At 70.5% G+C, this 56,448-nt stretch carries 50 protein-coding genes, 1 tRNA gene and 1 pseudogene (2 of these 52 cut by a window edge); 24 read left to right on the top strand and 28 right to left on the bottom strand.

Going from position 1 to position 56,448, the window contains the following annotated elements:
- Nucleotides 1-183: the 3' end of an NADP-dependent oxidoreductase gene (locus tag ACH4DZ_RS05150; RefSeq protein WP_398285568.1), read on the top strand. It extends 840 nt beyond the left edge of the window; the window shows 183 of its 1,023 coding nt (coding positions 841-1,023); the start codon falls outside the window, past its left edge; the stop codon is at nt 181-183.
- A 148-nt stretch (nt 184-331) separates the two neighbouring features.
- On the opposite strand, the gene ACH4DZ_RS05145 is transcribed toward ACH4DZ_RS05150, so the two are convergent.
- Together ACH4DZ_RS05145 and ACH4DZ_RS05140 are read right to left on the bottom strand one after the other, a co-directional pair.
- A complete protein-coding gene (locus ACH4DZ_RS05145) occupies nt 332-1,492 on the bottom strand; it encodes a serine hydrolase domain-containing protein (protein WP_398285567.1) in 1,161 nt (386 codons plus the stop codon).
- 42 nt (nt 1,493-1,534) lie between these two features.
- Entirely contained in the window at nt 1,535-4,117 is a 2,583-nt protein-coding gene (locus ACH4DZ_RS05140; protein WP_398285566.1) for a M14 family zinc carboxypeptidase, read from the bottom strand.
- A 290-nt stretch (nt 4,118-4,407) separates the two neighbouring features.
- Between ACH4DZ_RS05140 and ACH4DZ_RS05135 the strand changes: the two genes are divergently transcribed.
- Complete coding sequence (locus ACH4DZ_RS05135; RefSeq protein ID WP_398285565.1) at nt 4,408-5,208, top strand: EI24 domain-containing protein; 801 nt, start codon at nt 4,408-4,410, stop codon at nt 5,206-5,208.
- On the opposite strand, the gene ACH4DZ_RS05130 is transcribed toward ACH4DZ_RS05135, so the two are convergent.
- The gene (locus ACH4DZ_RS05130; protein ID WP_398285564.1) at nt 5,198-6,535 is read right to left on the bottom strand and encodes a pyroglutamyl peptidase; all 1,338 of its coding nucleotides are present in this window, start codon (nt 6,533-6,535) and stop codon (nt 5,198-5,200) included. The genes ACH4DZ_RS05135 and ACH4DZ_RS05130 overlap by 11 nt on opposite strands.
- Before the next feature lie 118 nt (nt 6,536-6,653).
- Nucleotides 6,654-7,259, bottom strand: coding sequence for a TetR/AcrR family transcriptional regulator (locus ACH4DZ_RS05125; RefSeq protein ID WP_398285563.1), 606 nt, complete (start codon nt 7,257-7,259; stop codon nt 6,654-6,656).
- A 151-nt stretch (nt 7,260-7,410) separates the two neighbouring features.
- On the opposite strand from ACH4DZ_RS05125, the gene ACH4DZ_RS05120 reads away from it, so the two are divergent.
- Entirely contained in the window at nt 7,411-9,849 is a 2,439-nt protein-coding gene (locus ACH4DZ_RS05120; protein ID WP_398285562.1) for a glycoside hydrolase family 3 protein, read from the top strand.
- Nucleotides 9,850-9,933: 84 nt separating this feature from the next.
- On the opposite strand, the gene ACH4DZ_RS05115 is transcribed toward ACH4DZ_RS05120, so the two are convergent.
- Nucleotides 9,934-10,848, bottom strand: a complete 915-nt coding sequence (locus ACH4DZ_RS05115) for an SGNH/GDSL hydrolase family protein (RefSeq protein ID WP_398285561.1) — start codon at nt 10,846-10,848, stop codon at nt 9,934-9,936.
- A gap of 198 nt (nt 10,849-11,046) precedes the next feature.
- Between ACH4DZ_RS05115 and ACH4DZ_RS05110 the strand changes: the two genes are divergently transcribed.
- Entirely contained in the window at nt 11,047-11,541 is a 495-nt protein-coding gene (locus ACH4DZ_RS05110; protein ID WP_107018521.1) for a DUF3145 domain-containing protein, read from the top strand.
- A gap of 161 nt (nt 11,542-11,702) precedes the next feature.
- Here the strand turns inward: ACH4DZ_RS05110 and ACH4DZ_RS05105 are convergent, their stop codons facing one another.
- From ACH4DZ_RS05105 to ACH4DZ_RS05085, 5 genes are all read right to left on the bottom strand, one after another.
- Nucleotides 11,703-12,998, bottom strand: a complete 1,296-nt coding sequence (locus ACH4DZ_RS05105) for a beta-ketoacyl-[acyl-carrier-protein] synthase family protein (protein WP_398285560.1) — start codon at nt 12,996-12,998, stop codon at nt 11,703-11,705.
- An 85-nt stretch (nt 12,999-13,083) separates the two neighbouring features.
- The gene (locus ACH4DZ_RS05100; protein ID WP_055611752.1) at nt 13,084-13,332 is read right to left on the bottom strand and encodes an acyl carrier protein; all 249 of its coding nucleotides are present in this window, start codon (nt 13,330-13,332) and stop codon (nt 13,084-13,086) included.
- A gap of 71 nt (nt 13,333-13,403) precedes the next feature.
- On the bottom strand, nt 13,404-14,435 hold the full coding sequence (locus ACH4DZ_RS05095; RefSeq protein WP_398285559.1) for a ketoacyl-ACP synthase III: 1,032 nt from the start codon (nt 14,433-14,435) through the stop codon (nt 13,404-13,406).
- A gap of 22 nt (nt 14,436-14,457) precedes the next feature.
- Nucleotides 14,458-15,375, bottom strand: a complete 918-nt coding sequence (locus ACH4DZ_RS05090; protein WP_398285558.1) for an ACP S-malonyltransferase — start codon at nt 15,373-15,375, stop codon at nt 14,458-14,460.
- 89 nt (nt 15,376-15,464) lie between these two features.
- Nucleotides 15,465-16,670 carry a PucR family transcriptional regulator gene (locus ACH4DZ_RS05085; RefSeq protein WP_398285557.1) on the bottom strand — a complete coding sequence of 402 codons (1,206 nt, stop codon included), beginning with the start codon at nt 16,668-16,670 and terminating at the stop codon, nt 15,465-15,467.
- 84 nt (nt 16,671-16,754) lie between these two features.
- Between ACH4DZ_RS05085 and ACH4DZ_RS05080 the strand changes: the two genes are divergently transcribed.
- Nucleotides 16,755-17,411, top strand: a complete 657-nt coding sequence (locus tag ACH4DZ_RS05080) for a pirin family protein (RefSeq protein ID WP_398286206.1) — start codon at nt 16,755-16,757, stop codon at nt 17,409-17,411.
- A gap of 15 nt (nt 17,412-17,426) precedes the next feature.
- Here the strand turns inward: ACH4DZ_RS05080 and ACH4DZ_RS05075 are convergent, their stop codons facing one another.
- Nucleotides 17,427-18,263, bottom strand: coding sequence for a helix-turn-helix domain-containing protein (locus ACH4DZ_RS05075; RefSeq protein ID WP_398285556.1), 837 nt, complete (start codon nt 18,261-18,263; stop codon nt 17,427-17,429).
- Between the two features lie 117 nt (nt 18,264-18,380).
- On the opposite strand from ACH4DZ_RS05075, the gene ACH4DZ_RS05070 reads away from it, so the two are divergent.
- Nucleotides 18,381-19,451, top strand: coding sequence for an aldo/keto reductase (locus tag ACH4DZ_RS05070; RefSeq protein WP_398285555.1), 1,071 nt, complete (start codon nt 18,381-18,383; stop codon nt 19,449-19,451).
- 18 nt (nt 19,452-19,469) lie between these two features.
- Here ACH4DZ_RS05070 and ACH4DZ_RS05065 read toward each other — a convergent pair whose 3' ends face one another.
- Nucleotides 19,470-20,291: a serine hydrolase domain-containing protein gene (locus ACH4DZ_RS05065; RefSeq protein WP_398285554.1), complete on the bottom strand. Its 822-nt coding sequence runs from the start codon at nt 20,289-20,291 to the stop codon at nt 19,470-19,472.
- A 112-nt stretch (nt 20,292-20,403) separates the two neighbouring features.
- Nucleotides 20,404-20,874, bottom strand: coding sequence for a GNAT family N-acetyltransferase (locus ACH4DZ_RS05060; protein ID WP_398285553.1), 471 nt, complete (start codon nt 20,872-20,874; stop codon nt 20,404-20,406).
- Nucleotides 20,875-20,969: 95 nt separating this feature from the next.
- Between ACH4DZ_RS05060 and ACH4DZ_RS05055 the strand changes: the two genes are divergently transcribed.
- Both ACH4DZ_RS05055 and ACH4DZ_RS05050 read left to right on the top strand, forming a co-directional pair.
- The gene (locus ACH4DZ_RS05055; protein ID WP_398285552.1) at nt 20,970-21,434 is read left to right on the top strand and encodes a MerR family transcriptional regulator; all 465 of its coding nucleotides are present in this window, start codon (nt 20,970-20,972) and stop codon (nt 21,432-21,434) included.
- Nucleotides 21,431-22,447, top strand: a complete 1,017-nt coding sequence (locus tag ACH4DZ_RS05050) for an aldo/keto reductase (protein WP_398285551.1) — start codon at nt 21,431-21,433, stop codon at nt 22,445-22,447. Before ACH4DZ_RS05055 ends, ACH4DZ_RS05050 begins: the two co-directional genes overlap by 4 nt.
- A 248-nt stretch (nt 22,448-22,695) precedes the next feature.
- On the opposite strand, the gene ACH4DZ_RS05045 is transcribed toward ACH4DZ_RS05050, so the two are convergent.
- The 3 genes from ACH4DZ_RS05045 to ACH4DZ_RS05035 all read right to left on the bottom strand — a co-directional run bounded on the left by ACH4DZ_RS05045 (nt 22,696) and on the right by ACH4DZ_RS05035 (nt 25,734).
- Complete coding sequence (locus ACH4DZ_RS05045) at nt 22,696-23,610, bottom strand: DUF4429 domain-containing protein (protein WP_398286205.1); 915 nt, start codon at nt 23,608-23,610, stop codon at nt 22,696-22,698.
- Nucleotides 23,611-23,668: 58 nt separating this feature from the next.
- The gene (locus ACH4DZ_RS05040) at nt 23,669-24,892 is read right to left on the bottom strand and encodes an alpha/beta hydrolase (RefSeq protein ID WP_398285550.1); all 1,224 of its coding nucleotides are present in this window, start codon (nt 24,890-24,892) and stop codon (nt 23,669-23,671) included.
- Between the two features lie 173 nt (nt 24,893-25,065).
- Nucleotides 25,066-25,734: a TetR family transcriptional regulator gene (locus ACH4DZ_RS05035; protein ID WP_398285549.1), complete on the bottom strand. Its 669-nt coding sequence runs from the start codon at nt 25,732-25,734 to the stop codon at nt 25,066-25,068.
- A 169-nt stretch (nt 25,735-25,903) separates the two neighbouring features.
- On the opposite strand from ACH4DZ_RS05035, the gene ACH4DZ_RS05030 reads away from it, so the two are divergent.
- Together ACH4DZ_RS05030 and ACH4DZ_RS05025 are read left to right on the top strand one after the other, a co-directional pair.
- On the top strand, nt 25,904-27,520 hold the full coding sequence (locus ACH4DZ_RS05030) for an MFS transporter (protein ID WP_398285548.1): 1,617 nt from the start codon (nt 25,904-25,906) through the stop codon (nt 27,518-27,520).
- Nucleotides 27,521-27,814: 294 nt separating this feature from the next.
- On the top strand, nt 27,815-28,123 hold the full coding sequence (locus ACH4DZ_RS05025; RefSeq protein ID WP_398285547.1) for a small hydrophobic protein: 309 nt from the start codon (nt 27,815-27,817) through the stop codon (nt 28,121-28,123).
- Between the two features lie 285 nt (nt 28,124-28,408).
- Here ACH4DZ_RS05025 and aceE read toward each other — a convergent pair whose 3' ends face one another.
- Entirely contained in the window at nt 28,409-31,156 is a 2,748-nt protein-coding gene (gene aceE / locus ACH4DZ_RS05020) for a pyruvate dehydrogenase (acetyl-transferring), homodimeric type (RefSeq protein WP_398285546.1), read from the bottom strand.
- A 506-nt stretch (nt 31,157-31,662) separates the two neighbouring features.
- Here aceE and ACH4DZ_RS05015 point away from each other — a divergent pair.
- The 6 genes from ACH4DZ_RS05015 (at nt 31,663) to ACH4DZ_RS04990 (ending at nt 36,600) form a co-directional block, all read left to right on the top strand.
- A complete protein-coding gene (locus ACH4DZ_RS05015) occupies nt 31,663-32,100 on the top strand; it encodes a DUF3052 domain-containing protein (RefSeq protein ID WP_055519877.1) in 438 nt (145 codons plus the stop codon).
- A gap of 322 nt (nt 32,101-32,422) precedes the next feature.
- Complete coding sequence (locus tag ACH4DZ_RS05010; protein WP_398285545.1) at nt 32,423-32,881, top strand: peroxiredoxin; 459 nt, start codon at nt 32,423-32,425, stop codon at nt 32,879-32,881.
- A gap of 138 nt (nt 32,882-33,019) precedes the next feature.
- Nucleotides 33,020-33,595 carry a TerD family protein gene (locus tag ACH4DZ_RS05005; protein ID WP_055617911.1) on the top strand — a complete coding sequence of 192 codons (576 nt, stop codon included), beginning with the start codon at nt 33,020-33,022 and terminating at the stop codon, nt 33,593-33,595.
- 132 nt (nt 33,596-33,727) lie between these two features.
- Nucleotides 33,728-34,303, top strand: a complete 576-nt coding sequence (locus ACH4DZ_RS05000; protein WP_398285544.1) for a TerD family protein — start codon at nt 33,728-33,730, stop codon at nt 34,301-34,303.
- A 289-nt stretch (nt 34,304-34,592) separates the two neighbouring features.
- Complete coding sequence (locus ACH4DZ_RS04995; RefSeq protein ID WP_398285542.1) at nt 34,593-35,738, top strand: DUF475 domain-containing protein; 1,146 nt, start codon at nt 34,593-34,595, stop codon at nt 35,736-35,738.
- Between the two features lie 124 nt (nt 35,739-35,862).
- Nucleotides 35,863-36,600, top strand: a complete 738-nt coding sequence (locus ACH4DZ_RS04990) for a Tellurium resistance (protein WP_398285541.1) — start codon at nt 35,863-35,865, stop codon at nt 36,598-36,600.
- A 262-nt stretch (nt 36,601-36,862) separates the two neighbouring features.
- Here the strand turns inward: ACH4DZ_RS04990 and ACH4DZ_RS04985 are convergent, their stop codons facing one another.
- Entirely contained in the window at nt 36,863-37,750 is an 888-nt protein-coding gene (locus ACH4DZ_RS04985; RefSeq protein ID WP_398285540.1) for a TerD family protein, read from the bottom strand.
- A 211-nt stretch (nt 37,751-37,961) separates the two neighbouring features.
- Between ACH4DZ_RS04985 and ACH4DZ_RS04980 the strand changes: the two genes are divergently transcribed.
- From ACH4DZ_RS04980 to ACH4DZ_RS04970, 3 genes are read left to right on the top strand one after another with little or no spacing between them, the layout of a single operon-like run.
- Complete coding sequence (locus tag ACH4DZ_RS04980) at nt 37,962-39,125, top strand: HpcH/HpaI aldolase/citrate lyase family protein (protein ID WP_398285539.1); 1,164 nt, start codon at nt 37,962-37,964, stop codon at nt 39,123-39,125.
- Nucleotides 39,126-39,155: 30 nt separating this feature from the next.
- A complete protein-coding gene (locus ACH4DZ_RS04975) occupies nt 39,156-41,774 on the top strand; it encodes a phosphoribosyltransferase (protein ID WP_398285538.1) in 2,619 nt (872 codons plus the stop codon).
- Entirely contained in the window at nt 41,774-42,640 is an 867-nt protein-coding gene (locus ACH4DZ_RS04970; protein WP_398285537.1) for an HAD family hydrolase, read from the top strand. Before ACH4DZ_RS04975 ends, ACH4DZ_RS04970 begins: the two co-directional genes overlap by 1 nt.
- A 12-nt stretch (nt 42,641-42,652) precedes the next feature.
- Here the strand turns inward: ACH4DZ_RS04970 and ACH4DZ_RS04965 are convergent.
- The 3 genes and pseudogenes from ACH4DZ_RS04965 to ACH4DZ_RS04955 all read right to left on the bottom strand — a co-directional run.
- Nucleotides 42,653-43,241: pseudogene (locus tag ACH4DZ_RS04965) on the bottom strand (DedA family protein); the annotation flags it as partial.
- A 154-nt stretch (nt 43,242-43,395) separates the two neighbouring features.
- Complete coding sequence (locus ACH4DZ_RS04960; RefSeq protein ID WP_398285536.1) at nt 43,396-43,623, bottom strand: zinc ribbon domain-containing protein; 228 nt, start codon at nt 43,621-43,623, stop codon at nt 43,396-43,398.
- 9 nt (nt 43,624-43,632) lie between these two features.
- A complete protein-coding gene (locus tag ACH4DZ_RS04955) occupies nt 43,633-44,286 on the bottom strand; it encodes a DUF4383 domain-containing protein (RefSeq protein ID WP_398285535.1) in 654 nt (217 codons plus the stop codon).
- 310 nt (nt 44,287-44,596) lie between these two features.
- Here ACH4DZ_RS04955 and ACH4DZ_RS04950 point away from each other — a divergent pair, with 310 nt between their 5' ends.
- Nucleotides 44,597-45,361 (top strand): hypothetical protein, encoded by a 765-nt coding sequence (locus ACH4DZ_RS04950; RefSeq protein WP_398285534.1) that lies wholly within the window; start codon nt 44,597-44,599, stop codon nt 45,359-45,361.
- Nucleotides 45,362-45,934: 573 nt separating this feature from the next.
- On the opposite strand, the gene ACH4DZ_RS04945 is transcribed toward ACH4DZ_RS04950, so the two are convergent.
- Entirely contained in the window at nt 45,935-46,150 is a 216-nt protein-coding gene (locus ACH4DZ_RS04945) for a hypothetical protein (RefSeq protein WP_398285533.1), read from the bottom strand.
- Between the two features lie 937 nt (nt 46,151-47,087).
- On the opposite strand from ACH4DZ_RS04945, the gene ACH4DZ_RS04940 reads away from it, so the two are divergent.
- The gene (locus ACH4DZ_RS04940; RefSeq protein WP_398285532.1) at nt 47,088-47,366 is read left to right on the top strand and encodes a hypothetical protein; all 279 of its coding nucleotides are present in this window, start codon (nt 47,088-47,090) and stop codon (nt 47,364-47,366) included.
- Nucleotides 47,367-47,524: 158 nt separating this feature from the next.
- On the opposite strand, the gene ACH4DZ_RS04935 is transcribed toward ACH4DZ_RS04940, so the two are convergent.
- Nucleotides 47,525-47,599, bottom strand: a tRNA-Val gene (locus tag ACH4DZ_RS04935).
- A 298-nt stretch (nt 47,600-47,897) separates the two neighbouring features.
- On the opposite strand from ACH4DZ_RS04935, the gene ACH4DZ_RS04930 reads away from it, so the two are divergent.
- Entirely contained in the window at nt 47,898-48,626 is a 729-nt protein-coding gene (locus ACH4DZ_RS04930) for a DUF4097 family beta strand repeat-containing protein (protein WP_398285531.1), read from the top strand.
- A 65-nt stretch (nt 48,627-48,691) separates the two neighbouring features.
- Complete coding sequence (locus ACH4DZ_RS04925; protein WP_398286204.1) at nt 48,692-50,200, top strand: hypothetical protein; 1,509 nt, start codon at nt 48,692-48,694, stop codon at nt 50,198-50,200.
- A gap of 461 nt (nt 50,201-50,661) precedes the next feature.
- Here the strand turns inward: ACH4DZ_RS04925 and ACH4DZ_RS04920 are convergent, their stop codons facing one another.
- Complete coding sequence (locus tag ACH4DZ_RS04920) at nt 50,662-51,006, bottom strand: hypothetical protein (protein WP_398285530.1); 345 nt, start codon at nt 51,004-51,006, stop codon at nt 50,662-50,664.
- Between the two features lie 110 nt (nt 51,007-51,116).
- Between ACH4DZ_RS04920 and ACH4DZ_RS04915 the strand changes: the two genes are divergently transcribed.
- Entirely contained in the window at nt 51,117-51,353 is a 237-nt protein-coding gene (locus tag ACH4DZ_RS04915) for a DUF2277 domain-containing protein (RefSeq protein ID WP_398285529.1), read from the top strand.
- Nucleotides 51,354-51,415: 62 nt separating this feature from the next.
- Here ACH4DZ_RS04915 and ACH4DZ_RS04910 read toward each other — a convergent pair whose 3' ends face one another.
- The 4 genes from ACH4DZ_RS04910 to ACH4DZ_RS04895 all read right to left on the bottom strand — a co-directional run.
- The gene (locus tag ACH4DZ_RS04910; protein WP_398285528.1) at nt 51,416-52,102 is read right to left on the bottom strand and encodes a DedA family protein; all 687 of its coding nucleotides are present in this window, start codon (nt 52,100-52,102) and stop codon (nt 51,416-51,418) included.
- 535 nt (nt 52,103-52,637) lie between these two features.
- A complete protein-coding gene (locus tag ACH4DZ_RS04905; protein ID WP_398285527.1) occupies nt 52,638-53,090 on the bottom strand; it encodes a DoxX family protein in 453 nt (150 codons plus the stop codon).
- An 84-nt stretch (nt 53,091-53,174) separates the two neighbouring features.
- The gene (locus tag ACH4DZ_RS04900) at nt 53,175-55,217 is read right to left on the bottom strand and encodes an FAD/NAD(P)-binding protein (RefSeq protein ID WP_398286203.1); all 2,043 of its coding nucleotides are present in this window, start codon (nt 55,215-55,217) and stop codon (nt 53,175-53,177) included.
- A gap of 405 nt (nt 55,218-55,622) precedes the next feature.
- Nucleotides 55,623-56,448 carry the 3' end of an alkaline phosphatase D family protein gene (locus ACH4DZ_RS04895; RefSeq protein ID WP_398285526.1) on the bottom strand. The gene runs 848 nt beyond the window's last position, so the window shows 826 of its 1,674 coding nt (coding positions 849-1,674); its start codon lies off the right edge, out of view; it ends in the stop codon at nt 55,623-55,625.

Below are 56,448 nucleotides of genomic sequence, written 5' to 3'. Positions count from 1 at the left end.
GGCTTCCTCGTCGGCGACCACTACGACCTGCAGCCGCAGTTCGTCCAGGAGGTCGGCCCCTGGGTCGCCTCGGGCGAACTCAAGTACCGCGAGACGGTCGTCGAGGGCATCGAGAACAACCTTGAGGCGTTCCTCGGGGTCCTGCGAGGCGACAACACCGGCAAGATGATCGTCACCCTCTGACCCCGACGCCGGTGGGGGCAGGCCGCGCAGTTCCACGCGTCCCTTAAAAGACTGCGCAGTTCCCCGCGCCCCTTCAAGGGGCGCGGGGAACTGCGCAATCCTTTGGCCCGGCCCCCACCGGCCCGCAGCCGACGAACCACCTCAGTGCTCAGGCCGGCGCCAGCGCCAGCGCAGCCGCGTGCACCGCAAGAACCAACCGCTGATTCTCCGGCGCCGCACCCCCCGGAAACGCGATCCGCCGCCGCGTATACCCGTACGCCAACCCGCTCCGCGGATCCGCGAACCCCTGCGACCCGCCCGCCCCACTGTGTCCGAAGGCCCCCGCCCCCAGGAACGGATGCCACATGTCGGCCGTGGCCTGGAACCCCAGCCCGTACGACTTGTGCGCCCGCGCCACCAGGTCGTACCCCACGGAGTGGATCTGCCCCACCTCCGCCACCGTGTCCGGCTTGAGCAGCGCCGCGCGTCCGTTCACCTCCCCGACCGCCGCCGCGTACATCCCGGCGAGCCCGCGCGCGGAGGCGACCCCACCCGCCGACGCCTGCCCAAGGGCCCGTACGGCACGGGAGTTGGGGAAGTCCACCAGCGGCACAGCCCCCGGCACATGCTCGTTGAACGCGATCGAGGCCAGCGTGTGCGGCCCCCTCGGCGTCGCGTCCAGCAACGCCTGCTCCGGCGGCGTCGGCGCCATCGGCAGCACCGACAGGTACCGGTGCTCCTCCGACTCGGGCAGCCCCAGATGGAAGCCCAGCCCGTACGGCGCGCGGACCCGCTCCTCGTAGACCTCCTGGAGCGTACGGCCGGTGGCCCGCCGGACGACCTCGCCGGTGAGCGCGCCGATCACCAGCGCGTGGTAGCCGAAGGCCGTGCCCGGCCGCCAGAACGGCCGCTGGCCGGCCAGCCGTTCGGCGACCACCCGGTCGTCGGCCAGTTCGTCCAGGGTGAAGCCCGCGTCCGACCCGACCAGCCCCGCCCGGTGCGCCAGCAGCTCCCGCAGGGTCACCGCCGACTTGCCCTGCGCCGCGAACTCCGGCCAGTAGTGGGCGACTTCGCGGTCCAGTTCCAGTGTGCCGTCCTGCACGAGCAGGGCGACCACCAGATGGGCCGCCCCCTTCGAGGAGGAGAAGACACCGAACAGCGTGTCGCCGTCGGTGTCCGCGCCGGTCCACAGATCGACGACCCGCCGCCCCCGCACGTACGCGCTCAACTGGCCCGCGTAATCCGGGCGTTCGGCGGCGACGACGGACGCGAACTCCTCGCGCACCGCCTCGAAGCCTTCGGCGACGGTGCCGTGGATCTCCTGTGCCATCCGTGCTCTCCTCAGATCTCTGTGTGCTGGGTCCCTGTTTTTTCAGGACACTGTCAGCAACGCCTTTGCCACCTGCGCGAATTCTCCCTTCGGATGATCGCGGAAGAGCGGCTCCGTGCCGAACAGCACGGCATGCGGCCCGCTCACCACCGAAGCCCGTCCCGCCGCCTGCGCGGGTCCGCCGCCGCCGTCCTCCAGTGCACGCCAGTGTCCGGAAACGAGCGGACTCCCGCTCGCGCCGCTCGCATACGACTGCTCCACGCGCACCCCGGCACCGAGGCCCGTGAACCACACCGGCGCGTAGACGAAACTGTGGTCGGGGGCTCCCGCGGTCACACCGCCGCCGGACGAATTGACCACCCGTACGACGCCGTTGGCGTCCGGGTTGCCCGCCACCGCCTCGACCGCGAGGAGACCGGCGGCGGCGTTGAGGGCCGCTCCGGTGGCTCCACGGCCCACCAGCCCCTCCCGGGCCAGGAAGGCATCCAGTGCGGCGCGCGCGGCCGGGGCGAGGTCCGCGGGGTCCAGCCCCGAGGACGCGAACAGGACGTCCGCCCGCGACCAGTCGAAGCCCGCGTCGAGGACGGCCGTGGACACCGGGACCACGTCGAAGTTCATCTCCCGCAGCGCGAACAGCTCACCCGGCGTGACCGCCGCGGCCACCCTGACCCGCCGCAGCGGGGCGCCGCCGCTCTCCTTCGTCGCGTCGAAGGCCACGTCGTACGTCCTCGCGGCGACCGCGGCCTTCTCGCGGGCCGACGCGGGCACGACCGCACTGCCGTCGGCCGCCCGCCGCACCGGAACACCGTCCGAGAGAAGGGAGTTGAGCGCCGCGATCTCCCGGGCGTCGTCGAGGCGCAGTCGCAGCCGCGGTCGCTGTGTGCCGCCGGGGGCCACGTATCCGACCTTCGCGGCGGCGCGCACCGCCCGGCCGGGCACGGCGAGCTTCGAGGTCCGTACGGTGTCGACGGTCGCGCCCCACAGACGGCCGAGGCTCCAGCCGGAGATGTCGTACATCACCGACACCTTGTCACTGATGTCCCGCCCGTCCGCCAGCATCACATTGGCCATGCCGCGCTTGGGCTGCCGCAGGTCGACGACGTACGAGCCCTTCGCGTACGTCTTCCCGCCCAGCCTGAAGTCCCGTGTGGCCCGCCGGACCTGGACGTCGTTGGCGAGCAGGTGGTCGACGAGACGGGCGGCGGCCGGTGCCGAGCGCTGGGCGCCCCCGCCCGCCGGAATCACGTAAGCGCGGGGGAAGTCGGTGGTGTAGACGTCCTCCGGACCGATGCCCGGGACACCCGGCACGGTCTCCGGCGAGACCGGGACCTGCGCCGCGCCCGTCACGCTCCGGCGGAAGACCTCGATCTGGTCGGCCACGAGTGAACCGCGGTGTGTACGGGCGTAGTCGAGGCTCGCGCGCATCGCCGCGCCCGCGACGGCCACGTTGACCGACGCGCGGCGGCGCAGCTCGGTGACGGGCAGTTCGTCGTACTCGTCGTTGTTCACCGCCATCGGGAACTCGACCGTGTGCGCGGCGACCGTGCCGTGGAACGGCATGTACTGCGGGGTGAAGATCGGCGGCCAGTCGTCCCAGCCCTCCTCCTGGTCCCGGAAGGGGATCTGGGCGGGCTCGACACCGTCCGCCTCGGGCGTGTATCCGAGGCCGTTGACGACGGCCTCCATGCCGAGGGCGTTGGCGTAGGTGTTCTTCAGGAAGAGGTCGTACTCGTAGTTCTCGCCGTGCGGGGGCGTCGTCGGCTCGATGAGCGTGCCGTTGACGTATCCGTGCAGGTCGACCATGAGCGCGGGCTGCTTGTCGATCGCGATCCGCCGCATCGCCCGTACCTCGGGCTGCGAGGCGGTCACGAAGTCCCGGTTCAGGTCGAAGCCGGCCGCGTTCGCGCGGGTGCCGGCGATACGGCCGTCCGGGTTCGCGGTGATGTTGAAGTACACGCGGCTGTGGGCGAGCAGGTCGGTGGTGGACCGGTCCTGGGCCGTGGCGAGCTTCTCGATCAGCTTGAGGGAGGCGTCCGTGCCCTCCCACTCGTTGCCGTGGATGTTGTTGTTGAAGAAGACCGGCGTCTTGTAGTCGCGCTGGACGGCGGGGTCCTTGGCGGCGGCGACGGGCGCGTTCTCGATCAGCTCGCGCAGACGCTCCTGGGCGCGCGCCCGCCGGGCCGACTCGGGCGCGGTGACGGTGACCAGGAAGAGCCGGTGCCCGCCGGCCGAACGGCCCGCGACCTCCACACTCACCCGGTCACCCAGCCGCTGCAGCGCGTTCAGCTTCGGGGCGATGGCGTGGTACGGGGTGAGGCCCAGCTTGATGGACTTGTCGGCCGGGTTCTCCGGGTCCGGGGCGAGGACCTGCTCGCGCGGATAGCCGCGTAAGGCTCCGGTGCCGGGGGTGAGTTCGGTGACCGGGGCGGTCAGGGCGCGGTCGGTGACGCTCTCGGGCGCCTTGGCCGCGGCGGCGGCGCCGCCGTCGGAGGGGCCGGATCCCTCGCGGACCGGCGCCCCCGGGCGGGGCGTCGGGTCGGCGGCGGCGCCGTTCGGGGTGAGCAGGAGCGTGGCCGCCGCGGTGGCGGTGGCCGTGGCGATCAGGACGGGTCTCGGCAGGCGCACGTGTACCTCCACGGAGGGGGCCCGACAGGGGTCACCGGGGTCACTTCGGTACGGGAGGTCTACCTGCTCGTCCCTCGTGCAACAAGGGGGCGTCGGCGCAACCGATGGGGCGGACGCCGGGCCCCGGGCCGGGCGGAGGGGGCGCCCCGGCAGTACGACGGTGTGGGCCGGTGGGGGTTGGCCGCGCAGTTCCCCGCGCCCCTGAAGGGCGCCCTTCAGGGGCGCGGGGAACTGCGCGAGCAACCAGCCACGGCCCGCAGCCGACAGGACGGCCCCGGTAAGGTGCAGGCATGCGTGATCTTGGGGTGGGGTTCAGGTACTTGCTGCGCGGCCAGCGCTGGGTGGCCAGGCACGGGAAGCAGTTCGGCTTCGGACTCGTCCCCGGCCTCATCACCCTCGTGCTGTACGCCGCGGCCCTGGTCGCCCTGGCCCTGTGGGGCACGGACTTCGTCACCTGGGCCACCCCCTTCGCCGACGACTGGTCGAGCCCCTGGCTCGGCCTCTTCCGCGGCTTCCTGACGGCGGTCCTCTTCGCGCTCGCCCTCCTCCTCTCCGTCGTCACCTTCACCGCCGCCACCCTCGTCATCGGCCAGCCCTTCTACGAGAGCCTCTCCGAGAAGGTGGACCGGGACGTGTCCCCGGACGGCACCGCACCCGAGTCCGGCCTCCCGCTCTGGCGCGAACTGCTGATCTCGACCCGCGACAGCCTCCGGATCGTGGCCAGGGCCTTGGTCTGGGGCGTACTGCTCTTCGCGCTCGGCTTCGTCCCGTTCGTCGGACAGACCGTCGTCCCGGTGATCGGCTTCTTCGTGACCGGCTACTTCCTCACCGAGGAACTGACGGCGGTCGCCCTGCAACGCCGCAACATCGTGCTCCGCGACCGCCTCACCATGCTCCGCTCCCGCCGCATGCTGGTCTGGGGCTTCGGCACCCCGCTGGGCCTCGCCTTCCTCGTCCCCTTCGTCGCCGTCTTCCTGATGCCCGGCGCGGTCGCGGGCGCCACCCTGATGGCCCGCGACCTGCTCGGCGAGGAGACCCGCGAGGAGGAGGACGAGGAGGACGAGCGGGACAGCGGCCCCGTCAGCCGGTGACGTCCGCCGTCGTGTCCGATGTCGCGTCCGCCGCCACCGTCAGGATCGACCGCACCTGGGCGATGATGTCCAACCGGTTCCGCACGAACTGCGCGTCGGTGACCGTCCCGCTCGCCGGATCGGTGTTGCCCGCCCCGAACTCCAGTACCGGAGTGTGGACATGGCCGCCGGGAAGCGAGCCGCCGAGCCCGAGCCGGTCCCGCAGGAGCGTCGCGCGGTACGCGATCTCGTTCGACAGGTAGTTGCCCCCACCGCCCGCCCGGGCCGTCGAGCCCGCGGTCGGACCCTCGGGGCGTACCACGGGATCCGTCCCACCCGCCGGGATCTCGGTCACCGACGTGTTGTCGTACACGGGGAAGCGTCCCGTGTCCGCCGCGACGATGGCCTTGTACGGCAGGGTCGTCGTCGTCCACTGCGGCTGCGAGGCCGGGTCGGTCACCGGGACGGTCTCGGTGCGGGAGAGGTTCTCGTTGTCCGGGAAGCCGCCCCGCCAGGCTCCGTTGGTGCGCTCGATGTCGATACGGCCCACCCGGCCCTGGCTGACCGTCGTGAACAGGTCGACGTGGGGGAGATGCGGGCGCAGTGTCCGCTCCACGGTCCTGTCGGCGAAGTCCTGCCAGCGGACCGGGAAGACGGCCGTCTCGATACGCGCCGGACCGTCCGCGGTCCTGATCACCGTGCCGTCCAGCGCGAGCGCGGTCGCCCCCGACGGGTTGGAGATCCGCACGTCCCGGTCCAGCGTGAACGGGTCGAACCCGGTCACCAGGATCCGCTTGACCTTCTTGGACCCGGACCCGGACCCGGACGTGGAACCGGACTGGGACGTGGACTGGGAATGGGACTCGGACCGGGAACGCGGGTACCGGATGCTGTCCTGGCCCCGTGACGTCCGCTCCAGCGCGGCCAGCAGCTTCGCGCGCCGGGCCGCGGTGAGCCCGAACTCCGGCTGCCACTGCCGTACTTCACGCGTCATGCCGAGCCGGGCCCAGTACAGCGGCCGGTCGTCGTCCCTGCTGAGGTCACCGCCCGCGGGGCCGCGGCCCTGGGCCCGGTCCACCGCCCGCTGCCACAGCCGGGCGCCGTGCCGTTCGACCAACCGCTGGGCCTGCGCGTACGAGCGGGCCCTGTCCAGGACCTGGGCGAACTCCGGTGCCACCGTGTCGAATCCGGACCGGGCGAGGATCTCCTGGGGCGCGGCCCTGTCGAGGCGCTGTTCCTCCACGGTGGGCGCGGCCGCGGGGTTCTCCGCGGCGAGGGCGGGCGGTGCGGCGAGTCCGGCCAGCAGAGCCAGGCCGAGGGCGCCGATCCGAACACGTATGTGCGTCAAGGTGGTTCAGGTCCTTCCGTCGCGAGTGGGGACGTCGTCGGATGGCGGCAGTATGCGCGACGCGAGAGACGCACGCCATGGCGCGTGACCCCTGGGGCCTTCGAGGCTCCCGTGACGGTCAGCCCCCGCCCTCGCCCCCGCCCTCACCCTCGCCCGCGTTCCCGCCCAGCAGCGTGAGGAAGTCCCGGAACGCCGCCGGCATGTCCACCGACTCCGGCGCGAGCAGCCACTGGTACTGCAGCCCGTCCATCACCGCGACGAGCAGCGGAGCCGCCCGCTCCGGTGTGAGCCCGCCCGGCAGCCGCTCCCCGTACTCGGACCGCAGCACCTGCGCCATGTTCGCGCGTACGGCCTCGTACCGTTCGGTGAAGAACTCGCGCGCCGGATGTCCCTCCGTGACGCTCTCGCCGAGCAGCGCCGAGAAGGTCTGCACGATCCCGGGCCGCATGGCGTTGTACTCCACCAGCTGGCCGAGCAGTTCGAGCCGCCACCCGGTGCCGGGGACCGCGTCCCACTGGTCGCGCTCCGCCAGTACGGCGACGAGCAGCGCCTCCTTGGTCGGGAAGTGGTGCAGCAGCCCCTGCGGGGTGAGGGCGACCCGCTCGGCGACCGCCGCCAGGCTCGCGCCCCGGTAGCCGCGTTCGGCGATCACCTCCAGCGCCGCCCGGAGGATCTCCGCACGCCGCTCCGTGCCCCTGGCCGATCTGGGCGCCCCGCTCGTCATGACGTCACCGTACGACGGACACGCCTCTCCACGCGGCTCCGCATACGCAGATTATAACGTCGGAGTAACGAAACCTACCGATCAACAGGTGACGCGGGCAGGATGGCAACAACGCAACGGACCGGAACGGACTCAACGAGGAGGCACCGCCATGGCGGGAACGCGGCCCACCCCGGCCGATCAGGCGCGCGAGGCAGTGGTCGAGGCGGCTCTCGCCCGCCTGGACCTGGACACGAAGGCCCGGCTGCTCGCCGGACAGGACATGTGGTCCCTGCCCGGGCTGCCCGAGATCGGGCTGAGGTCACTGGTCATGTCCGACGGCCCGATCGGCGTCCGGGGCGTGCGCTGGACCGCCGACGACCCGTCCATCGCCCTGCCGTCCCCGACCGCGCTCGCCGCCACCTGGGACCCCGCCCTGGCCCGCCGCGCAGGCCGGCTCCTCGCCCAGGAGGCCCGCCGCAAGGGCGTCCACGTCCTGCTCGCCCCCACGGTCAACCTGCACCGCTCCCCGCTGGGCGGCCGGCACTTCGAGGCGTACAGCGAGGACCCGTACCTCACCGGACGGATCGGCACCGGATACGTGACCGGTGTCCAGGAGGGCGGGGTCGGCACCACCGTCAAGCACTTCGTCGCCAACGACGCCGAGACCGACCGCTTCACCGTGAACAACGTGGTCTCCGGGCGCGCCCTGCGCGAGCTGTACCTGGCCCCCTTCGAGGCCATCGTCGAGAACGCCCACCCCTGGGGCATCATGACCGCCTACAACTCGGTCAACGGCACGACGATGAGCGAGCACCGGTACCTGGTCGAGGAGATCCTGCGCGGCGAGTGGGGCTTCGACGGCTTCAACGTCTCGGACTGGATGGCCGCCCGCTCGACCGTCGGCGCCATCGAGGGCGGCCTGGACGTCGCGATGCCCGGCCCGGTCACCGTGTACGGCGCCAAGCTCGCCGCCGCCGTCCGGGCCGGCGAGACCGACGAGGCCAAGGTCGACGCGGCCGTGCGCAACGTCCTGCGGCTCGCCGCCCGCGTGGGCATCCTGGAAGGCGCGGAACCGGTCGTCACGGACCTCCCCGAGATGGTGGACGGCGACGCCCTGGCCCGCGAGATCGCCCGCCGCGCCTTCGTCCTCGTACGCAACGAAGGCGCCCTTCCCGTCCCCGCCGGGCACTCGGTCGCGCTCATCGGCGCCGCCGCCCGTGACGCCCGCGTCCTCGGCGGCGGCTCCGCGACCGTCTTCCCCGCCCACGTCGTCTCCCCGCTCGACGGCCTGACCGCCGCCCTCCCCGAGGACACGCTGACGTACGCGGTCGGCGCCGACCCGAGCCAGGAACTGGCCGCCGCCGACAAGGGGTTCGAGCTGCGCGCGATCTGCCGCGACACCGCGGGCGACGTCCTCGGCACGCGCTCCGCGCCGAGCGGCCACATCCAGTGGATGGGCGACGACCTGCCCGACGGCGTCACCCACGACCGCCTCGACAGCGTCGAACTGACCGGCACCTTCACCCCGCGCGAGAGCGGCCCGCACACGTTCGGGATCAAGGGGCTCGGCGCCTTCACGCTCACGATCGACGGCACGGAGCACTTCGACGGCGTCCAGAGCACCGACCTGGACGACCCGTTCGTGACGTTCTTCGGCGACCCCGTCGAGCGCGCCACGGTCGACCTGACGGCGGGCCGCGCCTACGACATCTCCCTGCGCCACACCGTCGTCGTCCCCGACGACGTGCCCATGCGGGTCATCAGCTTCACGCTCGCCCACCAGGAGCCCGCGCGTGACCCCGACGAGCTGATCGCCGAGGCCGTCGAAGCGGCCCGGGCCGCCGGCACGGCGATCGTCGTGGTCGCCACGACCGAACGCGTCGAGTCCGAGGGCTTCGACCGCGGGGACCTCCGACTCCCCGGCCGCCAGGACGAGTTGGTGCACGCGGTCGCCGCGGCCAACCCGAACACCGTCGTGGTCGTCAACTCCGGCTCCCCGGTGGAACTGCCGTGGCGCGACGAGGTCGCCGCGGTGCTCCTCGGCTGGTTCCCGGGCCAGGAGGGCGGCGCGGCCCTCGCGGACGTCCTCACCGGCGCCCACGAGCCCGGCGGCCGACTCCCCACCACCTGGGGCCCGCTGGAGTCCGCCCCCGTCACCGGGGTCACCCCCACCGACGGCGAACTCCCCTACACCGAAGACGTGTTCATCGGCTACCGGGCCTGGCAGAAGGAGAACCGCACTCCGACGTACCCCTTCGGCCACGGCCTCGGCTACACCGACTGGACGTACGACGGGATCGAGGTGACGGGCACGACGGTCACGGTCCGCGTCACCAACACGGGCGCCCGCACCGGCCGCGAGACGATCCAGTTCTACCTCGCCCCGACGGACCCCACCCCCGACCGCCCCGCCCGCTGGCTGGCAGGCTTCGCGAACGTCGAGGCCGCCCCGGGGGAGTCGGTCCGGACAGCCATCGACCTCCCGACCCGAGCCTTCGAGGTCTGGGACGAGAAGTCCGACACCTGGACCCCCGTGAAGGGCACCTACGAGATCGAGGCATCCCACAGCCTCACGGACACCAGGCTGAGGACGACCATCACCTACTGACGTCCGGACGGGCGGGGCTTCTCGGGGGCGCGGGGAACCGCGCGACAAGCCCCCACCGGACCCGCACCCGACAACGCGACCCCGTCACCGAGACGGCGTACGGGACGTCACCACCCCGTACGCCATCTCCGCCAGCCGCGCCTGTCCGTTCACACTCGGGTGGAACCAGTCCCAGTGACTCAACTGCGCCGTCCCGAACCGGTACTCGAAGACCGCCCCACCATCGAAGCGGCACCGCCGATCCTTCGCGCACACCTCTTCCAGAACCGTGTTGTACGACTCGACACGGTCCTGCACCCGATCCCGCCGCGACGTCGCCGCCGAACTCAACGAGTCCGCGTCGCCCAGCATCGAAGGACAGATCCCCAGCTTCCAGATCTGCTTGCCCATCGGGTTCGTCCGCCCCTGTGACCACAGCCGCTTCAGATCGGGCACGCTGGACACGTACACCTGCGTCTTCGGCAGAGCGGACCGCAGCGTGCTCAGCGCGTCCTCGAACTGGGTGCGGAAGTCCGCGGCCGACGTCATCGCGGACACCGACGAACGGCAGGCGTCGTTCGCGCCGGCCATCACCGTGACCAACTGGGGCTTCTTCGCCGCGGCCTGCGCCATCTGACCGGGCAGGTCGGCCATGCGGGAGCCGGTCACCGCGTAGTTCCAGCTGCGCTGCGAGGCCCCGGTCCTCCCCAGGAGCCGTACCGCGAGACTCTTCACCTTCGCGTCGCTGCCGGTCGCCCACGAGACCTCGGGACAGTCGGTCAGCACCGAGCAGGCGTCGAACCCGCGGGTGATCGAGTCGCCCACTGCGGCCAGCGAGCGCGGGCTGCGGTCCCAGTCAGGTGTGGGCTTCGGTGAGGGTTTCCCGCTCCGTGCGTCGGAGCCCGTCGGCCCGGAGGAATTTCCGCCGACCGCGTCGCACCCGGTCAGTCCCGCGATGCCGACAAGAGCCGCCACGACGGCCGCGACCAGGCCCCGCGAACGGTGACCACGGTTCCGCATCCCCAGTTCCCCTCGTTCGTCGCGCAACGGCAGCTCACCCCCGAGCGTCCTCCCGGGTGAAACCTCCGTGTTTCCGGGCGCCTGGAGCGACGGTACGTCACACTCCTTGCGCCGCCGCACGGTAGCCTCGCCACGTGGCTGCACTGCCACTGAACGATCCGCCAAGCCGCAAAGTGCCCGCTCTGTCCGGAGGTGCCAGTGACGACACGTGGAGTTCTCTACGTGCACTCCGCGCCGCGTGCGCTGTGCCCGCACGTCGAGTGGGCGGTCGCGGGCGTGCTCGGTACGCGGGTCAGCCTCGACTGGATCCGGCAGCCCGCCTCGCCCGGCACCTGGAGATCCGAGTTCTCCTGGAAGGGCGAGGTCGGCACCGCCTCCAAACTCGCCTCGGCGCTGCGCGGCTGGCAGATGCTGCGCTTCGAGGTCACCGCCGAGCCGTGCGCCACCGCCGAGGGCGAGCGCTACAGCTGCACCCCTGACCTGGGCATCTTCCACGCGGTGACCGGGATCCACGGCGACATCCTGATCCCAGAGGACCGCCTGCGCGCCGCCCTGGCCCGCTCCCAGCAGGGCGAGACCCACCTGGAATCCGAACTCACCAGACTCCTCGGCAAGCCCTGGGACGACGAACTGGAACCCTTCCGCTACGCAGGAGAGGGCGCCCCGGTCCGCTGGCTCCACCAGGTGGTCTAGAGGCGCTTGCTTCCAGGGGCGCGGGGAACGGCGCAGTCTTTCGTCTTTCAGGGGCGCGGGGAACTGCGCGACAAGCCCCCACCGGCCCGCACACACCCACGAACGCCAAGCGGCCCGGACTCCCCGAAGGGGTCCGGGCCACCTGCGTGCAAGGCCCAGCCTCAGATCGTGCGGAACGCCAGAACCACGTTGTGCCCACCGAACCCGAACGAGTCGTTGAGCGCGGCGATCCGCCCTTCGACAGGCAACTTCCGCGCCTCCCCACGAACGATGTCCGCGGTGGCCTCCGCCTCGGGGTCGAGGTTCTCGACGTTGATGGTCGGCGGCGCGACCCGGTTGTAGAGCGCCAGCACCGTGGCCACCGACTCCACCCCGCCCGCGCCACCGAGCAGATGACCGGTCATGGACTTCGTACCGGACACGGCGAAGTGGTCGGCGTCGTCGCCGAAGACCTTCCGCAGTGCCTTCAGCTCGGCCACGTCACCGGCCGGCGTGGAGGTCGCGTGCGCGTTGACGTGCACGATCTCCGCCGGGTTCAGGTCGGTGCTGTCGAGCAGGTGCTGCAGGGCGGCCGCGATGCCGCGGCCCTCCGGCTCCGGCTGCACGATGTCGTGGCCGTCGGAGGAGATGCCCTGGCCGACCGCCTCCGCGTAGACACGGGCCCCACGCCTGGCGGCGTGCTCGGCCGACTCCAGGACCAGGACGCCGGCGCCCTCGCCGAGGACGAAGCCGTCACGGCCGATGTCGTAGGGACGCGAGGCGCCCTGCGGGTCGTCGTTGTTCTTGGACATCGCCATCATGTTGCCGAACGCGGCGATGGGCAGCGGGTGGATGGCCGCCTCCGTGCCACCGGCGACGACGACGTCGGCGCGGCCGGTGCGGATCATCTCGATGGCGTAGCCGATGGCCTCGGCGCCCGACGCGCAGGCGGAGACCGGGGTGTGCACACCGGCGCGGGCGCCGACGAGCAGACCCACGTTGGCCGAGGGGCCGTTCGGCATGAGCATGGGAACGGTGTGCGGGGAGACGCGGCGTACGCCCTTCTCCTTCAGCACGTCGTACTGGTCGAGCAGGGTCGTGACGCCACCGATGCCGGAGGCGATGACCGCGCCGAGCCGGTCGGGGTCGACGGTCGTGCCCGGTTCGGCGGCGTCCGACGTCCCGGCGCCGGCCTTGTCGGTGAAACCGGCGTCCGCCCAGGCCTCCTTGGCCGCGATCAGCGCGAACTGCGCCGAGCGGTCGAGGCGGCGGGCCTGCGGGCGGGGAATGACCTCGCCCGGCTCCACGGCGATCTGTGCCGCGATACGGACCGCCTGGTCGGCGGCCCAGTCCTGCTCCAGAGGGCGGACGCCGGAACGTCCGGCGACCAGGCCCTCCCAGGTAGAGGCTGCGTCGCCACCCAGCGGTGTGGTTGCGCCGATACCGGTGACGACCACGGTGCGATTGGTCGGGCTCACGGGAATTCTTTCTCCAACGGATACGAGGATTCAGCGGCGCCACCGCCGGGTGGCGGGGCTAGCAGCAGTCGGGGGTGAAGGTTGCTCAGCCCTGGTGCTTGAGGATGTACTCGGTCGCGTCGCCGACCGTCTTGAGGTTCTTGACGTCGTCGTCGGGGATCTTGACGTCGAAGCGCTCTTCGGCGGCGACGACGACCTCGACCATGGACAGCGAGTCGACGTCGAGGTCGTCGGTGAAGGACTTCTCCAGCTGGACGTCCTCGACCGGGATGCCGGCGATCTCGTTCACGATGTCGGCGAGACCGGCGACGATCTCTTCCTGAGTGGCGGCCATGTCAGGCGCTCCTTCTTGTGTATCCAGAGGGTGTGGCGGAACTGCCGCCCGGAAGGTTCCGGACGGTGTGCCTAGGGGAGGGTAACGACCGTCGCGGCGTACACGAGACCCGCCCCGAAGCCGATGACGAGCGCGGTGTCGCCGCTCTTCGCCTCGCCGGTCGCCAGGAGCCGCTCCATAGCGAGCGGGATCGAGGCGGCCGAGGTGTTACCGGTGGTGCGCACGTCACGCGCGACCGTGACGTGTTCCGGCAGCTTGAGAGTCTTCACCATCGAGTCGATGATCCGCTCGTTGGCCTGGTGGGGAATGAAGACGTCCAAGTCCTCCGCAGTGAGTCCGGCGGCTTCCAGCGCCTCCTTGGCGACCTTGGCCATCTCGAACACGGCCCAGCGGAACACCGCCTGGCCTTCCTGCGTGATCGCGGGAAACTTGACCTCGCCCTTGGAGTCCAGGGGCAGCTGGGACACGTCACCGGTCAGGAAACGGTCCCAGGGCACGGTCTGCTTGATGGTGTGGGACTTGTCGCCCTCGGAACCCCAGACCGTGGGGCCGATATGCGGCTCCTCGGAGGGGCCCACGACGACCGCGCCCGCGCCGTCACCGAACAGGAAGGCCGTCGCGCGGTCCTCCAGGTCGGTCAGGTCGGAGAGCCGCTCGACGCCGATGACGAGCACGTACTCGGCGGAGCCCTCCACGATCATGCCCTTGGCCAGGGTCAGTCCGTAGCCGAAGCCGGCGCAGCCCGCCGAGATGTCGAAGGCCGCAGCCTTCGCCGTGCCGAGCTTGTCGGCGATCTCGGTGGCGACGGCCGGGGTCTGGCTGAAGTGGGAGACGGTCGAGACGACGACGGCACCGATCTGCTCGGCGCTGATCCCGGCGTCGGCGATCGCCTTGCCGGACGCCTCGATCGACATCGCGGCGACGGTCTCCTCGTCGTTGGCCCAGTGCCTGGTCTCGATGCCGGAGCGCGAACGGATCCATTCGTCGGACGAGTCGATGCGTTCGAGGATCACCTCGTTCGGGACGACACGAACCGGGCGGTAGCCGCCCACACCGAGGATCCGCGCGAACGGGGCGCCCTTGCGGGCCTTGATCTTCGACATACTCAGTCGGCTCCTTACGCGCTCAGGCCGAGGCGTGCTCGGCGATGAGCTCGCGAGCAGCTTCGAGATCGTCGGGTGTCTTCAGCGCCAGCGTCTTCACGCCGGGCAGCGCGCGCTTGGCGAGACCGGTCAGTGTGCCACCGGGGCACACCTCGACCAGCGCGGTCACGCCGAGTTCCGCGAAGGTCTCCATGCACAGGTCCCAGCGGACCGGGTTGGCGACCTGACCGACCAGCCGGGAGACGACTTCGGCACCCGTGGCGACGGCCCGGCCGTCCTTGTTCGAGACGTACGTGACCGTGGGATCGGCCGGCGACAGCTCCGTCGCGGCCTGCGCGAGGACGTCGACCGCCGGAGCCATGTGACGGGTGTGGAACGCGCCCGCGACCTTCAGAGCCACCACCCGGCGTACGCCCTCGGGCTTGTCCGCCTCCAGGGCGGCCAGCTCCTCCAGCGTGCCGGCGGCCACGATCTGGCCCGCGCCGTTCACGTTCGCCGGGGTCAGGCCCAGCTTCTCCAGGTGCGGGATCGTCACTTCGGGGTCGCCGCCGAGCAGCGCCGACATGCCGGTCCGGGTGACGGCGGCGGCCTCGGCCATCGCCAGACCCCGCTTGCGCACGAGCGTCAGCGCGGCCGTTTCGTCCAGGACGCCCGCGAGGACGGCGGCCGTGATCTCGCCGACGCTGTGCCCCGCGACGGCGCCGGGCGCCGTGGCACCGAGTGCCGACGCGGACAGCAGACCCGCGGCGACCAGCAGCGGCTGGGCGACGGCGGTGTCCCGGATCGCGTCGGCATCGGCCTGCGTTCCGAAGTGGGCGAGGTCGAGCCCGAGGGCGTCCGACCACGCGGCGACGCGGTCGGCGGCGCCGGGGAGGTCGAGCCAAGGAGTCAGGAAGCCGGGCGTCTGGGCGCCCTGGCCGGGAGCGACGAGTACGAGCACTCTCACACTCTCTCTTGTGAACGGGCACGGCCGCCCGTGGGGACAGGGACGAAGAACAGGAGGGGGAATTGTAGGTCCCCGACAAAAGCCTAGAGCTGGGGATCTCCATCGGCCAGACGCCCCAGGATCAGCGCGATCCGCAGCGTGAACGCCGAACGTACGTCGGAAGGCGACCAGCCGGTGACGTCAGTCACACGTCGAAGCCGGTAGCGCACGGTGTTGGGGTGCACGAAGAGCATCCGGGCCGCGCCTTCGAGACTGCTCGCCTGTTCGAGATACACGCTCAGCGTCTCCAGGAGCGCGGACCCGGCCTCCTCCAGCGGTCTGTAGATCTCCTCCACCAGCTGGTCGCGCGCCGCCGGGTCACCGGCGATCGAGCGCTCCGGCAGGAGATCGTCCGCAAGCACCGGCCGGGGCGCGTCCTGCCAGGCGAAACACGCCTTGAGCCCGGCGGCCGCGGCCTGCGCGGACCGGGTGGCGGCGAGCAGGTCGGGGACCACGGGACCCGCCACCACGGCCCCCGCCGCGTACGGGCCGATCAGGGACTTGGCGACGGCCAGCGGATTGTCGCTGCCGCCCGCGATGACGACGAGCCGGTCACCGAGGACACCGGTGAGCACCTGGAGTTTGGCGTGCCGGGCGGCACGCCGGATGGCCTCGACGGTCAGCTCGCTGTCACCGTCGGGTGCCGTGCCCAGCACCACGCACACATGCTCGGGCGAGTTCCAGCCGAGGGCCGCGGCACGGGACACCGCTCCCTCGTCGGCCTCTCCGGAGAGGACCGCGTTCACGACCAGCGACTCCAGGCGGGCGTCCCAGGCACCGCGTGCCTCGGCGGCCTGCGCGTACACCTGGGCGGTGGCGAAGGCGATCTCCCGGGCGTACACGAGCAGCGCCTCGCGGAGCACGTTCTCGTCGCCCGGGGCCGCGACCTCGTCGATCGCGGACTCCATCACCTCGATCGTCGTACGCACCATCTCCACGGTCTGGCGCAGGGTGATCGCCCTGGTCAGCTCGCGGGGGGCGGTGCCGAAGACGTCCGTCGAGATCGCCTGGGGGGCGTCCGGACGCCGGAACCACTCGGTGAACGCGGCGATACCGGCCTGTGCGACGAGGCCGATCCACGACCGGTTCTCCGGTGGCATCGCCCGGTACCAGGACAGCGTCTCGTCCATGCGTGCGATGGCCTGGGCGGCGAGACTGCCGGACGACTTCTCCAGCCGCTTCAGGGTCGCGGTGTGCGCGTGGGCGGCGCGCGCGGCGCGTTCGGTGTTGCTGGATTCGGGTTCGGGCACGGAACAAGACTGCCTTATCCGGACGGCGGGATGCGGCGGAGGGTCGCAGGTGGCACGCCCGGCGGGTCTACCGTGGGTCGGGTGATGGACGTACGGCGCGCCGGCGAGCGCTACCGCGGAGGCGACCCGGCGGCCGGGATCGAGTCCCTGCACGCCTTCTCCTTCGGCCCGCACTACGACCCGGACAACCTCCGCTTCGGCGCGGTCCTCGCGTGCAACGAGGAACGCCTGGCACCCGGCGCGGGCTTCGGCGAGCACCCGCACAGCCACACCGAGATCGTCACGTGGGTCGTCGAGGGCGAGCTCACCCACCGGGACTCCACGGGCCACGAGTCGCTCGTACGCCCCGGGGACGTCCAGCGCCTCAGCTCGGCGGGCGGGGTACGCCACGTCGAACGCAACGACGGCGACACGCCGCTGCGCTTCGTCCAGATGTGGCTGGCCCCCCTGGAACCGGGCGGCGACCCCGCGTACGAGATCGTGCACGGCATCGCGGACTCGACTCCGTACGCGGTCCCGGAGGCGGGGGCGATGCTCCACGTACGCCGCCTCGCGCCGGGCGAGCGGACCGCGGTCCCGGACGCGAGCTTCCTGTACGCGCATGTCGTACGCGGCGAAGTGCTGCTGGGCGGCGAGGTGCTGGGCGCGGGGGACGCGGCGCGCGTCACGGACGCGAAGGACGTGGAGGCGGTGGCCCGGGGGAGCGCGGAGCTGCTGCTCTGGGAGATGACGGCCGGCTGAGCGTCGGCGTCGGCGTCACCGTGCGGACAAGCGGCCCAGTGCCGACCTGCTCGCGTCGTCCGCGGGGCGGTAGATCACCACCCGCTGATCCAGATTCTGGATCGGTGTGAGCACCTCGAAGTCCACCGAGACCTCACCGGCCTCAGGATGCCGCATGACCTTCCGCCCGCGGCCCTTGATCTTGACGTCCCGCTCGGCCCACACGCGCGCGAACTGCTCGTCACGCGTACTGAATTCGATGATCAGGTCGCTGAGGGCCCGGTCGTCGGGATGCGCGGCCCAGGCGGCGCGCAGGTGGGCCACCCCCTCCCGTACGACGCGTTCGCGGTCGACGTACAGCTCGCGGGTCCGCGGATGCAGCAGGCACATCCACATCGAATTGCGCTGCGACGGCGGCAGGGTGCCGAAGTCCACCAGCAGTCCCGCCATCTCGGCATTCCAGGCGACGATGTCGTAGCGGTGGTTCAGCACCATGGCCGGCAGGGGTGACAGGTCGGTGACCAGGCGGGCGAGGGTGGGCACCGCGGTGGTGGCCGGCTTGGCGGCGTCGTCGGGGCGGCGCTGCCGGGCCAGGTCGAAGAGGTAGGTGCGTTCGTCGGGGCTCAGGCGCAGCGCCCCGGACAGCGCCTCCAGCACGTCCACCGACGGCCGCAGCCCGCGCCCCTGCTCCAGCCGCACGACGTAGTCGACGCTGACCCCGGCCAGTTCGGCGACCTCCTCGCGGCGCAGTCCCGGGGTCCGCCGGGACCGCCGCCGGGTCGGCAGACCGAGATCGCCCGGGTCGAGGCGTTCGCGCCGGGTCCGCAGGAACGCGGCCAGCTCCTGTGTCGCGTCCACGGTGCGGGTCGTCATACGTGATCCAACAGCCAGGGTAGGACTCGTGTTCCCAGGAACTTCCTTCCCTTACCCCTGGCCCGGGGCGGTCACAGACTCGCTGTCGACAACGGATCACGAGCACAGGAGGACACCATGTCGCTCACTCTCGACACCTACCGGCTGCTGGGCCGCTCCGGGCTGCGGGTCTCACCGCTGGCCCTGGGCACGGCGACCTTCGGCACCGAGTGGGGCTGGGGCGCCGAGCGGGACGAGGCGCGCAAACTGTTCGACCTCTACGTCGAGCGCGGCGGCAACTTCATCGACACCGCCGACACCTACACCGAGGGCAGCTCCGAGCGCCTCCTCGGCGAGTTCACCCGCGCCCGCGCCAACCGCGAGAGCCTGGTGCTGGCGACGAAGTACACGACGCTGCGCCGGCCCGGCGACCCCAACTCCGGCGGCAGCCACCGCAAGAACCTGTTCGCATCGGTGGAGGCCAGTCTGCGCCGGCTGGACACGGACTACCTCGATCTCCTCTACCTGCACGTGTGGGACTTCACGACACCGGTCGAGGAGGTCCTGCGCGGCTTGGACGATCTGGTCCGACAGGGCAAGCTCCTCTACGTCGCCGTCTCCAACGCCCCGGCCTGGCAGGTGTCGCGCATGCAGACGATCGCCGACCTGCGCGGCTGGTCGCCCCTGGTCGCCCTGCAGATCGAGTACAACCTGATCGAGCGCACCGGCGAACGCGACCTGATCCCCATGGCACGCGAGATGGGCCTGGCCGTGGTCCCGTACTCACCGCTGGCCGGCGGGGTGCTCACCGGCAAGTACAGCCGCGACGACCTGACCGCGACGGACGCGGCGCCCGGCGACAGCACCCGCAAGAACTTCAACCTCGCCCTGGGCACGCTCACCGAACGCAACCTCGCCATCGCCGACGTCGTGCGGGAGGTCGCCACGGAACTGGGCCGCACACCCGCCCAGGTCGCACTGGCCTGGACGCTGCGGAACCCGGGCGTGACCGCACCGGTCATCGGCGCGCGCACCCCGGCGCAACTGGAGGGCAATCTGGGTGCCCTGGAGGTCGACCTCACCGCCGACCACCTGGCCCGCCTCGACGAGGCGAGCCGCATCGGTCTCGGCTTCCCGCACGCCATGCTCGCCAGTGACCACATCCGCCGGGTGACCATGGGCGACCTGCGTATCGAAACCCGTCGCTGACACTCGACGAGCAAAGACTCAGCGCCCCAGCTCGGTCAGGACCGCGTCCGTGAACGCGGGCCAGGTCTCCGTCGCCCACGTCCCGAAGGGGCGGTCCGTCAGGGCCACGCAGGCGACCCCCGCGTCCGGGTCGATCCACAGGAACGTGCCGGACTGGCCGAAGTGGCCGAAGGTGCGGGGGGAGGACGAACCGCCTGTCCAGTGGGGGGACTTGGAGTCGCGGATCTCGAAGCCGAGGCCCCAGTCGTTGGGGTTCTGGTGGCCGTAGCCCGGCAGGACGCCCTTCGTACCCGGGTACTGCACGGTCATCGCCTCGGCGACCGTCCGCGGGTCCAGCAGCCGCGGCGCCTGCACCTCGGTGGCGAACCGCACCAGGTCGTCGACGGTCGAGACGCCGTCCTTCGCGGGCGAGCCGTCGAGAGTCGTCGACGCCATCCCGAGCGGTTCGAGCACCGCCTGCCTCAGATACTCGCCGAAGGGAATCTCCGTCGCCTTCGCGAGGTGGTCGCCCAGCTGCTCGAACCCGGCGTTGGAGTACAGCCGCCGCTGTCCGGGTGGAGCCGTCACCCGGTGCTCGTCGAAGGCGAGCCCGCTCGTGTGCGCGAGCAGATGCCGCACGGTGGACCCCTCGGGCCCGGCCGCCTCGTCCAGCTCGACGGCCCCTTCCTCGTACGCCACGAGCACGGCGTAGGCGGCGAGGGGTTTGGTGACGGAGGCCAGCGCGAAGGGTCGGGTGACGGGTCCGTGGGTCCCCAGTACGGTGCCGTCCGCCCGTACGACGGCGGCGGCAGCGGTGGGTACGGGCCACTTCTCGATCAGCGCGAGGCTCTGCAAGGACATGACCCGAAGCCTACGGTCACCGTTCGGCTCCGGATCGGGCAGCGCCCGTCTCTCAGGGGCGCGGGGAACTGCGCGACCAGCCCCCACCGGGCCCGCACCCGCCCACCGCCGGTCAGAACTTCAGCCGCATCAACGGATCCGGAGTCCGGACGAACCCCATCGACTCGTACAGCGGCGCGGCTTCCGGAGAGGCGGTCAGGTCGATCTGCCCGACCCCCTCCTCCCGGAACCACACCACCAGTTCCTCCATACAGGCCCGCGCGTACCCCCTGCGCCGCGCACCGGGATCCGTCGCGACACTGAACACGTATCCGATCCGCCCGTGCGGATTCCCGGGCCGCCCGATCCGGTACTCCAGGGTCCCCGCCACCAGCGCGGCCAGCGCCCCCACCCGCTCGGGATGGTCGACGACGAAGGCCGCGAAACCCCCGTCGGGATCGGCCAGCCGACCCCGTACGGTGGCCAGGGACTCGGCGTGCCAGCCGGTGGACGTGTCCGCCCCGGCCATCGAGTCGATCAGGACCTGACGCAGTCGGAGCAATTCCTCGGCGTCCTCGGGCACGGCCCGGCGTACAAGGCTCATGATCGGCACGCTAGCCAGCGCGGCGCCCCGTGTCGTCGGAATTTCATCCGCTTCCGCTTGCCTGGAGTGCACTCCAAGGTTTTAGCGTGGGGGTCATGACGGTGATGGAGACCACGGAGCCCGGGACCGACATCTGCGTAGCCCCGCCGCAGACGCTCAGGCGCCCCGACGGCCGGGACCAGTACACGATCAGCGAGGTCGTCGCGTTCACCGGCCTGACGGCGCACACGCTCCGCTGGTACGAGCGGATCGGGCTGATGCCGCACATCGACCGTTCGCACACGGGCCAGCGGCGCTACAGCAACCGCGACCTCGACTGGCTCGACCTCGTCGGCAAGCTGCGCCTGACCGGGATGCCGGTCGCCGACATGGTGCGGTACGCGGAGATGGTGCGCGCGGGCGACGACACGTACGCGGACCGTTTCGAGCTGCTCGAAGCGACGCGGCGGGACGTGCGGGCCCGGATCGCCGAACTCCAGGACACGCTCGCCGTCCTCGACCGGAAGATCAACTTCTATGCGGACGCCGGGCAGGCCCTGGCGTCGGAGGGTTCCCGATGACGGACAGCAGGATCGCGAAGGCACCGCTCGGCACGGGCGGCCCCGAGGTGGGCGTGCAGGGACTCGGCTGCATGGGCATGAGCTTCGCGTACGGCCCGACGGACGCCGAGGAGGCCCGGGCCACTCTGGAGCGCGCGCTCGAACTGGGCGTCACGCACTACGACACGGCCGACGCCTACGGGCAGGGCGAGAACGAGCGGTTCCTGGCGCCCTTCTTCGCCGCGCACCGCGACGAGGTGGTCATCGCGACGAAGTTCGCCATGACGATCCCGCCGGACGAGCCGACCCGGCGGATCATCCGCAACGACGGCCCGTACATCCGGCAGGCGGTCGAGGCGAGCCTCAAGCGCCTGGACGTCGACGTGATCGACCTCTACTACATGCACCGCCGTGATGTGAACGTCCCCATCGAGGAGACCGTCGGCGTGATGGCCGAGCTGGTCCGCGAGGGCAAGGTCAAGCAGCTCGGCCTCAGCGAGGTGACGGGCGGGGAGCTGCGGGCCGCGCAGGCCGTGCACCCGATCGCGGCCGTGCAGTCGGAGTGGTCGCTGTTCAGCCGCGACATCGAGGCGGGGGTCGTCCCGGCGGCCCGTGAGCTGGGCGTGACCCTGGTCCCGTACTCCCCGCTCGGGCGCGGCTTCCTCACCGGCTCCTTCACCGACGCCGACAAGGACCTCACCGCCGGGGACTTCCGCCGTCAGCAGCCGCGTTACACGGGGGACAACGCGGCGGCGAACGCGGGTCTGCTGGAGTCGATCCGGGGGGTGGCCGAGGCGCACGGCGCGTCCGTGGGGCAGATCGCGCTGGCCTGGGTGCACCGGCAGGCGGCTGTGCACGGGCTGCCGGTCGTGCCGATTCCCGGTACGCGCAGGCGCACGCGGGTGGAGGAGAACACGGCGGCGACGCGTATCGCTCTGACCGAGGCGGATCTCGGCGTCCTGGACGCCATCGCCGACAAGGTCGCGGGCAACCGCTACGCCGACATGACGTTCGTATCGGCGGGCCGGGAGTAGCGCGGCCTGCTGCGGCGGGGCGGGACCGGTTCGGCGGGTGCGGCCCGGTGGGGGCTTGTCGCGCAGTTCCCCGCGCCCCTCAAACAAACGGGGCCGGTTCGTCGGGTACCGGCACGTCGTGGCTGAGCGCGCAGTTCCCCGCGCCCCTGAAAAGCGGGGCTCTTTGGGGGCGCGGGGAACTGCGCGGCCGGCTCCCACGCACCCGCAGTCGGCGAGCTGCCCCCGCACCCCACGCCCAGCCGCGGGCGTTAGAGCTCCGCCAGCAGCTCCGCCTTCTTCACGGAGAACTCGTCGTCCGTGACAAGCCCCGCCTCATGCAGCTCACCGAGGTGCCGGATCCGTTCGGCGATGTCCGCCGGATCCCGCCGGGCCCGCGGGACAACCGCGACCGCCCCGGCGGCCGGCCCCGACGCCACCCCCTCGGGCAGCACCGCCGGCCCCCCGGACCGCGCGGCCGACAGCACGGCCGCCGCGAACGGCAGTGACTCGTGCACCGGCCCGTACCCCAGCCCGAAGACGACGGCGGCCGGATCCTGATCCGCCTGCCCCGGCCGGGCTCCGCCCGGACCGCCCTCCTCGCGCCGCACCAGCCGCAGATGCCCCTCGAAGATCTCGGGCGAGCGCCACTCCACCCCGCACAGGTCGGCGACGGCGAACGTCTGGTCGCCGGCCTTCCACTTCGCGGACGAGGCCCCCGTCCAGAACCACCGGAAGGCCACGGACTTCCCGTCGAAGGACGCCTTCCCGTCGTACGCCTTGAACTGGAGCGGCGTCTCGGGCGCCCGCACCAGGTAGCGCTCCACCGGACCCGCGTCCGGCGGCCCGAGCATCGCGCGCAGCTCGTCCGCGTAGTACTCGGCGAGCGTCTCGCGCTCGGCGGGCAGCACGAGGCGGTAGGGATCGCACACATCCCTCAGCTGTCCCGCGGCCGCCTCCATCAACGGATCAGCGCCCGGCCTCGGCTCGGCACGCAGGACGACCGTCCCGCGCTTGCCGGGCGTCAGCGTCACCGACGCGATCGCGTCGAGCGGGATGCGCCGCTCACCGAGTGCCTGGAACAGCTTCGGTGTGCGGATCCCCCGTTCGAAGCGGATGAGCACGGAGTCGGACTCGAACTCCCAGGCGGCATGAAATCCGGCCAGTACGTCACCCATGCGGGCCATCGTATGCGGCATGCGCTTCCTAGTCCCCTCCCTGAGCAGCCCGCACTTTCTTCGTCCTCTACGCGCGTCCGGCTTCGGCGGTGCCGGGCAGACCCTCCCGGCACACGTCGTCCTCGTGCGCGCAGCTGACCGCGCGGTATGCGCCAATACCGATCTCGGCGAAGTTCCGCAGGCTGTCGGTCCCGGGCTCGAAATACCCGGTGTGTCCCTTCGCCCCGCGCGCGGACAGCACCCGCGCGCCGAAGTCCGAGGACATCGGGTCGGCGCCGTGACCGAGCCCGCCGACCTCCAGATGCGGTACGTCCTGGATCCAGTCGTCGGAGTCCCGCACGGCCCACACCCGGGCCGCGGTGCGCAGCTGCGCCGCCCGCTCGACCCGCATGCCGGGGCTGCCCGCCACCGCTATGTCGGAGACCCGGGGCGGCAGCGAGTGGGCGGCCACACCGCAGACCACGGATCCGTAGCTGTGGCAGTACAGGGCGACACGTGAGCGGCCGGGCAGCGCGCGTACGAGGGCGTCGAGCCGGACCGCGCCCTCCTCGGCGCGGATGCCGGTGGCGGCGTCCATGCCGAGCCCGTTCGGTGTCGTGTAGTCGGCCCAGGCGATCACGGCCGTACGCGTCCGGGAGCCGGCCTCCCGCTCGGCGCGGTAGAGCGCCTTGGCCATGCCGACCGGCGCCGTGTACTGGCGCTCGGTGCGCTGGAAGGTCAGCAGGTCGGTGTCGACGCCGGGCACCACGACCGAGACCCGCTCGGCCCTGCCGAGGTCTCCGAAGACCTCCGCGACCCGGCCCGACCCCATGGGGTCGAAGGCGAGGATGCGGCGCTTGCCTGCCATCAGGGCCTCGTAGCGGTGCATCCGGCGGCCCGCGTCGCGCTGCCCGACCGCGGAGAGCCGGTTGTCACGCATGCGTTCGATCTCGACCTTGCGTGCCTGGCCGAGGGCGATCCGGTTGGCGCGGTAGCGCAGGGCCACCGGCGCCCCGTTCATGTTGCCGACCGCGAGCGGATAGCGGGCGGCGAGCCGATTCCGCTGGTGCGCGTCGAGCGAGGCGAAGAACTGGGCCAGCCGGATCGGCGTCGTCCCGTCCGGATCGGGCAGCCGGTGCCCGCCCAGGTGACCGCGTTCCCAGGCGGCGAGGGAGGCCGCGACCGGTGTCGCCGCCCCTCGGTGGCCGCGCACCGCGGTCCAGCCGGTGGTCCCGAGCATCACGAACACCACGGCCAGCGCGAGCAACATGCGCCAGACGTTGAGTTGGGGGGTGGAGTCGAAGGAAGTCACTGAAAGGACACACTAGGAGAACGGGAGGGTCTCGCGTTAACCGAGTGAGGCGGATCACGTTTCCGTTGGGGTAATTGGGGCAAAGTAGCCCTGCTCTTTGCTGGGCCATCACGCTGTGTACGCACATGGGGTGATCCGTGCCGATAGGTTCGCCACCCTGTGTGCGACAGGAGTTACTCGGCGTCCCGGTCGCCGCGTTCGTCACGCGTGTGCCAGTTCTCGATCAACGCGGGCCCCATCCGGTCGAGATACGCGGCGGTCAGCTCACGCATCGCGGCCACGCTGAAGTCCTCGCCCGCGCCCCACCGGCGGGCCGCCAGCCGCATCACTCCGCCGAACAGGGCCACCGCCACGCGCGGGCGCGGATCGGCGTCCACGTCGACGCCCTCACGCTCCGCGATCAGCCGGGCCAGCTGCTCCTCCAGTCCCTCGTGGCGGCGCAGGTGGGTCGCGAGCAGCGCGGGGGTCGACTCGATCAACTGGTGGGTGCGCATGTGCAGTTCGATCGGCACCACGGCCTCGATGGCCTCCCCGATGGTGTCCCAGTTCGCCATGACGGCCCGGCGCAGTGCGTCCAAGGGGGCTTCGTGGGGCGGCCGTTGGCGTACCGCGTCGAGGAAGTGCGACTCCGTCATCTCCTGGACGGCGAAGGCGGCCTCCTCCTTGCCGGCGAAGTAGCGGAAGAAGGTGCGCTGGGAGACGCCGACCGCCTCGACGATCTCGTCGACGGTCGTCCGCTCGTACCCGTGGGCCGCGAACAGCTCCAGGGCGGACCGCACCAGCGCGTCCCGCGTGCGCTGCTTCTTGCGCTCGCGCAGGCCCGGTCGTGGTGCCGTGTCCATCAGTCCTCTTTCTCGTGCCCCGAGAGGTGCCGTGCGCTGGGAGGTTCCGTGCCCTGGGAGGCGACCGGGGGTCCGTCCGTCGCGCGGGTCCGTCCCGCGGATGACTTGTCAGTTACCGAATTGTGAATTGGTTTGTCAATTGTCAGCGACTGTCATTAACCTCGAACGTATGACTAGTCAGACCACCGTCGACAAGACGGGCCCGGCCGACGAGGCCCCGGCCGCCTCCGGCCCGGCACCGGCCGAGGGGCTGCGCGGCCACCCGTGGTTCACCCTCATCACCGTGGCCGTCGGAGTCATGATGGTGGCCCTCGACGGCACCATCGTGGCCATCGCGAACCCGGCCATCCAGAAGGATCTCGGTGCCACCTTCGCCGACGTCCAGTGGATCACGAACGGCTACTTCCTCGCGCTCGCCGTCACGCTGATCACGGCGGGCAAGCTCGGCGACCGGTTCGGCCACCGCCAGACCTTCCTCATAGGCGTGGTCGGCTTCGCGGCGGCCTCGGGGGCCATCGGGCTCTCCGACAGCATCGCCTTCGTGGTGGTCTTCCGGGTGCTCCAGGGCCTGTTCGGCGCGCTGCTGATGCCGGCCGCGCTCGGCCTGCTGCGGGCCACCTTCCCGGCCGAGAAGCTGAACATGGCGATCGGCATCTGGGGCATGGTCATCGGCGCCTCCACCGCGGGCGGCCCGATCCTCGGCGGAGTACTCGTCGAGCACGTCAGCTGGCAGTCGGTCTTCTTCATCAACGTGCCGGTCGGCATCCTCGCGGTCGTCCTCGGCGCGGTGATCCTGACCGACCACCGGGCCAAGAACGCGCCGCGCTCCTTCGACCTGCTCGGCATCGGCCTGCTGTCCGGCGCCATGTTCTGTCTGGTCTGGGCGCTCATCAAGGCCCCGGCATGGGGCTGGGGCGATGTGCTGACCTGGAGCTTCCTCGGGATCTCCGTACTGGGCTTCGGCCTGTTCGCGTTCTGGGAGAACCGGGTGCGCGAGCCGCTCATCCCGCTCGCCCTCTTCCGCTCGGTGCCGCTGTCGGCCGGTGTGGTCCTGATGGTGCTCATGGCGATCGCCTTCATGGGCGGCCTGTTCTTCGTCACCTTCTACCTGCAGAACGTGCACGGGATGAGCCCGATCGACGCCGGTCTGCATCTGCTGCCGCTCACCGGCATGATGATCGTCGGCTCTCCGCTGGCCGGCGCGATGATCAGCAAGACGGGCCCGCGCGTGCCGCTCGCGGGCGGTATGGCGTTCACGGCCGTGGCCATGTTCGGCATCTCGACCCTGGAGACGGACACCGGCAGCGGGCTCATGTCGATCTGGTTCGCGCTGCTCGGCCTCGGCCTCGCGCCCGTCATGGTCGGCGCCACCGAGGTCATCGTGGGCAACGCGCCGATGGAGCTGTCCGGTGTCGCGGGAGGCCTTCAGCAGGCCGCCATGCAGATCGGCGGCAGCCTCGGCACCGCGGTCCTGGGCGCGGTGATGGCCTCCAAGGTCGACAACGACCTCGCGGGCAACTGGGCCGACGCCGGGCTCCCGAAGCTCTCCCCGGCCGAACTCGACCAGGCCGCGGAAGCGGTGCAGGTCGGCGCGCCGCCGGTGGCGCCGGGCACCCCGCCCGAGATCGCCGCGAAGATCACGGATGTCGCCCACGACACGTTCATCTCCGGCATGAGCCTCGCGAGCCTGGTCGCGGCGGGTGTCGCCGTCGTGGCCGTCTTCGTCGCCTTCCTCACCAAGAGGGGCGCCAACGCGGAGGCGGGCGCGGGAGTCGGCCACATCTAGTCCGGTTCCGGAATCCCCTTTACACCCCGCCGAGTTCACTCGGCGGGGTTTTCGCTTATCCGGGTGACACCTCTGCGTATGACTTTCATACCGCCCGTCACCCGAGTCAGAGTGGTCTCAACTGATCTGTACGGAACGGGCAGTTCGGTTGAAGTGGCGGCGTGCTGCCGGAGGGGGGCAGCACGCCGCGCAACCACTTCGGAGAAGTACGCGTCTGAATTGACATGACCGGGGTACCCGACTTCCGAGCCAGAACCGGCCGGCATTCGGTCGGCTCAGAGGTCCAGGGAGTTGATGATGGCGGGCTTCGGTCACACCACGCGCAAACACCCTCGCTCACGTAGCCGTACGAGGTCACGGAGCGGGCCGGACAGCGCGACGCTCGGAATCATCGGAGTCATCTGCGCGGTCGCCGGATTCTTTGTGCTGGGGATCATCCTCGGCCCGGCGGCCATCGTCTGCGGCTGGCTGGCCATGGGACGCCGCTGGAGCGGTACTCGCCAGGTACCGGCGCTGATCGCGGTAGTACTGGGAGCGATCGACACCATCCTGGCCATCGTGTGGATAGCCGGAACGGCGTCCCCCGGCGGAATGATGTTCTAACCGAGCCAAGTTTCGAAGACGTCCCCCGCCGCTCCCACAGGGAGCCGCGGGGGACATCTTTACGCCCTCGCCACCCGTCTGCCTGTGCGGCCCGGTGGGGGCTGAGCGCGCAGTTCCCCGCGCCCCTCCGAGGCGGGGCTGCGCCCCGACAGGGGCGCGGGGAACTGCGCGCTCAGCCCCCACGCACCCGCACGCGGCGCTTTCAGGGGCGCGGGGAACTGCGCGGCCAGCCCCCACGCACCCGCACCCGCACCCCCACCCGAAGGTCACCCCCCGCGCGGAGCGCTACGCGTCCCCGCCCGCGGCTCCGGGATCAGCCGCCGCCACATCAAGCAGCTGATACCGATCGATCGCCTGCTTCAACAGCGACCGATCAACCTTCCCCTCGCGCGCGAGTTCCGTCAGCACCCCCACCACGATCGACTGCGCGTCGATGTGGAAGAACCGCCGAGCGGCCCCGCGCGTATCGGCGAACCCGAACCCGTCCGCGCCCAGCGACTGGTAAGTCCCCGGCACCCACCGCGAGATCTGGTCCGGAACCGACCGCATCCAGTCGGAAACGGCCACGAACGGTCCCTCGGCCCCCGACAGCTTGCGCGTCACATACGGAACGCGCTGCTCCTCCTCGGGGTGCAGCAGATTGTGCCGCTCCACCTCCACGGCCTCGCGCCGCAGCTCGTTCCAGGAGGTCGCCGACCACACGTCGGCCCGTACGTCCCAGTCCTCGGCGAGCAGCCGCTGGGCCTCGACGGCCCACGGCACCGCGACACCGGACGCCATGATCTGCGCCGGGATGGAGCCCGAGGTCCCCGCCGCGTAGCGGTGGATGCCCGCGAGGATGCCCTCGACGTCGACGTCCGCCGGCTCGGCGGGGTGCAGGATCGGCTCGTTGTAGACGGTGAGGTAGTAGAAGACGTCCTCGCCGTGCGGGTGCGCGTCGGACGAGCCGTACATCCGCCGCAGCCCGTCCTTCACGATGTGCGCGATCTCGAACCCGTAGGCCGGGTCGTACGCGACACAGCCCGGGTTGGTCGAGGCGAGCAACTGCGAGTGCCCGTCCGCGTGCTGCAGACCCTCACCGGTCAGGGTCGTACGTCCCGCGGTCGCGCCCAGTACGAACCCGCGCGCCAACTGGTCGGCCATCTGCCAGAACTGGTCACCGGTGCGCTGGAAACCGAACATCGAGTAGAAGACGTACACCGGGATGAGCGGCTCGCCGTGCGTGGCGTAGGCCGAACCGGCCGCGATCAGGGAGGCCGTGCAGCCCGCCTCCGAGATGCCGTCGTGCAGCATCTGCCCGGTCGGCGACTCCTTGTACGCGAGGAGCAGGTCCCGGTCCACGGCCTCGTACTGCTGCCCGAGCGGGTTGTAGATCTTCGCGCTCGGGAAGAACGAGTCCATGCCGAACGTGCGGTACTCGTCCGGCGCGATCAGCACGAACCGCTTGCCGATCTCCTTGTCCCGCATGAGGTCCTTGAGCAGCCGTACGAACGCCATGGTCGTGGCGATCGACTGCTGCCCGGAGCCCTTCTTCACACTCGCGTACGTCTTGTCCTCGGGCAGTGCGAGCGGCTTGGAGCGCACGACACGCGTCGGGACGTACCCGCCGTTCCCCTTGCGGCGGTCGTGCATGTACTGGATCTCCTCCGAGTCCCGGCCCGGGTGGTAGTACGGCGGCGCGCCGGACTCCAGCTCCTTGTCGGAGATCGGCAGGTGCAGTCGGTCGCGGAAGCCCTTGAGGTCGGCGACCGTCAGCTTCTTCATCTGGTGCGTGGCGTTGCGGCCCTCGAAGTTCGGGCCGAGCGTCCACCCCTTGACCGTCTGGGCGAGGACCACGGTCGGCTGGCCCTTGTGCGCCTTGGCCGCCGCGAAGGCCGCGTAGACCTTCCGGTGGTCGTGACCGCCGCGGCCCAGGTGCAGGATCTGGTCGTCGGTCATGTTCTCGACCATGCCGCGCAGCCGGTGGTCGCCGCCGAAGAAGTGCTCGCGGATGTACGCGCCCGTCTCGGTGGCGTACGTCTGGAACTGGCCGTCGGGCGTGGTGTTCAGCTTGTTGACGAGCACGCCGTCGCGGTCCTGCGCGAGCAGCGGGTCCCAACTGCGGTCCCAGACCAGCTTGATGACGTTCCAGCCGGCACCCCGGAACTGCGACTCCAGCTCCTGGATGATCTTGCCGTTGCCGCGTACGGGACCGTCGAGGCGCTGCAGGTTGCAGTTGACGACGAAGGTGAGGTTGTCCAGGCCCTCGCGCGCGGCGATGGACAGCTGGCCGAGCGACTCCGGCTCGTCCATCTCGCCGTCGCCGAGGAACGCCCAGACGTGGGACTTGGAGGTGTCCGCGATGGAGCGCGCCTCCATGTAGCGGTTCATCCGCGCCTGGAAGATCGCGCCGAGCGGACCCAGGCCCATGGAGACGGTCGGGAACTCCCAGAAGTCCGGCATGGAACGCGGGTGCGGGTACGAGGACAGCGCGTGCGGGGCCTTCGACTTCTCCTGCCGGAAGCCGTCCAGCTGCGCCTCGTCGAGGCGGTCGAGCAGGAACGCGCGGGCGTAGATACCGGGGGAGGCGTGCCCCTGGAAGAAGATCTGGTCGCCGCCGTCACCCCCGTCCTTGCCGCGGAAGAAGTGGTTGAAGCCCACGTCGTAGAGCGAGGCGGAGGACGCGAAGGTGGCGATGTGGCCGCCGACACCGATACCGGGCCGCTGGGCCCTGGACACCATCACGGCCGCGTTCCAGCGGGTCGCGTTGAGGATCTTGCGTTCGATCTCCTCGTTGCCGGGGAAGAACGGCTCGTCCTTGGTGGCGATGGTGTTGATGTAGTCGGTGCTGCGCATCTCGGGAACGGCCACGCGCTTCTCGCGGGCGCGTTCGATCAGCCTCAGCATGAGATAGCGGGCCCGCTCCCGGCCGCGCTGGTCCACGGCGGCGTCGAGGGAGTCGAGCCACTCCTGGGTCTCTTCGGGATCGAAGTCAGGGACCTGACTCGGAAGGCCGCCAATGATGATCGGGTTGCGATCGGGTCCGGAAGCCACGCTGTTCCTTCGCTCTCGGGGGGCCGCTTCTTCTCGGTTTCTTCAGTTTTTACTTTGCTTTTTCTCTGGTTTCCTGGGCGTCTGCACCGTTCCCCATCGTGTACCTCGGGAGCGGAAACGTCATCTCTACCGAGAGGTAACCGACACGTTCGTACCGTTCTCCCAAGGGCGGGCCCGGCAAATCGCAACGATACGCCCGACCCGTGACGCGTACCGCAAAGGCATTCGAGTCTCGTACCCTCGTAGGGTTCCGAAATTCACAAACCGGGCAGATTCCTGTGGTGTGTGTCACGAACGGCTGTGATTCCCTGACTGGAGTTGCGGCGACACGGCCTGGATCGTCACCGTTTCGGCGGTCTTGACGGCCGGGTACTTGCGCGATCCGCCCCGCCCGTGTGGACTACGGCCAATGCTGCGCGCACGCGCGTGGCTTGAACTTCCCCAGGATCTCGGCTTCGCCCGGGCCGGGGAGGACCCCATTACCGAACATGATCAGGAGGCAACCCGTGAGCGCGACCGCGGACCACGCGGAGGAGCGGACGAGCCTGGCCGCCAGGCTGGGATTCCAGCCCGAGCAGGTGGTCCAGGAGATCGGCTTCGACGACGACGTCGACCAGGAGCTCCGCTCGGCCATTGAAGAAGTAATCGGCAGCGAGCTCATGGACGAGGAGTACGACGACGTCGCCGACGCCGTTGTGCTCTGGTTCCGAGACGACGACGGCGACCTGACGGATGCGCTGGTGGATGCCACCACGTACGTCGAAGAGGGCGGCGCCGTCCTGCTGCTGACGCCCAAGACCGGCCGAGACGGTTATGTGGAGCCCAGCGACATCGCCGAAGCTGTGACGACCGCGGGTCTGTCCCAGACCAAGGGCATCAGCGTGGGGAAGGACTGGAGCGGCACGAAGCTGGCGACGCCGAAGACGGCCGCCAAGAAGCGCTGAGGCGCAGCCGAGGCCAGGAGGCCCCCGTCGACTTCGGTCGGCGGGGGCCTTGTCCCTTTGGGGGGCGCGGGGGGAACTGCGCGCTCAGCCGCGACGGACCTGTCTTTCGGGGGCGCGGGGAACGGCGCGCTCAGCCACAGCGGACCCGCGGGGACTCACGGGCCTGCCTGCCGGGTGCGAGTACGCCGTGGCTGAGCGCGCAGTTCCCCCCGCGCCCCTGAAGGGGCACTGCCCCTTCAGGGGCGCGCGTCCCGCTTTCAGGGGGTCTGCGTAGGGTGGGTGTCACCCGAACAGCCCGGATCGACGGAAGGGACGCAGGACCATGGCGATCGAGGTCGGCGACAAGGCTCCGGACTTCGAGCTGAAGGACAATCACGGTGCCACCGTGAAGCTCTCCGACTTCCGGGGCGCGAAGAACGTGGTGCTGCTCTTCTACCCCTTCGCCTTCACCGGGGTGTGCACCGGCGAACTGTGCGAGCTGCGCGACAACCTCCCGCGGTTCGCCGACCGCGACACCCAGCTCCTCGCCGTCTCGAACGACTCGATCCACACCCTGCGCGTCTTCGCCGAGCAGGAGGGCCTGGACTACCCCCTGCTGTCGGACTTCTGGCCGCACGGCGAGGTCTCGCGCGCGTACGGGGTCTTCGCCGAGGACAAGGGCTGCGCGGTGCGCGGCACCTTCGTCATCGACAAGGAGGGTGTCGTCCGCTGGACCGTCGTCAACGCCCTGCCGGACGCTCGGGACCTGGACGAGTACGTACAGGCGCTCGACGCCCTGTAGAGCCTGGATGCCGACACTTCGGGATTCTTCGTGCCCCAGGGACTGCGGTGGCGGGGAACCTCTCACTAGGATCGACACGTTGATCCGATACCAACGCACTACGGGGCTTCCCGCCCCCGGACACCAATGGGAGGACTCGTGGGAGTCAGCCTCAGCAAGGGCGGCAACGTATCGCTGTCGAAGGAGGCCCCGGGCCTGACCGCGGTCATCATCGGTCTGGGGTGGGACATCCGCACCACCACCGGTACCGACTTCGACCTCGACGCGAGCGCGATCCTGACGAACGCGGAGGGCAAGGTCAGCAGTGACGCCAACTTCGTGTTCTTCAACAACCTGAAGAGCCCCGACGGCTCCGTCGAGCACACCGGTGACAACACCACCGGTGAGGGCGAGGGCGACGACGAGCAGATCAAGGTCAATCTCGCCGGCGTCCCCGCCGACATCGAGAAGATCGTCTTCCCGGTCTCGATCTACGACGCCGAGAACCGCCAGCAGTCGTTCGGCCAGGTGCGCAACGCGTTCATCCGCGTCGTGAACCAGGCCGGCGAGGCGGAGATCGCCCGGTACGACCTCTCCGAGGACGCCTCGACGGAGACCGCGATGGTCTTCGGCGAGCTGTACCGCCACGGCGCGGAGTGGAAGTTCCGTGCCATCGGCCAGGGGTACGCCTCGGGCCTGCGCGGCATCGCGCAGGACTTCGGCGTCAACGTCTGAGCCGTTCCTCGGGGCCCCAGACGGCCCCGAGTCGCTCCACCGCTTCCCGTCCGGCGCCGCACACTCCTAGTGCGGCGCCGGACGTGCTGGTACCACGGCACAACCAAACGGCTTCACCGGGGAGGACCAAACATGGGTGTCACGCTCGCCAAGGGGGGCAATGTCTCCCTCTCCAAGGCCGCACCGAACCTCACGCAAGTGCTGGTCGGGCTCGGCTGGGACGCACGCTCCACCACCGGAGCGGATTTCGACCTCGACGCCAGTGCGCTGATGTGCAACTCGGGCCGGGTGCTCGGCGACGAGTGGTTCATCTTCTACAACCAGCTCAAGAGCCCCGACGGCTCGGTCGAGCACACCGGCGACAACCTCACCGGTGAGGGCGAGGGCGACGACGAGTCCATCCTCATCGACCTCCACAAGGTGCCCGCCAACGTGGAGAAGATCGTCTTCCCGGTCTCGATCCACGACGCCGACAACCGCGGCCAGACCTTCGGCCAGGTGAGCAACGCGTTCATCCGGGTCGTCAACCAGGCCGACGGCCAGGAGCTCGCCCGCTACGACCTCTCCGAGGACGCCTCCACCGAGACCGCGATGATCTTCGGCGAGGTCTACCGCTACGGCGGCGAGTGGAAGTTCCGCGCGGTCGGCCAGGGCTACGCGTCCGGGCTGCGCGGCATCGCCCTCGACTTCGGGGTCAACGTTTCGTAAAGCCGAGTACGCGGAAAGCGACCCCTGTGATCAGAGGTGATCACAGGGTCGGCCGTGGTGTCACGAAGTGGTGCCAGCACGTGAGACGGCCCAGGTGGCAGAAGGTGCGTCACCTGGGTTCGGATCCCCCGGACCTGCGACTTTCCGAGCGGAAGGGCCCGGCCCTCTCCTTCGGGGAGTCGGCCCTCTAGACTTCGAGGTCAATGTTTCGTAAAGCCGGGTACGGCGGGGGGAAACCCCCTCCGGACTTCGTCCGGGGGTAGCCCCCCAACTCACGATTGGGTAGCCAGTGGTTCTGAAAACCTTCGGCTGGTCGTTCGCGGTCACCGCGCTCGGCCTGGTCGCAGCGGTTTTGATCGGCGGATGGACCGCGTTCGGGATCGTACTGATCCTGTCCATCCTCGAAATCTCGCTGTCCTTCGACAACGCGGTGGTCAACGCCGGAATCCTGAAGAAGATGAGTGCCTTCTGGCAGAAGATCTTCCTCACCGTCGGCATCCTGATCGCCGTCTTCGGAATGCGGCTCGTCTTCCCCGTCGTGATCGTCGCGATCAGCGCCTCGCTCGGCCCCATCGAAGCGGTCGACCTCGCACTGAACGACGCCGACCGCTACCAGGAACTGGTGACCGACGCCCACCCGTCGATCGCCGCCTTCGGTGGCATGTTCCTGTTGATGATCTTCCTCGACTTCATCTTCGAGGACCGTGACATCAAGTGGCTGGGCTGGCTGGAGCGCCCGCTCGCCAAGCTCGGCAAGGTCGACATGCTGTCGGCCTGCATCGCCCTGATCATCCTGCTCGTCACCGCGCTGTTCCTGGCCCCGCAGGCCCATCTGCACGCGGGCTCCGCCGACAAGGCGGAGACGGTCCTGCTCTCCGGCGTGGCCGGCCTCATCACGTACCTGGTCGTCGGCGGGCTCTCCGGGTTCTTCGAGAACCGCCTCGAAGAGGCGGAGGAGCGCGAGCACGAGGCCGAGGAGGAGGCCAGGGCCAAGGGCAAGGAGATCTCCGCCGGAGCCCTCGTCGGCAAGGCCGCCTTCTTCATGTTCCTGTACCTCGAAGTGCTGGACGCCTCCTTCTCCTTCGACGGTGTGATCGGCGCCTTCGCCATCACCAACGACATCGTCCTGATGGCGCTGGGCCTCGGCATCGGCGCGATGTACGTCCGTTCGCTCACCGTGTACCTGGTCCGCCAGGGCACCCTCGACGACTACGTGTACCTGGAGCACGGCGCCCACTACGCCATCGGCGCCCTGGCGATGATCCTCCTCGTGACCATCCGCTTCGAGGTCAACGAGATCATCACCGGCCTCATCGGTGTCGTCCTGATCGCCTGGTCCTTCTGGTCCTCCGTGCGCCGCAACAGGGCGCTGGAGGCCGCGGAGGGAAAAGCTGATCCCTCGGACGACAAGACAGAGGTCTCGTCCGGGGTGTGACACCGGTCAGGTTGAGGAACGCTCTGTGAGGGGCGGCTGCCGAGGAGTCCTCGGCAGCCGCCCCGGCGTATGAGGCCCCGATTCTTCGTCGGGGCGGGGTGAACGGGCAAGCGTGGGGGCGGGAATGAGATTCTGGGAAGGCCTGTGGCGCGGGCGGTCGACGCAGTTCGACTCGGGCAGCGCGGCGACCAACGCCATCGAACTGACCAAACGGAACCAGACGATCTCACTCAGCAAGCAGGGCGCGGCCACCGGCAATCTCCGTATCAACCTCTCGTGGCGGATGCGGACCTCGGACATAGGCGGGCCCCAGCGGGGCAGTCTGCTGCGGCACCCCTTCAAGGCCCTGAAGCCGGAAGTGGTGCAGGCGCACACCCAGTCCATGGTCAACGTCGACCTCGACCTCGGCTGCATGTACGAGCTGGCCGACGGCACCAAGGGAGTCGTGCAGCCGCTCGGGGGCTTCCTGGGTGACCTGAACGGCGCGCCCTACGTGAAGCTCAGCGGTGACGACCGGTTCGGCTCCGGCTCGGGCGAGACGATCTTCGTCAACCTCGACCACCGCAAGGAGATCAAGCGGCTTCTGGTCTTCGTCTACATCTACGACCAGACCCCCGCCTTCGACCGTACGCACGCGATCGTGACCCTGTACCCGAGCAACGGGCCCCGGATCGAGATCGGGCTCGACGAGCGGCACTCCCAGGCCAGGTCCTGCGCGGTCGTCATGATCGAGAACGTCAAGAACGAACTCGTGGTGCGGCGCGAGGTGAAGTTCGTGTACGGCTTCCAGGCGGAACTGGACCGTCTCTACGGCTGGGGCCTGCAGTGGGGCCGCGGCTACAAGGCGAAGGCCGACCGTTAGCGGCCCCCGGGCCCGACCCCGGCCCCGTAAGGGGCGCGGGGAACTGCGCGATCCGCCCCCACCGGGCCGCAGCCGACGCGCTGCCCGCGGTTGGCTTCGCCGGGGCGCCCCCGAGCTCAGGAGTGCGCGTTCGGGGGCGGGTGCGGCGCCGTCGTGGCTGATCGCGCAGTTCCCCGCGCCCCCAAGGGCGCTCGCGCGCCTGAAGGCGAAAGATCGCGCCGTTCCCCGCACCTCTGAGGGGGCCGGGCGCCGGCGCCTGCCCCTAGCGGCCGATGAACTGCGGTCCCTGCGGCGGGAGGCGGAAATCCGGGTCGGGGCCCGGCCCCACCGGCTGCGGGTAGCCGTACCCGGACGGAGCCGCGGCGGGCTGGGGCGGCGGCGGATACCCGTACGCGGGCGCACTGGTCGGCTGCGGATACCCGTACGCGGGCTGCGTGGCCGGCGGCTGCTGCCGCGTCGGCTCCGGACCGGGAGCGGCCGGCGGATACCCGTACGCGGGCTGCACCGGCTGCTGCGGCACCTGCGCGGTCGGCTCCTCGGGCGGCAACGGCTGCGAGCCGGCCCGCCCGGCGGACGCCGCACCCTCCTCGGCCCCGGACTCGTCCACCGAGATACCGAAGTCGGCCGCCAGCCCCTGCAGACCGTTCGAATAGCCCTCGCCGAGGGCCCGGAACTTCCAGCCCTCGCCGCGCCGGTACAGTTCACCGCAGATCAGCGCGGTTTCCTCACCGGTCTCCGGCTTGATGTCGAAGTACGCCAGCGGCTCGGCGTCCCCGATCGTGGCGTCGAACACCACAATCCGCAGCCCGCGTACCAGGTCGAAGGTGACGTCGTCGGCGGAAGCGACAAGGAGAATCCGTCCCACACCGTTGTCAACGCCCGCCAGATCCGACTGAATCGTATCGGTGAGCCCTTCGGCGAGACCGTCGTTCACGCGCTTCTTGCCGAGTCGCCAGACCTTCCCCGAAGGATGCCGGGGCTGGTTGTAGAAAACGAAGTCCTCGTCGGACCGCACACGACCGTCGGGACCGAGGAGGAGTGCGGAGGCATCCACGTCCGGGACACCCCGTCCCGGCGTCCAGCGCAGCACGGCGCGCACCGCCGTGGCATCCAGCGGGACGTTCGACCCCTTCAGCATGGCGTGCGTCATACGGTCATCCTGCCTTCTCGGCCCTGGTCACGACAACGTGGGGGTGCGCACCGGTCGCGCTCCCGCCCGGCCCGCCGCGAGGGCGGACGGCACAATGGTGTTTGTCCGCGTTACCTGAATTTCATGCCCGATGGGAATCCCGGACACGGATCTCTACGTACTATTACCGGCCACATATCGTCAGGCCATCTAGCCGCCCCGGGGGAGACTAATGCGTCATTTCGGGCATATTGCCCCTGAGGTGCGGGAGCGCCTCTTCTTCCAGGAGCCGTGCGTCTTCACCGCGGACTCCTCGCCCCGGGTGCTGGCCGCAGCACTCGGAGCCACGCTCTACAGCCCCGCGACCAGGCCGAAGCTCGCCGACGACATCGTGAAGCAGGCCGGTGCCGGGGTCGTTTCGATGGTGGTGTGCCTGGAGGACTCGATCGGCGACGCGGACGTCGCGGACGCCGAGGAGAACCTCGTCCGGCAGTTCCATGACCTGGCCGACCGCCCCGGGGACGAGCTGCCCCTGCTCTTCGTCCGAGTCAGGGCGCCCGAGCAGATACCCGACCTCGTCCGGCGGCTCGGCACCTCCGTGCGGCTCCTGTCCGGATTCGTACTGCCGAAGTTCACCGAGGAACGGGGCGTCCCGTTCCTGGAGGCGCTCACCGAGGCCGAGGGCACCAGCGAGCGGCGGCTCTTCGCCATGCCCGTCCTCGAATCGCCGGAACTGCTGTACCGCGAGTCGCGGGCGGAGACCCTCGCCGGGATCTTCCGGTCCGTCGACAAGTACCGCGACCGCGTGCTCGCCCTGCGGCTCGGCGTCACTGACTTCTGCTCGGCGTACGGCCTGCGCAGAGCGCCCGACATGACCGCGTACGACGTGCAGATAGTGGCTTCCGTCATCGCGGACGTGGTGAACGTCCTCGGACGGGCCGACGGCACCGGGTTCACGGTGACCGGGCCCGTGTGGGAGTACTTCCGCGTCCAGGAGCGCATGTTCAAGCCGCAGCTGCGCCGCAGCCCCTTCACCCCGGAGGCCGAGGACCTGCGCGCCGCCCTGATCGAGCACGACATGGACGGTCTGCTCCGGGAGATCTCCCTCGACCGGACCAACGGGCTGCAGGGCAAGACCTGCATCCACCCCTCGCACGTACTGCCCGTGCACGCGCTCTCCGTGGTCAGCCACGAGGAGTTCAGCGACGCCCAGGACATCCTGCGGCCCGAGCGGGGCGGCGGAGGCGTACTGCGGTCCGCGTACACGAACAAGATGAACGAGGTGAAGCCGCACCGCGCCTGGGCGGAGCGCACCCTCCAGCGCGCCGAGGTCTTCGGCGTCACCAACGAGGACATCGGCTTCGTGGAGCTGCTCGCCGCCGGAATCCCCGGCTGACACACATCCCGGCTGACACACAAGGAATCCATGAACAAGGCTGTGAACGACGGGTCCGGCGTCTGGTCCGCGACGGGCTTCCGCCCCGGAACCAGGGCCGGAGCGCGGGCCGCAGCGCGTGGGCCCGTCGACGGGCCCGCCGGTGAGGTCTGGTCCGGGAGCTGGGTCGCCGGACGCCTCGGCGTCGAACTCGTCGGCGACGAGGGGCTCGGGGAACTCCTCGGGCTCGCGCTCCGGCGCAACCCCAAGCGCGCGCACCTGCTCGTGTCGAACGTGCTGGGCAAGCACGTACCGCAGTCACCCGCCGTCGTGTACGGCTACGGATTCGCGCTCGGGCTGCGCGTACGCGACCTGCTCGGAGAGGAGGCGGCGAGCCGGGCCGTCGTCCTCGGGTACGCCGAGACGGCCACCGGGCTCGGCCACTCGGTCGCGGACGGCGTGGGCCTCGCCCCCTGCCTCCACTCCACCCGGCGCCCGGTCGAGGGCGTCGCGACGGCCGGCGGCTTCGAGGAGTCCCACTCGCACGCCACCTCGCACCTGCTGCTCCCGGAGAACCCCGGCCTGCTGGCCACCGACGGCCCGCTCGTCCTCGTCGACGACGAGTTCTCCACCGGCAACACGATCCTCAACACCATCCGTGACCTGCACGCACGCTATCCGCGCGGCCGGTACGTGATAGTCGCCCTGGTCGACATGCGCTCGGCCGCGGACCTCGGACGCCTCGCGGACTTCGCCCAGGAGATCGACGCGACCGTGGACCTCGTGACGGCCGCCTCCGGCACCGTACGGCTGCCCGAGGGCGTACTGGAGAAGGGGCAGGCGCTGGTCGCCGAGCACGAGCGCAAGTACGAGCGTGAGGCGGTGGCCGAGTACACGGGAGCGGCCGAGCGCGGGGGAGCGGCCGTGGCCCCGGAGCCGCGCCCCGAGCCCGGCGTGATCGCCCGGGTGGACCTCGGCTGGCCGCAGGGCCTCGCCGACGGCGGACGGCACGGCTTCACGCCCGAGCACCGCGTCCGTCTGGAGGGCGCGCTGCCCGCCATGGCGGCCCGAATAGCCGAGGCGCTTCCGCCCCGCGCCCGCCGCGGGCGCGTCCTCGTACTCGGTTTCGAGGAGCTGATGTACGCGCCGCTGCGGCTGGGTGTCGCACTGGAGAAGCTGACCGACGCCGAGGTGCGCTACTCCACGACCACCCGCTCACCCGTCCTCGCTGTCGACGACCCCGGCTACGCGATCCGCACCCGGCTCGTCTTCCCCGCCCACGACGGCCCGGCCGACGGACCCGGCGAGCGGTACGCCTACAACGTCGCGGGCGCCGGCTTCGACGCCGTCGTCGCCGTGGTCGACTCCGCCGCCGACACCCCCGAACTGCACGCCCCGGACGGCCTGTTGGCACAGCTCGCCGCGCACGCGGGCAGTGTGCTGCTGGCCGTCGTCCCCTCGTACGTCCCCGAATCCTCCGCGTACGTCTCCGAAACCGCTGAAAGGCCCTTGATGCTGCCCGAGCCCCTCCGTGGCCCCGACTTCTCCTCGTACGCGGCGGACGAGGTCGGCTGGCTGCTGCAGGACCTCTCGGACACCCACCTCGAAGCACCCACCGAGGAGCGCGAGGAGGCCATCCAGAGCGGCGGCGCCCACTACGCGGAGTCGCTGCCGGTGGAGTACCAGCCGAGCCCCGAGTACCAGGAGCTGTTCCGCGACGCGCTCGCCGGCTCCGCCGCCCGGATCGCCCTGGCCGTCGGCGCGGTCACCGAGACCGTCCTCGCGGAACGCTCACCGCGGCCCGTGCTGGTCTCCCTGGCCCGCGCCGGCACCCCCGTCGGCGTCCTGATGCGCCGCTGGGCCCAGTACCGCCACAGCCTTGACCTGCCGCACTACGCCGTCTCCATCGTGCGCGGACGCGGCATCGACGCCAACGCGCTGCGCTGGCTGGCCGCCCACCACGACCCGGCCGACATCGTGTTCGTGGACGGCTGGACCGGCAAGGGCGCCATCACCCGCGAACTCGCCCAGGCCGTCGAGGAGTTCGAGGCCTCCGACGGAATCGGCGGCTTCGACCCGGAGATCGCGGTCCTCGCCGACCCCGGTTCCTGTGTGCGCACGTACGGCACCCGTGAGGACTTCCTCATCCCCTCCGCGTGCCTCAACTCCACTGTCTCCGGCCTCATTTCGCGTACGGTGCTCCGCGCCGACCTGGTCGGGGAGCACGACTACCACGGGGCGAAGTTCTACCGCGAGCTCGCCGGCACGGACGTCTCCGTCGAATTCCTGGACGCGATCTCCGCCCGCTTCGACGAGGTCGGCGACGCGGTGGACGACCGGGTCAAGGAACTGCTCTCCGCCGACCGGGCCCCGACCTGGGAGGGCTGGGCGGCGGTCGAGCGGATCAGCGAGGAGTACGGCATCCACGACGTGAACCTCGTCAAGCCGGGCGTCGGCGAGACGACCCGGGTGCTGCTGCGCCGCGTCCCCTGGAAGATCCTCGCGCGGGCCGGGGCGGGCGCCGACCTCGACCACGTACGCCTGCTCGCCGAACAGCGCGGCGTACCGGTCGAGGAGGTGGCCGAACTCCCGTACACCTGCGTCGGGTTGATCCACCCCAAGTACACGCGCGGCGCGACCGGCGCCGACGGCAGGGCGGTGACGGTCTGATGCCCGGACCCACCCCTCGGGTGCTGGTCGCCAGCGACCTCGACCGGACCCTCATCTACTCCGTCAACGCGCTGGCGCTGACCGGGCCCGACGCCGAGGCGCCGCGGCTGCTCTGCGTCGAGGTCTACCAGAACAAGCCCCTGTCGTACGTGACCGAGACCGCGGCCGGACTGCTCACCGAACTGGGCGGCGTGGCGGACTTCGTCCCGACCACGACCCGTACGCGCGAGCAGTACCGGCGGATCCGGCTCCCGGGCCCCGCCTCGAAGTACGCGATCTGCGCCAACGGCGGCCACCTCCTCGTCGACGGAGTCTCCGACCCGCGGTGGCAGGCCCGGGTGACCGCGCGCCTGGCGGACGAGTGTGCCCCGCTGGACGAGGTGCGCGCGCACATGGCGGCCACCGCCGACCCGGCCTGGGTGCTCAAGCAGCGGGTCGCCGAGGACCTCTTCGTGTACTTCGTCGTCGAGCGCGACCTGCTCCCCGCGGAGTGGGCGAAGGAACTGGCCGTCTGGGCGGAGAACCGCGGCTGGACGGTCTCGGTCCAGGGCCGCAAGGTCTACGCCGTACCGAAGCCGCTCACCAAGAGCGCGGCCATGCGGGAGGTGGCCCGCCGTACGGGTGCGGCCCTCACTCTCGCGGCCGGCGACTCCCTGCTCGACGCCGACCTGCTGCTGGCCGCGGACCGCGCCTGGCGCCCGGGCCACGGCGAACTGGCCGAGGCGGGCTGGACGGCGCCGGGGGTCACTTCGCTTCCGGAGCGGGGTGTGGCCGCGGGGGAGCGGATTCTCCGGGAGTTCCTGGGCGGGGTGCGGAGCGAGGTGCGGGGCGGGACGCGGAGCGAGGTGCGGGGCGAGGTTCGGTAGAAGTCCGGTTCTCCGCGCGCCGTCGGCCGCCCCGCCCGGGCCTGAAGAGGCGCACGCCCACGAGCACCAGCAGCGCGAGCGCGGCACCGGCCAGCACCACCTTCGAGTACGCCGACACGTAGCCGGCGACGTCGGTCCAGTTCTCGCCGAGGAAGTAGCCGGCGAGGACGAAGACCGTGTTCCAGATGGCGCTGCCGAGGGTGGTCAGGCCGAGGAAGACGGGCAGGGGCATGCGTTCGACGCCCGCGGGAACCGAGATCAGGCTGCGGAAGACGGGGATCATCCGTCCGAAGAAGATGGCCTTGGTGCCGTGCCGGGAGAACCACGCCTCGGTCTTCTCGATGTCCGACACCTTGACCAGCGGCAACCGCGCCGCGATGGCCACCGTGCGGTCGCGGCCGAGCAGCGCGCCGACGCCGTACAGCGCGAGCGCCCCGACGACCGATCCGGCCGTCGTCCACAGCAGGGCGGCGAACAGGTTCATCTGTCCGGTGCTCGCCGCGAACCCCGCGAGCGGCAGGATCACCTCGCTCGGGATGGGCGGGAACAGATTCTCCAGGGCGATGGCGATGCCCGCGCCGGGAGCGCCGAGCGTGTCCATCAGGCCGTTGATCCACTGCGGTGCGCTGCTTTCGGTCACGCACCCGACGCTAGAGAACGGAAGCTGAAGGCAGACTGAAGCCGGGTTCGCCGGGGTCGGGCGCGGGTGTCAACGGCTGTGGGCGGACGCCGGCGTCAGCGGCTGTGGGCGGGCGTCAGCCGCAGCAGCCTCCGCCGCAACAGCCGCCACCGCCACCTCCGCCTGCGCCGCCCGGTGCGGGTGCGGGCGCCGAGGAGGAACCGCCGACCGCCACCGTCGACAGCAGTTTCACCGTGTCGTCGTGGCCGGCCGGACAGTCCGTGGGCGCGGACGACTCGGCCATCGGACGGCTCTTCTCGAAGGTGTCGCCGCAGGTCCGGCAGCGGTATTCATAGCGAGGCATGCGCACAGGTTAGCGGGCGGAGCGCCCCTCTCCCAGAGGAGCCGGAGTCGTAGCCCGAGCTGAAGCCGTAGCCGGGCCGGGCCCCGTGGAGCCCGAGCCGCCCTGGGCCAGTGCTTTCGCGCGCAACTCGTCCCCGGCCCGCGCCCGCTGCTCACGCTCGGCCTGTTCGGGGTGGCGGGACCGCCAGTACGGGTTGTCGTGGGGAAGGGCCGAGCCGACCCGTCCGTACATCCCGAAGAACATCAGCAGTACGCCGACCACGAAGCTGAACAGCACGTTCGGGATGCGGAAGGCGAGGAAGTTGAGGTCGGTGTCGAGCAGGGCGAGGTTCACGAAGCCGCTGAGGATGAAGAGGACGCCGAGAACCATGTTGATCGTCGAGGCGACGTTGCCGCCGATCACCATGCCGACGAAGAGCAGCAGTCCGACACAGATGGAGAGCACGCTGAGCGCGCCGTTGGTGCTCAGCCCCGACACCCTGTCCCCGTGGGTGTCGAAGAAACCGACCTTGTCGATCAGCCCCAGGATCCCGAAGGCGAGCAGCACGAGCCCCATGAGCCCCGCGCCGATCCGGTAGAACGTGCTGAGCCGATGATCGACCGGCAGATGCTCGTCGAGCCTGATCCGCCGCCTGGGTGCCGTATGCAGTACATGCGCTGCCATGTCCGCCTCCGCGGGTGTGCTCCTCGGGTGCGATTCTCGGGGCGATCTTCGGGGTGCGATCTTCGGGGTGCGATCTTTGGAGTGCGAGGGGAGGAGGTCGGTCCGCTCTCCACCTCCCCAGCATCCGCCCGGCGAGCCGGTCCCGCCAACCCTGGGATCCGGGGCCACCGGTGGATCAGTGGCCGGTCCGGTCGATCGATGGCCGGTTCGGTCAATCTGTGGTCGGTACCGTGCACTCGATGGAAGTGAATTGCGGCAGCGGACAATAGCTTTTTGCCGCTCGTGCGCACCGGCGCGGTTGGATGGACGTATGAATTTGCGTACCGTGGCCGCGGTCCTCTGCTGCGTGGTCGCCTCCATTGTCCTACTGGCCCTGCTGGTTCGATTCATTCCGCAGCGCTGGCGCGAAGGCCCCGCATTGAAGGATTCCATCGAACATTTCTCCGCCCTTAACAGGACGCTGTTCAGTTTCATCCTTGCCCTCTCCATCGTTTCCGCCGGAACGAGTCTGAGCAAAGCCGCCGACCAGGTCAGCGACGAGGGTGCGAGCCTCACCAATCTCTACTGGGCGACCCGGCCGCTGCCCGACACCATGCGCGGGTCGGTCCGTCAGCTGACCCGCCAGTACACGGCCACGGTGATCAACGAGGAGTGGCCGGCCATGGCGAGGGGCGGGTCCAGCTCCCAGGCGCAGGACCAGTACGACGAGCTGCGGCGGGCACTGCAGGACGCCCCCGGCGGCGAGTCCGAGCAGGCGCAGGCCTACACGCGGGACTCGCTCGTGGCCCTCCGGGCGGTGGGGGACGCCCGGCGTGCGCGGATGATGTCGGTGTCCCAGGAAATTCCGAATTACCTCTGGATCGGACTGATCCTGTCCGCGATGCTTCTGGTGATCGCCGCCGCGATCCAGATCCCGGCTCTGACAGGCGTGGGAATCGCAAGCATCGCCATACTGACCCTGCTGGTCTCCGCGGTGATGGCATTGCTGGCAGCCATGAACCATCCCTTCGGCGGAGGAGTCCACGTGGAACCGGACGCGCTGCAATTCGCACTGCGCCGCTTCGCGGACATCTGAACCCCCGCGGTCCGGGAGGCGGCCCGCACCCCCGACCGAGCCCGCAAACGTAAGGCCCAGGCATCCGGTTCTACACCGGCTGACCTGGGCCTTAGTCGTGTCCTGGGCCTGGTGGACGCGAACGGTTCCGAACCACCGACATCCGCGCGGCGCGGTCACTGGCGGCGCCAGGAACTGGCCTGGTCGCCGTGCACGTACGCGGTCGAGCACGCGGACACCCCGGGCATGACGCTCGTGGTCACCACCGCCCAGCCGCATTCAAGCAACTGGCAACTGCTGCCGCCGGGGCTGGGCTTCGGCTCAGGTCAGCCCTGCTGGTGGCGGCTGGACCGGTGCCCAATGTCCGCGCGAAGAAGGGGGCGCCCATACCGGTCCGTCGCCGGTCGACGGGCGGAAGACGGGCAGCAAGCACCATCTGATCTGCGACGGACGCGGCACCCTGTTCAAGGTCATCACCACCGACCCCGACCTCGACGACGTCACCCAGACCCTCGCCCTCTACGACCGCATCCCGCCTGCTCGGTGACGAAGGCTACGACTCCAACGCTCCAGCAGTGGGCTCGCGGTGACGGGCTACTCTTCGGAATCGGGGTCTCTCTCAGGGGTGTCGTCGTACAGCGTGATCCTCCATGAGAGGTCCTTGCTGCCACCATCGCCGACACGGTGGTACTCGCTGGAGATGTCTATGCCGAGTCCAAGCTCCGCCGCAGACTCCAAAGCACGCTTGACGTCGTCCAGCGTGTTCAACCACATCAGCTTGATCGGGTTCGGCTGAACCTCGTCCGCCATGCGCCCTCCGCACCTTGAAGCCATCTGTCTGCCCAGTCTCAATCCTGCATCAACCCGGCTCTCTAGGCGCCGTTCCGCCGACGGAAATGCTGAGCGCCGGCGTCCGGCAGGTAGGACGCCTTGAAGCGCGGGATGTGGGGACGAAAGTCGAGGCCGAGGGCGCAGCGACGGGCGGGAGCCTTGTAGGCGATCTTGCAGCGAACAGTGAGCACGATGATGTCCGGCCGACCGGCGTCGCTGCAAAGGGGTCCTGATCAGTGGCGGTCATACGGGAAATGGGGAGAGGGTTGGCGTCCGGCGGCGGGTGCTGCACATTGCTGTAGTTGCTGAACCTCGCTGGTGTACCGAAGCAGTCAACTTGGAGCTGCTGCAATCGCGTTCGTCGCTGTTCTCGCTTATGCGCCTGCGTTCTCGGCAACGCAGACGTAGGTGGGGGGCTGTGAACTGTCCTCGTTCGGAAAGTCCAGGACGCCCGGGTAGGTCATCCTTGTGTCCGGATACGACCCCTCACAAGACTGTGGATTGTCCGAGAAGACTGAAGTGCCGTCCGTCCGGATTGCTTGTCCGTCCGAACCGACCAGGTACGCACGTGTCTTGCCGTCCCTGTCGTCCGGTCCCGTCTGCTGATGCAGCACCAGAGCCAGGACCACGCCGACAACGGCCGCGACGGCTCCCCCGGCCATCGTCGCTCCCCAAGGGAACCGCGGAGGTCGAGGGGGCGCGTCATCACGGACGACGGGGATGTTCTCCAGCGTGTCCCCGTTGTGGAAGGCAAGCACTTCGTCAGGACACGGTGGCCTCCGCGGCGGTGGTGTACTCACGGTTCCCCTGCTTGCTACGCGTGACGGCCACCGTAGGACACCTGCTTCACACGCGGGGTGAATACTGCTGCTCAGGTGCGGGGGCGGCGGTGGTGCGACGAAGGGGTGGGGCGGCCATGGGGAAACCGTTGTTGAGCTACGGCGAGCGGGCGATGCTGACGATCATGTTCCCGCCCGCGATCGGGTTCGGTCTGGGCTCCTTGATCGGCATGGCGGTCGTCGGGATCATGGGAAGCGAATCGCCGTGGACCGTGATCTGGTGGCTCACCGTGCCGATCGCACTGGTCTCCGCCGTCCTCATCTGGCGACAGACGGGCAAGCCGGAATCCGACGGCGCCGCCGGCTCCGACTCCGGGACGGACTACGACGGCGGCTTCGGCTGGGACTCGGACTAGCCTTCGGCAGCTGCCGCTGCCCAGGGGCCGCCTTCCCCCACAGCTAGTGGTTTCGGGCACTCGACGCGACCGGCGGGGCCACCACCGGCCATGAAAGACCAAGGCCCAGGCATCCGGCATCACACCGGCTGACCTGGGCCTTGTCCGTGTCCTGGACCTGGTGGGCGCGGACGGTTTCGAACCGCCGACATCCGCCTTGTAAGGGCGGCGCTCTACCGCTGAGCTACGCGCCCGGGACGAGTCGACAGCCTACATTGCCCGGGGTGGTGCCCCGCAAACCCGTTCCGAGGGCCTGGACGGCTCCGGGGGATGCGGGGGTTTTCCCCACCCCGGATCCGGGAGTGGTCCGGATCCCGCGGTGGGGGACGGGTCCGTACGGTCGAAGTGTTCGGGGCGCAGGTGAGGCCTCGGGCGTTCGAATCTGGGGGGAGTCCCGTTATGAGTGGCCGTCAGCGTTCTTCGAGTACGAGTACGAGTACTGGTGCGAGCAGTGGTGTGCGGGGGCGTCGGCGGGGGTTTGCCGTCTTCGGCGTGGGTGTGGTCGCCGTGGGGCTTCTTGTCTCCGGGTGTGGGAACAGCGCGGATGAGGACACGGATCCGGAGACGCGGTCGTTCGCGATCGAGGGGCGGACTCTGACCGTCGACTCCGATGACTCGGCGCTGGAACTGGTCGTGGGGGATGTGGACGACGTACAGGTCACCCGGTGGTTCAAGGCCAGTGTCGCGATCGGCAAGGATCCCGAGATCACCTGGAGCATGGACAAGGACGACACTCTCAAGCTCCGGGTGCACTGCGCCGGTGTCGTCGCCGACTGCTCGGCCAAGCACCGGATCGTCGTGCCGCGCGGGGTCGCCCTCAAGGTGCAGGACCAGGACGGGAGTGTGCGGGCCACCGGGTTCGAGGAAGCCCTCGACATTCGGGCCGCGGACGGGTCCGTGCGGGTCGAGGATGTCTCCGGGCGCCTGACGCTGCGTACCGAGGACGGGTCTGTGCATGCCTCCGGTATCGACTCCCGGCGCGTCGATGTGAACACGCAGGACGGCTCCACCCGTCTCGAATTCGCCTCCGTTCCGGACCGGGTCTCGGCGCGTGGGCAGGACGGTTCGCTGACCATCGGGCTGCCGCACGCGGAGTACCGGGTCACGACCGGTGCCCAGGACGGGTCCGTGGACGTGTCGGTGCCGCGTGACAACAGCAGCTCTCATGTGGTGTCCGCCCACACCCAGGACGGGAAAGTCACGGTGCGTACCGCGAACTAACCGGCCCGTGTGTTCGTCCTTACCTGGTGGGAGAATGAATCGGGGCCACCACCTGGGCAGGACGGATCTCAGCACGGGAGAGGGAAGTGACGGCGACACCGGCGACACCTTCACAGCCGTACACGCCGTTTGTGCCGTGCGCACAGCAAGTACCTCGGTCTCGTGCCGGGTTCAGGCTCGGGATCGGTTTCGGGATCGGGATCGGGTCTGGGTTCACGAAGGTGAGCAGGGCGACCAGTGCTCGTAGGAGCAGTGCCGGGCTTGATCTGCTGGGGCTTGTTCTGCTGCCGGTTCCGCTGGTTGCGCTCATGCTTCCCGCCGCCTTCGCCGGCGGGGGTACCCGGCGGTGGTTCGGCGGGCGTTCCGAGAGCCAGCGGGCCGAGGCGCAGGCCGCGAAGGACGCCGCGGCGGCCGCGTTCTACGAGCTCGATACGGCGCAGCGCGATCTGCGGATCTCGATAGAGACCATCACCGCCGTCGACGACACCCCGCCCGCCCGGCGCGCGGTCGCCGACTTCGAGGCGCTCGGCCGGCGCATCGACGAGGTCAGCCACACGTACATCGACGCGGTGGATGCCCATGATCTCGACCGGGACGACCTGGAGGCCTCTGTTGCCGCCCATGCGCGCACGGAGCTGACCAGGGCCAAGGATGAGCTGGCTCGGGTCAAGCAGGAGCTCGACCGGTTCGAACAGGGGCTCGGGCCGCTTCTCGGCAAGGCCGAGACACAGCTCGCCCGGCTCGCCCCCGCCGTCGAGCGTGCCCGGCAGTCCCTGCTTGCCGCGTCGAACGCGTTGGACGCGGTGCGCGGCACCGGCCTCAAGGCCGACGATCTGGCCGCCCGTCTCGCCGCGCTCGCGCCCGAACTGACCAAGCTCAACCAGGGTGCCGGGCAGCACGGCGTGCCGGAGACGCTGGAGCGGGCCGACCGGGTCGCCCGGGACGCCGGTGCCGTGCGCGCGGAGGCCGAGCGGTTGCCGGAGCGGGCCACCGAGATCGACCGCCGCCTTGTGTCGCTGCGTACGCGCGCGCAGGCGCTCACCACGCGGTCCGGGCAGGTGAATCCGGTGCTCAGTGAGTTGCGGCGGCGGTTCGTGGCCGAGTGCTGGCAGGACCTCCAGCATGTGCCGGACCAGGCCGCGGATGCCGTGCGGCAGGCCGAGGTGAAGCTGGCGGAGGCGCGGACCGCTCGCGAGGAGCAGCGGTGGGCCGACGCGACGGCCCTGCTGTCCACCGTGCGCGCCCTGCTGAACGGGACCGACGAGGCGGTGTCCGCGGCCGGGGATCGGCTGCGGCGGCTGAACGAGGTGTCGAAGGACCCGCAGCGGGAGATCGAGCGGACGCGGTTCGCCATCCGGGACGCGCAGCGGCTCGCCATGGCCGGGCGTAACACGCCCGATCCTCGGCAGGCGCGTCCGCTCGACGATTCGGTGGCTCGGCTGGAGCGTGCGATCGGGTCGTTGGAGGGGCGGCATCCGGATTACTGGCACTTCTTGACTGAGCTTGAGGCTGTGCGTGCGACTGTCGGGGGGGTGGTTTCGCAGATTCGGGAGGAGCGGGGGGCTGGGGCCTGACCGTTCGGTCCGTGCGGGGGTTTTGGCTGCGGGTTCGGTGGGGGTTTGTTGCGCAGTTCCCCGCGCCCCTAGGGGGTGGGGGGCGCCCCGGCTTTTGGCTTGGCCGGCGTTTGGAGCCTGGGTGGGGTGCTTCGGCTGCGGGTTCGGTGGGGGCTGGGCGCGCAGTTCCCCGCGCCCCTAGGGGGTGTGGGGGTGCGCCTCGATTTTTGGCTTTGCCGAGTGGGGGCGGGCGGCGTGTTGCGTCTGCGGGTTCGGTGGGGGCTGGGCGCGCAGTTCCCCGCGCCCCTAGGGGGTGGGGGTGTGCCCCGATTCTTGGCTTTGCCGAGTGGGGGGGGGGGGGGGAGCGGGTGGCGTGTTGCGTCTGCGGGTTCGGTGGGGGCTGGGCGCGCAGTTCCCCGCGCCCCTATAGGGAGTGGGGGTGCGCCCCGGCTTTCGGGGTGCCTCGGGCGTGGAGGTTGGGGTTATGACGGGTCCCGGTTCTTCGGGGCTTGGGGGTGTTTGACGCTCATTCGGGCGTCCACCTTCTCCGTGGGCGTCACCTCCGACCAGAAGCGGTGGCAGGTCACGAAGACCGCCAGTTCGCGTTCGCGCTGCCGGAGCTTTTCCACCTCCGCCTGTTCGTCGGGGGTCCAGCCCGGGGAGGCGGGGCGTTCCACCTTGCGCCAGCCGTGGTCGTCGCTGAAGCCGTCCAGGGGCTCGACCGACCAGGGGAGCCGCTTCAGCAGGGCCAGAAGTTCGGCCCGGACCTGATGCAGCTCCTCCTGACCGGCCAGGAGGTCGCTTGGGAAGTCGTAGGTCGCAGCCACCCGGCAATGGTACGTCTGTTCGATTTTGCGATGCGAGTTCTTCGAGGGACTTCGTAGGGGGACTTCGCACCCACGCTCGCGTTGTCAGTGCCGCGCGCGAGACTGGACGTATGTGCCGCAGCATCAAGACTCTCCGACCGCCCGTCCTGCCCGAAGAGGCCACGGAGGAGGACATCCGCGCCGCCGCCCTTCAGTACGTGCGCAAGATCTCAGGCTTCCGCGCCCCGGCCGCCCACAACCGCGAGGTCTTCGACCGTGCCGTCGACGCCGTCGCCGAGGCCACGGCCGAACTACTGGCCGGACTGGAGGTGAAGGGGCAGAGGGGTCAGAAGGGGCAGAAGGGGTAGGGGGGTAGGAGGGGCGGATGAGCCAGGCTGCCTGCACCTCGTAGGGCAACCCCGCTTCGGTCTCAGGCGTTCTGGCCCGGTTCCGGTACGGATACGGGGACGGGTGCGGGCGCTGGTACGAGAACGGATACCGGCGTCGGTGTCGGGCGTCGCATCAGGTACGCCGCCCCCGCGCCCGCCCCGAAGAGCGCCACCAGCGAGATGCCGGAGGCGAGCCACGTCGCGCCCAGCCACTGGCCGCCGAAATAGCCGAGGGCGACGCTGTACGCGGCCCACGCGAGGCCCGCGAGGATCGACCAGGGCAGGAACTCGCGTACGCGCCGGTGTGCGGCCCCCGCGCCGAGGGAGACCAGTGAGCGGCCCGCCGGGGCGAAGCGGGCGAGCACGACCAGCGTGCTGCCGCCACGGGCGAGGGCCGCGCCGAGACGTTCCTGCGCCCCGCTCAGACGCCGGGAGCGGGCGATGGCACGGTCGAGCCGTTCACCACCGCGCCAGGCCAGCCGGTACGCCACCAGGTCACCGAGGACCGACGCGGTCGCGGCGGAGAGGATCAGGGAAAGAATGTCCGGCACGTGCTGGACCGCCGCCCCGGTGCCCGCCGCGGCAGCCGTCGCCGCCGTGATGACCAGCACGCCGCTCGGCAGCACCGGCAGAAAGACGTCGAACAGAACCGACAGCGCCACTACCGCATAGATCCATTGGCTGTAGATCCAAGGGGTGCCTGACAGCGACCCCACACTCTCAAGCACCGAAACTCCCCTGTGTCTCCCCCGTAGGCCCCGGACCGTGCCGCGGTGCCGCGGTGTCGCGGGGGAGCGGCAGGAGCGGCCTGTGACAGCCATACAGCGTACGCCTCGGGTGCGACAGGAGATCCACAGGGGGCTCGTGTGATCGCCACACCATGTTCACCCGGCTGCCACACCCCCACGAACTCCGGTCCCGCGCCCGGCTACCGGATGCGTATGGACGCCCGCTTCGGGCCGCCCGGCGCCGACCCGGCCGCGGCGAGGGCGGGGCGAGGGCGGGGCGAGTGCGGGGCCATCACGGGGAAGTTCCGGCGCGGCGAGGCCGCTGCCGGCGTGCTGCACACCGAGCCGGGCGGCGCGGGCGCCCGGCTCGTCGTGCCTCACCGTGCCCTCCGGGTGGGCCGGCTGACGTCACGCCCCGCGGAGGGGGCGAATCGGCGTCGTGGGTCACGCCCCGCGGAGGGGGCGAATCGGCGTCGTGGGTCACGCCCCGCGCAGGGGGTGAACCGGCGTCGTGACGGGCACGGTGAGGCCGGTGTCAGGCCGCGACGGGCTCCGAGGGGCGGTTCTCCCCGCTCGTCGCGGACGAACGGCCGGGGATCAGCCGGTCCAGGCCGAACGCGCCCGAGCCGGTGAAGACGAGCAGGAGCATCGACCAGCAGTACATGGCCGCGCCCTCCCCGCTGTTCTCGATCGGCCACAGCGCCTCGGGCTGGTGCACTTTGAAGTACGCGTAGGCCATCGCGCCCGAGGCGATGAACGCGGCGATACGGGTGCCGAGGCCGAGCAGGACCAGGGTGCCGCCGACGAGTTCGATGACGGCCGCGTACCAGTTGGGCCAGGCGCCGGTCTCGACGGTGGCGCCCCTGCCGTCCAGGCCGCCGAGGACGCCGAGCAGCGAGACGGCGCCGTGGCAGGCGAAGAGCAGGCCGACGACGATACGGAACAGGCCGATGGCGTATGGCTGGGCGCTGTTGAGGCGTCCGGTCATGTGGGATGACTCCTTCGGTGTCGGTACGGTCCTTGGCGGACCGGTGGGGGACGTAACCGAGTGAGTGCTCTACGTTAGGTCTGCCTATTCAATGCTTGCAAGTTCAACTTTGGGCCATGGTTTTTCCGTCGATACCGGTGTCGATACGGGTTCCGCGTCCGCCTCCGCGCCCCGTCCGACCTCGGCGGCAGCCGTTCGCAGGACGGCCCGCGCGACCGCGTCGGCGTCCGACAGCGTGACCGAGTCCACCCCTGGACGGACCCCGGCCGCGGTCACCCAGTGCACCCCCTCCGTGGGCACACCGATCGCGAACCGGCGCATATGCGGGCGACCTTGACGGTCTATCAGGTGGTAGGGCCGCTGGGTGACGTCCAGCCCTCCGGTCTCGTAACCGTCCACGGTGTGCGGGCGGCACTGGCCCGTCTTCAGCAGCCGGGCGAGCAGCGCGTCGGCGGTGCGCCGCAGGTCCGGTTCCGGCAGCCGGGCCTCGACGAGCGTGGTCGCCGACACGGTGGAGCCGGGTACGTCGGGGGAGTGCGCCACCCACGCCCCGTCCTCGGCCCGCACCTCCAGGCGCGGCCCGATCACCTCCAGCACGCCCGCCTCGATGAGCGCCGCCATCTCCTCGATACGTCGCCGGGGCGGGCCGATGGACAGGAACGCGTTGAGCGGGGTGTACCAGCGGTCCAGGTGCTCCCGGCGCGAGGGGCCCGCGAGGCCGCCGTGGTCGACGATCTGCCGCAGTTCGTTGCGCAGGTCGCGCAGCACGTCCAGAGCCGCCTTGAGCGGGCCGTCGACATTGCCGAGCGCGGCCTGTTCGGCGTCCTCGCGCAGATGGGCCAGCAGCCAGCCCCGGAAGTCGGCGGGGCCGGTGAAGACACGTCCGCCGTGGGGGCGTGAGACGCGGTCCCAGGACCAGCGAGCGGCAGCCGGGACCCCGAACTCGTCGAGCACCGACGCCTCTTGGGGATCCCGGTGCGGAACGGCGAGGAAGCGCTCACGGAAGCCGCGTACCGCCGGTTCCGCCGGGACATCGGTGGCGCCGCGGGTCAACAGGGTCTCGTAGTAGACCGTTTCGACCTCCTTCGCCACCAACGGCCATATCTCCGTCAGGAAGTCGGGGGCGTCGCCCGAGTCCGCGCGCTTGCGGAAGCCGGAGATGGCCTCCGGAGTGAGCACGAGCGGGATGTGCCGGCCGTACGGGCCCTTCGCGTTGTCACCGCGCGCCTGGTACGGAATGCCGCGCCGGGAGCCGGCCACCAGACGCGGCTCGCGGCCCGAGGGGAGATAGTGCGTACCGGCCGGGGTCCGCACGAAACGGCCGCCGCGGCCCGTCGTCAACAGGGCCATGTGGTCGAAGAAGTTGAGGCCCAGACCGCGCAGCAGGACGGTCTCGCCGGGGATGACACGGGAGAGGTCGAGGTCCGCCGGGTTGGCGGGCGGGACATGACGCAGCCCGTGCCGCTCGGCGTGCGCGGACAGCCGCTCCTGCGCCTGGTCCGCCACGGCCGGCAGATGGCCCTGGGCGAGGACCACGGCCGCCAGGCACGTCAGGACACGGCCGTTGTCGAGTACGAGGGTCTGGAGGCCGTCGGCCGCGTCGTCGAGGCGGGTCGCGCGCGCCCGGTGCGTCTCGATCCGCAGGGCGGGCGGCGCCCCGCGGACCACCTCGCCGAAGACCCACTCCAGGTACCGGCCGTACTGGGCGCGGGTCGGATAGTCGTCCGGGCCCAGCCGTCCGGCCGCCTGCCCGCCCAGCTGTCCTTCGGTCTGTCCGTCCAGCCGTCCTTCGGTCTGTCCGCCCGCCCAGGCGTGCAGACCGGGCCCGGGGCGTATCGGACCCGAGCAGTCCACGCTGTCGTCGGTGAAGAGGGTGACCTGGGAGGCCACGGTGTTCATCAGCAGCTCGGCCGGCTGGGCGGTGCGCCAGACGCGGCCGGGGCCGGGCGGTGCCGGATCGACGACGTGGACCGTCAGACGCGTGCCGGGCATAAGGAGTTCGGGCGCGGAGGCGCACAGGCGTTCCAGCACGCTGGTGCCGCGCGGCCCGGCGCCGACCAGGGCCACGGAGACGCGACCTCTCGGTTCCGTGGACCCGGCGGTTCTCGTTGGTCCCGTCGGTTCCATCGGTTCCATCGGTTCCGTCGGCTCCGCGGTCGCTGCAGACAAGGGTGTGACTCCCGGACAGGTGGGGCATACGCGGCTCACCGCCCCGGTGGAAGCGGACGGTCCGCATCATCATGCCGTCGCACACCACGGGAACCGACCCCTGAAACGGATCAACGACGCCGGTTGTGGGATGCCTCACGGGACGCTAGGGACTCATGCGCACCAAGCAGCAACATCACGGGCAACACACGCAATAGGCGTACGAGGTCAAGCACAACGCCGCGTCAAGCGCAACGCCCCGCCAGGGGCGGCGCCCCTAGGGGCGCGGGGAACTGCGCGCCAAGCCCCCACCGGCCGGCAGACGAAGAACTCCCCACCCCCCACCCCGCCACCCCCCCCGCCCCCCCCCGGAGGGAGGAGCGCTCAGCTGAGGACGGACTCCACGATCGTCCGCAACCGCGCCCCACCCCCACCCTCCTCACGCGCGTGATCGAGCCGCAGCCGAGCCGAACGCCCGGTCAGCGTCAGCGTCATCAACTGGTTGCCGAACCAGGGCCCGCCGGTCTTGCGCCAGTCCACCGGCGGGGCCGTGACCCTGCCGTGCCGGGCGAACCGGCGGCCGAGCGCCCGGCCCACCCCGCTCCAACCGAAGCGGAAACCGACCTTGATGTACGGCGGGATGGAGTTGTGGACGGGGGAGCAGGTCAGCTGGACCACCCGGGCGTCGGGGCCGGGCAGACCCTCACGCCAGACCGGTTCGGCGATGTACGCGTGGTGCACGTCCCCGGACAGCACGCACACCGTCGCGGGCGCCTGGGGCCCCGAACCGGCCTCGGCGATCAGCTCCGCCAGCTTGTCGAAGGACGACGGGAACGCGGCCCAGTGCTCCAGGTCGGCCGCCCGCCGCAGTTTCTCCCCGCGCCGAGCCCAGCGCTCGCCCCGCTCGCCCCGGCACATCGCGGCGTTCCACGCCTCCGCGTCGTGTACGAGGTTCGGGAGCAGCCACGGCAGGGAGGTACCGATGAGCAGGTGGTCGTAGGCGCCGGGGCCCTCGGGTGCCTGCTCGTCGAGTACGTGCCCGTCCATTATCTGCTCGCGCAGCCACTCCCACTCCGCGGGGTCGAGCATCGAGCGGTTCTGCTCGTCGAGGACGCGGGCGGCGCGGCTGTCGACCATCATGAGCCGGGTGCGGCCGAAGTCGCGGCGGTAGCTCCAGCGGACCGAGGCCGGGTCGGCGTCGGCCCGGGCG

Origin of the sequence: Streptomyces sp. NPDC017991 (genome assembly GCF_044328075.1) — a bacterium.
Taxonomy (GTDB): Bacteria; Actinomycetota; Actinomycetes; order Streptomycetales; family Streptomycetaceae; genus Streptomyces.
The sequence above is the reverse complement of the archived record's forward strand: the minus strand, read 5'-3'. Positions and strand labels throughout refer to the sequence as shown.

Coding starts and splice junctions, on each gene's coding strand:
- ACH4DZ_RS04940 (WP_398285532.1), top strand. CDS start 47,088: ATGGGGAAACCGTTGTTGAGCTACGGCGAGCGGGCGATGCTGACGATC.
- ACH4DZ_RS04900 (WP_398286203.1), bottom strand. CDS start 55,217: ATGGAACCGACGGGACCAACGAGAACCGCCGGGTCCACGGAACCGAGA.
- ACH4DZ_RS04950 (WP_398285534.1), top strand. CDS start 44,597: ATGAATTTGCGTACCGTGGCCGCGGTCCTCTGCTGCGTGGTCGCCTCC.
- ACH4DZ_RS05070 (WP_398285555.1), top strand. CDS start 18,381: ATGTCGCTCACTCTCGACACCTACCGGCTGCTGGGCCGCTCCGGGCTG.
- ACH4DZ_RS05050 (WP_398285551.1), top strand. CDS start 21,431: ATGACGGACAGCAGGATCGCGAAGGCACCGCTCGGCACGGGCGGCCCC.
- ACH4DZ_RS05030 (WP_398285548.1), top strand. CDS start 25,904: ATGACTAGTCAGACCACCGTCGACAAGACGGGCCCGGCCGACGAGGCC.
- ACH4DZ_RS05065 (WP_398285554.1), bottom strand. CDS start 20,291: ATGTCCTTGCAGAGCCTCGCGCTGATCGAGAAGTGGCCCGTACCCACC.
- ACH4DZ_RS04955 (WP_398285535.1), bottom strand. CDS start 44,286: ATGGCAGCGCATGTACTGCATACGGCACCCAGGCGGCGGATCAGGCTC.
- ACH4DZ_RS05100 (WP_055611752.1), bottom strand. CDS start 13,332: ATGGCCGCCACTCAGGAAGAGATCGTCGCCGGTCTCGCCGACATCGTG.
- ACH4DZ_RS04915 (WP_398285529.1), top strand. CDS start 51,117: ATGTGCCGCAGCATCAAGACTCTCCGACCGCCCGTCCTGCCCGAAGAG.
- ACH4DZ_RS05045 (WP_398286205.1), bottom strand. CDS start 23,610: ATGGCCCGCATGGGTGACGTACTGGCCGGATTTCATGCCGCCTGGGAG.
- ACH4DZ_RS04905 (WP_398285527.1), bottom strand. CDS start 53,090: ATGACCGGACGCCTCAACAGCGCCCAGCCATACGCCATCGGCCTGTTC.
- ACH4DZ_RS05060 (WP_398285553.1), bottom strand. CDS start 20,874: ATGAGCCTTGTACGCCGGGCCGTGCCCGAGGACGCCGAGGAATTGCTC.
- ACH4DZ_RS04975 (WP_398285538.1), top strand. CDS start 39,156: ATGAACAAGGCTGTGAACGACGGGTCCGGCGTCTGGTCCGCGACGGGC.
- ACH4DZ_RS05035 (WP_398285549.1), bottom strand. CDS start 25,734: ATGGACACGGCACCACGACCGGGCCTGCGCGAGCGCAAGAAGCAGCGC.
- ACH4DZ_RS05080 (WP_398286206.1), top strand. CDS start 16,755: ATGGACGTACGGCGCGCCGGCGAGCGCTACCGCGGAGGCGACCCGGCG.
- ACH4DZ_RS05125 (WP_398285563.1), bottom strand. CDS start 7,259: ATGACGAGCGGGGCGCCCAGATCGGCCAGGGGCACGGAGCGGCGTGCG.
- ACH4DZ_RS05075 (WP_398285556.1), bottom strand. CDS start 18,263: ATGACGACCCGCACCGTGGACGCGACACAGGAGCTGGCCGCGTTCCTG.
- ACH4DZ_RS04945 (WP_398285533.1), bottom strand. CDS start 46,150: ATGGCGGACGAGGTTCAGCCGAACCCGATCAAGCTGATGTGGTTGAAC.
- ACH4DZ_RS04970 (WP_398285537.1), top strand. CDS start 41,774: ATGCCCGGACCCACCCCTCGGGTGCTGGTCGCCAGCGACCTCGACCGG.
- ACH4DZ_RS04960 (WP_398285536.1), bottom strand. CDS start 43,623: ATGCCTCGCTATGAATACCGCTGCCGGACCTGCGGCGACACCTTCGAG.
- ACH4DZ_RS05135 (WP_398285565.1), top strand. CDS start 4,408: ATGCGTGATCTTGGGGTGGGGTTCAGGTACTTGCTGCGCGGCCAGCGC.
- ACH4DZ_RS05055 (WP_398285552.1), top strand. CDS start 20,970: ATGACGGTGATGGAGACCACGGAGCCCGGGACCGACATCTGCGTAGCC.
- ACH4DZ_RS05095 (WP_398285559.1), bottom strand. CDS start 14,435: ATGTCGAAGATCAAGGCCCGCAAGGGCGCCCCGTTCGCGCGGATCCTC.
- ACH4DZ_RS05115 (WP_398285561.1), bottom strand. CDS start 10,848: ATGCGGAACCGTGGTCACCGTTCGCGGGGCCTGGTCGCGGCCGTCGTG.
- ACH4DZ_RS05145 (WP_398285567.1), bottom strand. CDS start 1,492: ATGGCACAGGAGATCCACGGCACCGTCGCCGAAGGCTTCGAGGCGGTG.
- ACH4DZ_RS04985 (WP_398285540.1), bottom strand. CDS start 37,750: ATGACGCACGCCATGCTGAAGGGGTCGAACGTCCCGCTGGATGCCACG.
- ACH4DZ_RS04980 (WP_398285539.1), top strand. CDS start 37,962: ATGCGTCATTTCGGGCATATTGCCCCTGAGGTGCGGGAGCGCCTCTTC.
- ACH4DZ_RS05025 (WP_398285547.1), top strand. CDS start 27,815: ATGATGGCGGGCTTCGGTCACACCACGCGCAAACACCCTCGCTCACGT.
- ACH4DZ_RS05010 (WP_398285545.1), top strand. CDS start 32,423: ATGGCGATCGAGGTCGGCGACAAGGCTCCGGACTTCGAGCTGAAGGAC.
- ACH4DZ_RS05000 (WP_398285544.1), top strand. CDS start 33,728: ATGGGTGTCACGCTCGCCAAGGGGGGCAATGTCTCCCTCTCCAAGGCC.
- ACH4DZ_RS04990 (WP_398285541.1), top strand. CDS start 35,863: ATGAGATTCTGGGAAGGCCTGTGGCGCGGGCGGTCGACGCAGTTCGAC.
- ACH4DZ_RS05120 (WP_398285562.1), top strand. CDS start 7,411: ATGGCGGGAACGCGGCCCACCCCGGCCGATCAGGCGCGCGAGGCAGTG.